Source organism: Paenibacillus sp. EKM212P (genome assembly GCF_011066115.1).
GTDB classification, from domain to species: domain Bacteria; phylum Bacillota; class Bacilli; order Paenibacillales; family Paenibacillaceae; genus Paenibacillus; species Paenibacillus polymyxa_B.
On the sequence record NZ_JAAMNR010000004.1, the window covers coordinates 519,043 to 576,713 of the forward strand.

50 protein-coding genes (2 of these 50 only partly in view) are annotated in these 57,671 nt (G+C 46.4%); 9 read left to right on the forward strand and 41 right to left on the reverse strand.

Annotated features, from left to right (window positions below; genetic code table 11):
* From G9G54_RS14950 to G9G54_RS14960, 3 genes are all read left to right on the forward strand, one after another.
* Positions 1-177: the 3' portion of an RtcB family protein gene (locus G9G54_RS14950; protein ID WP_165178656.1), read on the forward strand. Its footprint begins 1,281 nt before the window's first position; the window shows 177 of its 1,458 coding nt (coding positions 1,282-1,458); the start codon falls outside the window, past its left edge; its stop codon occupies positions 175-177.
* Position 178: 1 nt separating this feature from the next.
* Positions 179-1,459: an AAA family ATPase gene (locus G9G54_RS14955; RefSeq protein ID WP_165178657.1), complete on the forward strand. Its 1,281-nt coding sequence runs from the start codon at positions 179-181 to the stop codon at positions 1,457-1,459.
* A 263-nt stretch (positions 1,460-1,722) separates the two neighbouring features.
* Entirely contained in the window at positions 1,723-2,877 is a 1,155-nt protein-coding gene (locus G9G54_RS14960; RefSeq protein ID WP_165178658.1) for an MFS transporter, read from the forward strand.
* Between the two features lie 120 nt (positions 2,878-2,997).
* Here the strand turns inward: G9G54_RS14960 and G9G54_RS14965 are convergent, their stop codons facing one another.
* The 3 genes from G9G54_RS14965 to G9G54_RS14975 all read right to left on the reverse strand — a co-directional run bounded on the left by G9G54_RS14965 (position 2,998) and on the right by G9G54_RS14975 (position 5,358).
* Positions 2,998-3,750 carry an amino acid ABC transporter ATP-binding protein gene (locus G9G54_RS14965; protein ID WP_165178659.1) on the reverse strand — a complete coding sequence of 251 codons (753 nt, stop codon included), beginning with the start codon at positions 3,748-3,750 and terminating at the stop codon, positions 2,998-3,000.
* 14 nt (positions 3,751-3,764) lie between these two features.
* Positions 3,765-4,433 (reverse strand): amino acid ABC transporter permease, encoded by a 669-nt coding sequence (locus tag G9G54_RS14970; RefSeq protein ID WP_165178660.1) that lies wholly within the window; start codon positions 4,431-4,433, stop codon positions 3,765-3,767.
* Between the two features lie 73 nt (positions 4,434-4,506).
* Positions 4,507-5,358, reverse strand: a complete 852-nt coding sequence (locus G9G54_RS14975) for an amino acid ABC transporter substrate-binding protein (RefSeq protein ID WP_165178661.1) — start codon at positions 5,356-5,358, stop codon at positions 4,507-4,509.
* Positions 5,359-5,636: 278 nt separating this feature from the next.
* Here G9G54_RS14975 and G9G54_RS14980 point away from each other — a divergent pair, with 278 nt between their 5' ends.
* The gene (locus tag G9G54_RS14980) at positions 5,637-6,938 is read left to right on the forward strand and encodes an MFS transporter (RefSeq protein WP_076157581.1); all 1,302 of its coding nucleotides are present in this window, start codon (positions 5,637-5,639) and stop codon (positions 6,936-6,938) included.
* 129 nt (positions 6,939-7,067) lie between these two features.
* On the opposite strand, the gene G9G54_RS14985 is transcribed toward G9G54_RS14980, so the two are convergent.
* A complete protein-coding gene (locus G9G54_RS14985; RefSeq protein ID WP_023989828.1) occupies positions 7,068-7,325 on the reverse strand; it encodes a GlsB/YeaQ/YmgE family stress response membrane protein in 258 nt (85 codons plus the stop codon).
* Between the two features lie 296 nt (positions 7,326-7,621).
* Here G9G54_RS14985 and G9G54_RS14990 point away from each other — a divergent pair, with 296 nt between their 5' ends.
* Both G9G54_RS14990 and G9G54_RS14995 read left to right on the forward strand, forming a co-directional pair.
* On the forward strand, positions 7,622-7,885 hold the full coding sequence (locus tag G9G54_RS14990) for a YkgJ family cysteine cluster protein (RefSeq protein ID WP_013311446.1): 264 nt from the start codon (positions 7,622-7,624) through the stop codon (positions 7,883-7,885).
* A gap of 36 nt (positions 7,886-7,921) precedes the next feature.
* Positions 7,922-8,872, forward strand: coding sequence for an acetylxylan esterase (locus G9G54_RS14995; protein ID WP_165178662.1), 951 nt, complete (start codon positions 7,922-7,924; stop codon positions 8,870-8,872).
* Between the two features lie 128 nt (positions 8,873-9,000).
* Here G9G54_RS14995 and G9G54_RS15000 read toward each other — a convergent pair whose 3' ends face one another.
* A complete protein-coding gene (locus G9G54_RS15000; protein ID WP_165178663.1) occupies positions 9,001-9,324 on the reverse strand; it encodes a DUF3817 domain-containing protein in 324 nt (107 codons plus the stop codon).
* A 152-nt stretch (positions 9,325-9,476) separates the two neighbouring features.
* Here G9G54_RS15000 and G9G54_RS15005 point away from each other — a divergent pair, with 152 nt between their 5' ends.
* A complete protein-coding gene (locus tag G9G54_RS15005; RefSeq protein WP_165178664.1) occupies positions 9,477-10,481 on the forward strand; it encodes an LLM class flavin-dependent oxidoreductase in 1,005 nt (334 codons plus the stop codon).
* A 320-nt stretch (positions 10,482-10,801) separates the two neighbouring features.
* Here G9G54_RS15005 and G9G54_RS15010 read toward each other — a convergent pair whose 3' ends face one another.
* The 4 genes from G9G54_RS15010 to G9G54_RS15025 form a co-directional block, all read right to left on the reverse strand.
* Complete coding sequence (locus G9G54_RS15010; RefSeq protein WP_165178665.1) at positions 10,802-12,415, reverse strand: cellulase family glycosylhydrolase; 1,614 nt, start codon at positions 12,413-12,415, stop codon at positions 10,802-10,804.
* Between the two features lie 406 nt (positions 12,416-12,821).
* The gene (locus G9G54_RS15015; RefSeq protein WP_025723818.1) at positions 12,822-13,073 is read right to left on the reverse strand and encodes a hypothetical protein; all 252 of its coding nucleotides are present in this window, start codon (positions 13,071-13,073) and stop codon (positions 12,822-12,824) included.
* A 226-nt stretch (positions 13,074-13,299) separates the two neighbouring features.
* Positions 13,300-15,060 (reverse strand): dihydroxyacetone kinase subunit DhaK, encoded by a 1,761-nt coding sequence (gene dhaK, locus G9G54_RS15020; protein ID WP_165178666.1) that lies wholly within the window; start codon positions 15,058-15,060, stop codon positions 13,300-13,302.
* Between the two features lies 1 nt (position 15,061).
* Positions 15,062-16,195 carry a glycerol dehydrogenase gene (locus G9G54_RS15025; protein ID WP_165178667.1) on the reverse strand — a complete coding sequence of 378 codons (1,134 nt, stop codon included), beginning with the start codon at positions 16,193-16,195 and terminating at the stop codon, positions 15,062-15,064.
* Positions 16,196-16,383: 188 nt separating this feature from the next.
* On the opposite strand from G9G54_RS15025, the gene G9G54_RS15030 reads away from it, so the two are divergent.
* On the forward strand, positions 16,384-17,415 hold the full coding sequence (locus G9G54_RS15030; RefSeq protein WP_165178668.1) for a PocR ligand-binding domain-containing protein: 1,032 nt from the start codon (positions 16,384-16,386) through the stop codon (positions 17,413-17,415).
* A gap of 246 nt (positions 17,416-17,661) precedes the next feature.
* On the opposite strand, the gene G9G54_RS15035 is transcribed toward G9G54_RS15030, so the two are convergent.
* The 20 genes from G9G54_RS15035 to G9G54_RS15130 all read right to left on the reverse strand — a co-directional run bounded on the left by G9G54_RS15035 (position 17,662) and on the right by G9G54_RS15130 (position 38,587).
* Positions 17,662-18,150, reverse strand: a complete 489-nt coding sequence (locus G9G54_RS15035) for a hypothetical protein (RefSeq protein ID WP_165178669.1) — start codon at positions 18,148-18,150, stop codon at positions 17,662-17,664.
* Positions 18,147-20,975 carry an AHH domain-containing protein gene (locus G9G54_RS25720; RefSeq protein WP_238808095.1) on the reverse strand — a complete coding sequence of 943 codons (2,829 nt, stop codon included), beginning with the start codon at positions 20,973-20,975 and terminating at the stop codon, positions 18,147-18,149. Before G9G54_RS25720 ends, G9G54_RS15035 begins: the two co-directional genes overlap by 4 nt.
* Positions 20,976-20,996: 21 nt before the next feature.
* Complete coding sequence (locus G9G54_RS15045; protein WP_165178670.1) at positions 20,997-21,389, reverse strand: DUF4280 domain-containing protein; 393 nt, start codon at positions 21,387-21,389, stop codon at positions 20,997-20,999.
* A gap of 15 nt (positions 21,390-21,404) precedes the next feature.
* The gene (locus G9G54_RS15050) at positions 21,405-21,929 is read right to left on the reverse strand and encodes a hypothetical protein (RefSeq protein ID WP_165178671.1); all 525 of its coding nucleotides are present in this window, start codon (positions 21,927-21,929) and stop codon (positions 21,405-21,407) included.
* Positions 21,911-22,558 (reverse strand): hypothetical protein, encoded by a 648-nt coding sequence (locus tag G9G54_RS15055; RefSeq protein WP_165178672.1) that lies wholly within the window; start codon positions 22,556-22,558, stop codon positions 21,911-21,913. Before G9G54_RS15055 ends, G9G54_RS15050 begins: the two co-directional genes overlap by 19 nt.
* Entirely contained in the window at positions 22,555-23,967 is a 1,413-nt protein-coding gene (locus G9G54_RS15060; protein ID WP_165178673.1) for a phage tail protein, read from the reverse strand. The genes G9G54_RS15055 and G9G54_RS15060 overlap by 4 nt, the downstream gene beginning before the upstream one ends.
* Positions 23,964-24,563 carry a hypothetical protein gene (locus G9G54_RS15065; protein ID WP_013311463.1) on the reverse strand — a complete coding sequence of 200 codons (600 nt, stop codon included), beginning with the start codon at positions 24,561-24,563 and terminating at the stop codon, positions 23,964-23,966. Before G9G54_RS15065 ends, G9G54_RS15060 begins: the two co-directional genes overlap by 4 nt.
* A gap of 25 nt (positions 24,564-24,588) precedes the next feature.
* Positions 24,589-25,365, reverse strand: a complete 777-nt coding sequence (locus G9G54_RS15070; protein WP_165178674.1) for a DNA and RNA helicase — start codon at positions 25,363-25,365, stop codon at positions 24,589-24,591.
* A 33-nt stretch (positions 25,366-25,398) separates the two neighbouring features.
* Positions 25,399-25,977 carry an RDD family protein gene (locus G9G54_RS15075; RefSeq protein ID WP_165178675.1) on the reverse strand — a complete coding sequence of 193 codons (579 nt, stop codon included), beginning with the start codon at positions 25,975-25,977 and terminating at the stop codon, positions 25,399-25,401.
* A gap of 63 nt (positions 25,978-26,040) precedes the next feature.
* A complete protein-coding gene (locus G9G54_RS15080) occupies positions 26,041-26,553 on the reverse strand; it encodes an RDD family protein (RefSeq protein WP_165178759.1) in 513 nt (170 codons plus the stop codon).
* A gap of 62 nt (positions 26,554-26,615) precedes the next feature.
* Positions 26,616-29,267: a molecular chaperone gene (locus G9G54_RS15085; RefSeq protein WP_165178676.1), complete on the reverse strand. Its 2,652-nt coding sequence runs from the start codon at positions 29,265-29,267 to the stop codon at positions 26,616-26,618.
* A gap of 31 nt (positions 29,268-29,298) precedes the next feature.
* Positions 29,299-29,988, reverse strand: a complete 690-nt coding sequence (locus G9G54_RS15090) for an iron-dependent peroxidase (protein WP_165178677.1) — start codon at positions 29,986-29,988, stop codon at positions 29,299-29,301.
* Entirely contained in the window at positions 29,985-31,304 is a 1,320-nt protein-coding gene (locus G9G54_RS15095; RefSeq protein WP_165178678.1) for a normocyte-binding protein, read from the reverse strand. Before G9G54_RS15095 ends, G9G54_RS15090 begins: the two co-directional genes overlap by 4 nt.
* A gap of 47 nt (positions 31,305-31,351) precedes the next feature.
* A complete protein-coding gene (locus G9G54_RS15100) occupies positions 31,352-33,229 on the reverse strand; it encodes a serine/threonine protein phosphatase (protein ID WP_165178679.1) in 1,878 nt (625 codons plus the stop codon).
* A gap of 22 nt (positions 33,230-33,251) precedes the next feature.
* The gene (locus G9G54_RS15105) at positions 33,252-34,082 is read right to left on the reverse strand and encodes a PP2C family protein-serine/threonine phosphatase (RefSeq protein WP_165178680.1); all 831 of its coding nucleotides are present in this window, start codon (positions 34,080-34,082) and stop codon (positions 33,252-33,254) included.
* 35 nt (positions 34,083-34,117) lie between these two features.
* Positions 34,118-34,645, reverse strand: a complete 528-nt coding sequence (locus G9G54_RS15110; protein ID WP_028542470.1) for an FHA domain-containing protein — start codon at positions 34,643-34,645, stop codon at positions 34,118-34,120.
* A gap of 67 nt (positions 34,646-34,712) precedes the next feature.
* Positions 34,713-35,261, reverse strand: a complete 549-nt coding sequence (locus G9G54_RS15115; protein ID WP_165178681.1) for an FHA domain-containing protein — start codon at positions 35,259-35,261, stop codon at positions 34,713-34,715.
* A gap of 32 nt (positions 35,262-35,293) precedes the next feature.
* Positions 35,294-35,743 carry a J domain-containing protein gene (locus G9G54_RS15120; RefSeq protein WP_165178682.1) on the reverse strand — a complete coding sequence of 150 codons (450 nt, stop codon included), beginning with the start codon at positions 35,741-35,743 and terminating at the stop codon, positions 35,294-35,296.
* A 130-nt stretch (positions 35,744-35,873) separates the two neighbouring features.
* The gene (locus tag G9G54_RS15125) at positions 35,874-36,299 is read right to left on the reverse strand and encodes a hypothetical protein (protein WP_013311475.1); all 426 of its coding nucleotides are present in this window, start codon (positions 36,297-36,299) and stop codon (positions 35,874-35,876) included.
* Positions 36,300-36,418: 119 nt separating this feature from the next.
* Entirely contained in the window at positions 36,419-38,587 is a 2,169-nt protein-coding gene (locus tag G9G54_RS15130) for a transcriptional regulator (protein WP_165178760.1), read from the reverse strand.
* A 638-nt stretch (positions 38,588-39,225) separates the two neighbouring features.
* Here G9G54_RS15130 and G9G54_RS15135 point away from each other — a divergent pair.
* On the forward strand, positions 39,226-41,313 hold the full coding sequence (locus G9G54_RS15135) for a vWA domain-containing protein (RefSeq protein ID WP_238808099.1): 2,088 nt from the start codon (positions 39,226-39,228) through the stop codon (positions 41,311-41,313).
* Between the two features lie 43 nt (positions 41,314-41,356).
* On the opposite strand, the gene G9G54_RS15140 is transcribed toward G9G54_RS15135, so the two are convergent.
* From G9G54_RS15140 to G9G54_RS15195, 12 genes are all read right to left on the reverse strand, one after another.
* The gene (locus tag G9G54_RS15140; RefSeq protein ID WP_165178684.1) at positions 41,357-42,268 is read right to left on the reverse strand and encodes a serine/threonine protein kinase; all 912 of its coding nucleotides are present in this window, start codon (positions 42,266-42,268) and stop codon (positions 41,357-41,359) included.
* A 177-nt stretch (positions 42,269-42,445) separates the two neighbouring features.
* Complete coding sequence (locus tag G9G54_RS15145) at positions 42,446-43,699, reverse strand: L-lactate MFS transporter (RefSeq protein ID WP_165178685.1); 1,254 nt, start codon at positions 43,697-43,699, stop codon at positions 42,446-42,448.
* A 190-nt stretch (positions 43,700-43,889) separates the two neighbouring features.
* Complete coding sequence (locus G9G54_RS15150) at positions 43,890-44,654, reverse strand: LytR/AlgR family response regulator transcription factor (protein ID WP_165178686.1); 765 nt, start codon at positions 44,652-44,654, stop codon at positions 43,890-43,892.
* Positions 44,651-46,312 (reverse strand): sensor histidine kinase, encoded by a 1,662-nt coding sequence (locus tag G9G54_RS15155; RefSeq protein ID WP_172828267.1) that lies wholly within the window; start codon positions 46,310-46,312, stop codon positions 44,651-44,653. Before G9G54_RS15155 ends, G9G54_RS15150 begins: the two co-directional genes overlap by 4 nt.
* A gap of 45 nt (positions 46,313-46,357) precedes the next feature.
* On the reverse strand, positions 46,358-46,606 hold the full coding sequence (locus G9G54_RS15160; protein ID WP_165178687.1) for a hypothetical protein: 249 nt from the start codon (positions 46,604-46,606) through the stop codon (positions 46,358-46,360).
* Positions 46,607-46,792: 186 nt separating this feature from the next.
* Positions 46,793-48,289 (reverse strand): methyl-accepting chemotaxis protein, encoded by a 1,497-nt coding sequence (locus G9G54_RS15165; protein ID WP_165178688.1) that lies wholly within the window; start codon positions 48,287-48,289, stop codon positions 46,793-46,795.
* A gap of 284 nt (positions 48,290-48,573) precedes the next feature.
* The gene (locus G9G54_RS15170; RefSeq protein ID WP_165178689.1) at positions 48,574-49,215 is read right to left on the reverse strand and encodes a 50S ribosomal protein L25; all 642 of its coding nucleotides are present in this window, start codon (positions 49,213-49,215) and stop codon (positions 48,574-48,576) included.
* A gap of 231 nt (positions 49,216-49,446) precedes the next feature.
* Complete coding sequence (pulA, locus tag G9G54_RS15175; protein WP_165178690.1) at positions 49,447-51,981, reverse strand: type I pullulanase; 2,535 nt, start codon at positions 51,979-51,981, stop codon at positions 49,447-49,449.
* A gap of 255 nt (positions 51,982-52,236) precedes the next feature.
* Positions 52,237-53,892, reverse strand: coding sequence for an amino acid ABC transporter ATP-binding/permease protein (locus tag G9G54_RS15180; RefSeq protein WP_165178691.1), 1,656 nt, complete (start codon positions 53,890-53,892; stop codon positions 52,237-52,239).
* Positions 53,885-56,050, reverse strand: coding sequence for a DUF454 family protein (locus tag G9G54_RS15185; protein ID WP_165178692.1), 2,166 nt, complete (start codon positions 56,048-56,050; stop codon positions 53,885-53,887). Before G9G54_RS15185 ends, G9G54_RS15180 begins: the two co-directional genes overlap by 8 nt.
* A gap of 214 nt (positions 56,051-56,264) precedes the next feature.
* Positions 56,265-57,410: a mannitol-1-phosphate 5-dehydrogenase gene (locus tag G9G54_RS15190; RefSeq protein WP_165178693.1), complete on the reverse strand. Its 1,146-nt coding sequence runs from the start codon at positions 57,408-57,410 to the stop codon at positions 56,265-56,267.
* Positions 57,407-57,671: the 3' portion of a PTS sugar transporter subunit IIA gene (locus tag G9G54_RS15195; RefSeq protein ID WP_165178694.1), read on the reverse strand. It continues 170 nt past the right edge of the window; 265 of the gene's 435 nt are visible here — the last part of the coding sequence; its start codon lies off the right edge, out of view — the gene reads right to left on this strand; its stop codon occupies positions 57,407-57,409. Before G9G54_RS15195 ends, G9G54_RS15190 begins: the two co-directional genes overlap by 4 nt.

Genomic DNA, 57,671 nt, shown 5'->3' on the forward strand with positions numbered 1-57,671 from the left:
GGTGTAGGGACAGACGACGAAATTGTGGTCAATCAGGCATCACTGGAAAGTATTATCGACGAATCTCCGCAAGCCTACAAAAATGTAGATGATATTATCGAAAGTGTCACCGGGGCAGGACTCGCAGCAGTTGTAGCCAAATGCAAGCCGCTAGCCGCCCTGAAAGGAGCCAAATAATTTGAGTATAGACATCCCAGCTATTTACGAATTTGATGAACGTACAGATGGACGCATTACCGGTTATGCCGCTTATGCCCGTCTGATCGACGGTATCAGTGAAGCACTCTATAACCGCTACGGCGTAAAATACGTGCTGTATGCCAGCGATGATCCCAATATTGAGTATTGGGATCTGCTGGAGGAGGACATTCGTTCAGGTAGCCCCGATCTGGAGCATGTGGCACGGGTCTTCGATCGTTTGGAGGAACGCACCATCCAGTATGACGATGACGGGCCGACTCCTGAATACGGCGTGCATCTGTCGATGCGTAATAATGTATTCGCCTATCCCAAGTGGGGCATCGCGCTGGCGCGAGTTCCCTTTTTCCGTGAGAATGGCGTGTACAATGAAGATTACGTATTTGCGATAGGCGACCAGGAGCTGCAAGGCTTCCTCGCGGGAGTACGCGGTCGTGAACGTAAGCAGAATATGAAGCGTGTCACCGTTTTTACCGACACAAGCCGTGGACTTTCTCGGCAGGCAGAGCCGATAACCCGCGCAATTACGCGAGATGACGTGATTTTAAAAGCGGAAATCAAACGGGATATTTTCCGATCACTTGATCAGTTTTTTGAAGCGGATCGTACCTTCTATCAGACTTATAACATTCCTTACAAGCGCGGCATTCTGCTATACGGCCATCCGGGCAACGGTAAAACAACACTTGTAAAATCAATTGCCAGCAGTGTACCGGGTCCGGCAGCCTACTGGCAAATTACGGAGTATACAACCAGTGAATCGGTCAAAGAGGTGTTCGAGGCGGCTACTCGCCTGGCTCCGATGGTGCTGGTCATTGAGGACATTGATTCCATGCCTCAGGAGGTGCGTTCTTTTTTCCTGAATACCCTCGACGGTGCTACATCTAAGGAGGGCATCTTCCTGATCGGAACGACTAATTATCCCGAAAAAATCGACCCGGGTCTAATGAACCGGGCAGGGCGTTTCGACCGGGCTTATGAAATCAGTTTGCCTGACGAAGCGCTGCGACTGGCGTATCTCAAGCTGCGCAACTTCCTTGTTTTCGCAGGGGAAACAGGTACGCAGAAGGCAGCAGCCATGACTGACGGGTTTTCGCTGGCACAGCTCGGAGAACTGTATGTCAGCGCTGCTCTGGAGTGGCATGAGCAAGGAAAAGCCGATATTGAGCTGATTATTAAAGGTATGCGAGGCGAGCTCGATAAGAGCCGCAAGCAGGACTGGTTGAAAAATGTGGCCGAAGGACGAGTCGGGTTCTTCTGATTTATCCTTTCATTGCCTTATCAAGAAATTTATGTTACATTGATAAACAATAAAGTATCGAAAGGGTGACCTTAAGCCAATGATCTACTAATCCTATTCCACCAAAGAAAAAAATCGTAATCTTACGAATTTTCTGGATAGGATTAGTGTAGGCTTTTGGGTATTAACGATAAGAGCATTGCTTCTTTGACGGGAGCAGTGTATCTTCTTGTTCGTATGTCTGCCTCCTATCCAGAAACCAATGGATAAGGAGGTTTTTTTGCATGAAAAGAATACTTGTAATTCTAATGATTAATATCTTCATCGTTATGGTGGGCGTGGGTTTAATTACCCCCATCCTGCCGGAACTGATCATTGAGTTTGGTGCCAGTGGGCAGGCGATCGGTTTATTGGTAGCAGCCTATGGCATAACGCAGTTCCTTCTCTCTCCCCTGACTGGACAGTTGTCTGATCGATATGGGAGAAAGGCTTTTATCCTCGTAGGTGTCATTGTTTTTGCTGTAGCTAAATTTATCTTTGCTGTTGGAGATGAGCTGTGGATGCTGTATACCTCAAGACTTCTGGAAGGAATGGCAGCAGCCTTGATTGTTCCTCCTATGATGGCATATGTAGCGGATATTACAACAACCGAAGAACGCGCCAAAGGGAACAGCCTGCTCGCCGCAGCCATGTCATTCGGATTTGTTATTGGACCTGGATTGGGTGGTCTTCTTGCAGGATATGGAACGAGAGTGCCGCTTTACACAGCGACAGGTGCTGCTATTGCTGCTGTTATTTTTTCAGTGTTTTGTTTGCCAGAAAGTTTATCGAAAGAGCAAATGAAAGCAGCGCGGGCAAGAATGATTCAGAAGAAATCTATTTATAAACAATACGCGAGATCGTTGAAGTCAAAATATACGATGCTCTTTGTACTTGTCCTGGTGATGACCTTTGGACTCGCTAACTTTGAATCTGTTCTTGGTTTATATGTAACGAACCGTTTTCAATTTTCAGCGCAAAATATTGCTGTCATTCTGACCGTAGGTGCTGTGATCGGAGTCAGTATGCAAGCATTAGTTGTTGCTAAGATAATCAATAAGTTTGGTGAAAAAAGGGTGATCAAAGGATCGCTTCTTTTCACCTCAGTTGCTTATATCTTATTTCTCTTCGCCAAAGATTTTTGGAGTATCTTCCTTGTCACTTCCCTTATTTTCTTTGCCACCGCTATGCTCCGTCCAGCTCTTAATACACAATTATCGAAGATGGCGGGGAATGAGCAAGGATATGTAGCTGGTATGAATAATGCCTATATGAGTGTTGGGAATATTTTAGGGCCCACTCTGGCGGGATTTTTATTTGATGCAAATCTGTTCGCTCCATTTATAGCAGGCTGTTGTATTCTGTTGATTACTTTTTTGCTTACATTAAAAATGAAATAAAAGAGGACAACTGATGAGCAAAAGGCAGCTACGGGTGCGAGGCTTTATTTTTGAAATGCCCGGCTGTAGCTGCCTTTTATTCAGCCTAAACGCTTATTTTAATAAATACTGTAGTTCCCTTTATTCGACTTCCCCGCTCAGACGATTCAAAAACTGAATAGCCCGTGGACTGGTGGGCTGCTCCAGAACCTCATGCGGCGTACCCTGCTCAACGATTATGCCCTGATCCATCAAAATCACATGGTCCGCGACCTCGGCTGCAAACTTCATTTCATGGGTAACAATGACCATCGTCATCCCTTCGGTAGCTAGCTGCTTTATAACCTTGAGCACTTCGCCTACCAACTCGGGGTCAAGCGCGGAGGTCGGCTCGTCGAACAATAGTACCTCAGGTTCGACCGCCATTGCCCGGGCAATACCGACACGTTGCTGCTGTCCTCCCGACAACTGATGCGGATAGGATTCCGCTTTATCAGCCAACCCCACTTTTTTAAGCAATTCCAATGCACGTTTGCGCGCCTCGTCCTTGCTCTTTTTCTGAACCGTGACTTGTCCCTCCATCACATTTTGTACTGCTGTCATATGCGGGAAGAGGTTGTAGGATTGAAATACCATCCCTGTCCGCTTGCGCAGTGCCAAAATGTTTTCTTGCCGGAGCTTCGTTCCTTTCGCAAAATTCAGTGCAATATCCCCTACTTGGATCTCTCCTTGGTCAGGAACCTCCAGCAAATTCAAACAGCGTAAAAGCGTTGTTTTACCAGAACCGGAAGGACCGATGATAACAAGCACTTTCCCCTTACCCAATGTCACGTCAACACCCTTAAGCACTTCCAGCGAGCCGAACGATTTGTGTATATTCCGAATTTGGATCACCGGTACAATCTCCTTTATCTGACGGAAAAACGGCCTAGTCGCTTCTCCAGGTAATTTTGCAGCACAGTCAAAATGGTGCTAAATAGCAGGTAAATAACCCCCGCCTCGGTATACACCAATAGCGGTTCGTATGTGGTAGCTACAATCTGGTTAGCCGTTCTGAACATTTCCACATAGGTGATGGTCGCAGCCAGTGAGGTATCCTTCACCAAGCTGATGAATGAATTAGCCAACGGAGGTACGGACACACGGGATGCTTGCGGGAGCACGATACGACGCAATACTTGCCAGCGCGTCATCCCCAGGGAGTACCCCGCCTCCCATTGGCCTTCCTGAATGGATATGATAGCCGCACGCATAATTTCAGAGCTATAAGCCCCTACGCTGAGGGTAAAGCCGATCACTGAAGCAATAAACGGGTCCAGTGTAATACCTACGGAAGGTAAACCATAGAAAATAATATACAATTGCACCAGCAAAGGAGTTCCTCGAATCACCCATACATAGAAGCCGAAAATCAGCTTGAGTATTCTCCATTTGGACAGCCGGGCCAACGCTGTAATCAGCGCAAGCACGAGTCCAAGAGCAAAGGAGATAAGCGTGAGCGGAATCGTAAAAGAAACCCCTGCTTTTAGCAGAGGCAATAATGAATCCATAATGATTTGTATTTGGCGATCATCCATTGTACAGACATCCTTTGAAAAGATAGGTTTGAGAAGATTCGGTTCGACTTGGCGAACGTTGGGTCTTCATTTATTATTTGGATACGTCGGCTCCAAAATATTTTTCGGAAATTTTCAGGTACGTACCGTCAGCCTTCATATCAGCCAGCGCTTTGTTTACTTCCTTGATCAAATCTTCGCTGCCTTTATTGAATACAGCTGCGCTGTGTGAAGCATCTGAAGATTCGTCTACCTTTTTGATGGGTGCATCAGGCTTTTGTTTTTTCAGATCGAGATAGGATAATCCATCATTGACGGTCGCATCCACTCGTTTGGAAGTGAGGAGGTCAATGGCTTGGTTGAATCCCTCTGTTGCCACAATTTCCGCACCGTTGCTTTTCGCGATTTGAGTCAGGTTGCTGGTCAGGGATTGCCCGGACTTTTTCCCTTTTAGATCAGCAAATTTCTGGATGTCCGTATTATCTTCGCTCACGATCAGCACGGCCTTGGAGACAATGTACGGATCGGAGAAATCATATTTTTGTTTGCGCTCATCTGTAATGGACACTTCATTGAATACCGTGTCAAACCGCTTGGAGTTCAACCCTGCAAATATGCCGTCCCATTGCGTCTCGATAAACTCCGGTTGTACCCCCAGACGTTTACTCACTTCGGTCGCAATATCGACATCGAAGCCTGTCAGTTTACCAGCAGCATCATGGTAGGTAAACGGAGCATAGGTGCCTTCCGTGCCAATTCTTAGCTTGCCGCTTGCTTTTACAGATTCAAGAGTAGCTGTAGCAGTGGTATCTGCTTTTCCATTATTAGATCCGTTTTCTCCGGTAGATGCATTATTGGTACTGGCGCCTTTATCGTTGTTACCGCAGGCCGAAACCAGCAATGCCATCACGATGAGTACAATCGGCAAAAAACTAAATTTTTTCATGGTATCCACACTCTTTCCCTTTTTCTTGATAACCTAGCACGCGGCTGGTCATTGAATAGTACATCATTCATTTTTACGCGTCAATGCTTTTATCCAATAATCCCTATGCAAAAGGTAAGTTATATATCTTTGCAGCCTAAAGTTATTCTAGGTTGACTCTTTCATTGGCAGGCTATTCATTACAACTCCCCTCACAGCAACTTTTTCTGTACCCTTACGTTAGAGATTTCGTATAATAGGTTTTAATATGCAGTTTAGAAATATACCGGAGTGTGATCATGGATACCCAAAATTCAACCTTATCCTCTACATCACCTGAAGGAAGTCACTCGGCCTGGGCTACCTTCACTTCACCTTTAAAACAATCCAAAGCGTTCACCTTGTTGTGGCTTGGACATTGGATCGCAATGTTGGGGAGCTCAGTCACCACAGTCATTTTGCCACTGGTTATCTATTCCCTAACAGGCTCGACTACTATCATGGGACTGGCGATGACTGTTTATATGCTGCCTAACGTACTTATTCTGCCTTTCGCAGGCATGATCGTGGACAGAATTGACCGAATTCGTCTCCTTCTGTTTACGAATATCGCCCGGTTTGGACTGATGTTCATTGCGGCGGTGCTGATGTTTACAGACGGGATGAAATTGCCGGTTCTATTCGTTGGCCTAGCGTTGTACGGATTGATGGACGGCATCTTTAATCCTGCTTATTCTGCCTTACGCGCACAGGTGTTCACACCGGACATACGTAATGCAGCTAACGCGCTTAGTCAGATCAGTATACAAGCAGTCCGTCTACTTGGCCCTCCGTTAGGAGGCTTCATTGTATCTTTTTCCTCACCGGGTGTCGGCTTTGGACTGGATTCCATCGCTTATCTGATATCTTTTGCCTGTTTTTGGATGCTGAGCGCTCATTTGGCCTCCATCATCGGCAAAGGTCAGGTAGATCCAGAACAGCAAGATCAGGGTGGACAGCATTTTCTCAAGGATTTTATCGCAGGCTTTATCATTCTCAAAAGCCACCCCTGGCTATGGATTACGATTCTTGCCTTTTCCTTCATTAATATTTGTTATTCAGGCATTATCGCTGTACTCATTCCGTGGCTGTTCAAGGTTCATCATGGCTACAATCCAGTCGTATACGGCATTGCGATGGCAAGTAGCGGCATTGGCGCCATGCTGGGGGCCTTTGTGTATGGATCACGCAAACATTGGAAGCATCGCGGTCTGCTCGCATACTTAGGAGCTTTTGTCAGCGGCCTTGCTTTACTACTGTTGTCTGTAGTCACTTGGATGCCAGGACTGATTATGAGCATGATGCTCGAAGGATTTGGCATTATGATATTTGCGATTATCTGGGAGACAAGCCTTCAGGAATTAGTCCCAGCCGAGTCTTTTGGACGTGTAGCTAGTCTGGATCTAATGTTTTCCTTTGCCCTGCTCCCTGTCGGCTATCTGGCCGTAGGTGCTGTAGCGGATAAGCTTGGTGGTATGTTCACAATTGGCATGTTTGCAACCATCGGCATGTGTATCGTGCTCGGCGTTCTAAGTGTTCCTCATATCAGGCGTTTTCAATAGGAAAAATTCGTCACTTTTCCTCAAAAAAAGCTGCTCCCACAGGTTCTTTTTCGAACCTTGCGGAAGCAGCTTCTTTCCATTTTTAGCCTTGTGCCCCAAAGGGGCTAGTCTATTCATTGATTCGTAAAGTTAGCCTCTACTTCGTCCAACGGAACGGAAGATCAAGCTTACAATCACGACCAGCACAATCGCACCAATTAATGCAGGAACGATGTAGAACGATCCGATTTCAGGACCCCAGTTTCCCAGAATCAAGCTACCCAACCATGCGCCGATAAAACCAGCGATGATGTTACCGATCACGCCACCCGGAACATCACGACCTGCAATAATTCCTGCCAACCAACCAATAATACCACCAACAATCAATGCCCATAACCAACTCATTTTGCGTCACCTCGTTTAAGTTTTTATCGTTGTGTTCTATTATTAACCACTCGAACTCCTTTTGAACACACAAAAGACGATTGGTTAATATTACCACAGAACAGAACACTGATTTAGGGACTTGATACCATCTTACGTGCCTCTACGACTATTTATACCCCTTGTGTGAAAAGTGTGTCTAATATGCGTTCATCCTTGTATTCCTGCTTTTTTTGTGCCATCCTCACATTATGGCTTCATTAATGTCACTTCATGCATAAGTTACAAAAATAACAGATTTTAAGGAGTGACCCCAACTGGAGTGTCGAGTAGGATGTGCCGCGTGCTGTATTGCCATTACGATTTCTTCCCCTATTCCCGGCATGCCAGATGGAAAACCAGCTGGTGTTCCTTGCCCTCAGCTCACTTCCGATTACCGTTGCCGATTGTTTGGCAAACCTGAGCGCCCAGTTGTATGCAGTGGATTCCATGCTGATGAGGATACGTGTGGAAGCACTAATGAAAGAGCATTTGAACTGCTGAGAGAGCTGGAGGAGTCAACTTTACCGGGTAAAGCTTAAGGAGAAGTTCATTCTATATGAAGGAGAATTTTAATTATGAATGTTATTGAAAAAAGAATTGCCGAATTAAAGCAATATCGGCCCGATCTTACCGCCCCGAAGGATATCGATTTATTCTGGGCCAAAACATTGGAAGAAGTACACACCAAACCTGTACGTGCGTTCAAAGCTCCCGTAGAAACACCTTATCCTCATATCCTTGCCTACCGGGTTACTTTTGAGGGTGTCGATGATACGCCTCTGCATGCCTGGTATGTACGCCCCCGATTTGCCGGAGATCAAAAGCTGCCGTGTATCGTTCTGTTTCATGGCTATACAGGCGGAAAAGGCTATCCTGAAGATTATTCCTCTTGGCTCATGCTTGGCTTTGCTGTATTGGCAGTAGATGTACGTGGTCAGGGAGGAGAAACGGGAGACCGTCTGGGTGATCCTCACGGTACGGTTAAAGGCTGGGTAACGAAAGGAATATTGGACAAGGATACCTGCTACTACAAAACGATTACAACCGATGCCCTTAGAGCCGTAGATTGGGTAGCGGAGCAGTCGGATGTTGATTCGGCTAAAATCGCAATCAGTGGCGCCAGTCAGGGCGGCGGACTTTCATTAATGGTGGCTGCGCTCAGCGATAAAGCTGCCATTACGGTCGCGGATATCCCCAATATGTGTCATATGGATTTTGGTATGATGAATTCTACCAGTTCACTGACGGAAGCAGCTGAATTCGTCAACCGATTTCCGGAGCATTTGGAGCAGGTACTACATACATTAAGTTATTTTGACGTGATGAATCTGGCTCATCGCATTCGTATCCCGATCATGGTATCGGTAGGGTTCAAGGATACGGTGTGTATGCCAGAGACGATTTTCGCCGCTTATAACCGTATTGAATCACCGAAAACGATTGAAATTTATCCGTTTACCGGACATTGGGTTGAAGGCTTTCAAAGACGCAAAACGGCAGAATTTTTAGTTCAGCATTTTTCATAATTCCTCCGGTGCACAAAAAAAGAACACCACGCATCAAACTGCGTAATGTTCTTTTCTACTGCATCGGGACCAGTCCCGCTTACGTCCGACAGACTCTCGACAACTCACACGAAACAAATCTTCTAAGATTACGATGCAGCTCGCTGTTCTGCTGCCGAATCCCCTGTCCATTTTCGCACCCAAACAAAATCCATAATCATCAGACCAAACGGGATGAAGGACGCAAACATAATAAAAAGAGGCCGCCGTATAGACCATTGCAGTGCTGTTTTTCCATAGATTAAAGCAACGAGGAGCAACAAAAAGCTCACCCGGTATATGTTACCAATCACCATAACCGCCTGGGTCATGCCCGAAGCTTGCAGGGGCTGGTGGGTGAATAGTATCGCCAAATAAGCTATAGCTTGAATCCAGAGCATGAGTCGGACACGCCCCAAAGGTGTTCTTAACACAAATTCAATCCCCTCTCCATAAGCAAGGATGTTCTCTCATCCTTTACACATCCTTTATTATAACGAAAAGATCCCCAAACTCCAACCTATCCATTTTTGAGTTTTGACCTAATGAGTTGTGTCTGATACAGTTGTGTAAGAGGTGATTATAAATGCTTAAACTGGGTATACTGGACCAGTCTCATATTCCTGAAGGCGGTACTGCTCAGGATGCATTATCCAATACAACAGATTTAGCGCGTGAAGCTGATCAACTGGGATATAGCCGTTATTGGGTATCCGAACATCATGCGTCCAAAACACTAGCGCACTCCAGCCCTGAGGTGCTGATTGCGCATTTGGCTGCTCACACATCACGCATTCGTGTGGGTTCAGGCGGTATTATGCTGCCACACTACAGCGCGTATAAAGTCGCCGAAAACTTCCGCTTGCTGGAGGCGCTCCATCCAGGACGCATCGACCTGGGAATAGGACGTGCTCCCGGTGGTTTACCCCTGGCTACTCGCGCCCTGCAGGAAGGCAAGTATCAATCTGTCGAACAATATCCACAGCAGATTCTCGATTTAATCGATTATTTCCATGATTCGGTGCCTGACAATCATCGATTTGCCGGTCTTCATGCCTCCCCGATGATATCGACCGTTCCTGAATTATGGTTGCTCGGCTCCAGCGGAGAGAGCGCCAGATTGGCCGCGATGATGGGTGCCTCCTATGCCTTTGCCCAATTTTTCGGGACTCCAGGTGGTGTAGAAGCTACCGCACGTTACCACGAGCAATTCCAGCCTTCGATCCTGGGTGATAAGCCCCATTCCATGGCGGCAGTTACGGTGGCCTGCGCGGAAACCGAAGAGGAAGCTGAGCAACTGGCGTCCAGTGCTAGTTTGTATTTCCTTTTGCTCATGCAAGGTAAAGAAATGAGTTCTCTTCCGTCGGTGAAAACAGCAATGTCCTATCCGTACACGGAGTTGGATCGTGAGCGGCTGCGTCAGTCCGCAGCCTGGCGTGTTGTTGGTACCCCTGAACAGTGTAAAGAACAGCTACTAAGACTGGCTGAGCAGTATCGTACCGATGAGTTACTGGTCGTTTCATCCATTCATGACTTTGATAAACGTGTTCAGTCCTACCGTCTGCTGGCCAAAGCTTTTGCTTTGGTATAGACGCAATTGAACGGAGGCTGAGCTTCAGAAACATAAAAACCCCCGCCTGCCTATGATGGCAACAGCGGGGGTTTGTCGTAGAGAGGGTCCATTGGAACCAACCCCTCTGCACAACGGAAGTAATTCAAGCACTACAAAAGTCGAATATCATATGGTACTTTGGTAGTACATAAACCGACACTGAAGGGTGGGTCGTCCCCTCCTAAAGTTCCAGTATCCATATACCAAAGACGTATGCTTTATACTCCAAAGCTTGGAAAGATTGTACCCTAAAGTCCCATATCTTTACTCGTTCCGATAAAGTTAGTACCGGTTGGATTCTAAGGTTCTATGCCCCAAACCAGCTTACCCTGTTGATATACGGTGCCATGGTTCCAGTCTACGAATGCTGTTTGGGTAGCGCCATAGGAGTAATCGTTGGTCTCATCAAAATTGCTCCAATTTGCAGCATGAATACGGGGTTGAATTTCTCCACTTTCCCCGCCGGGCTGAATCGTTCCCGCTCCATCTGTAAAAGAAATCTCCACATATTTATCAGCCTTGGCCTTTGGATTTGGCAATGTTACAAATGTTGCTTTTACCTTTTCATTGCCAATCCTGGCCCAGTCTACAAAAAACTGCTGAGCTTGTTTGCTTTCATCTGTGTAATAGTAGCGAATTTTTAGATCACTCAACTTCACAGCTGCTTTTCCTGTGTTTTTGATATTAAATTCAGGACGGATTGCGTTATCCTTGACATTTGTGTCACCGCTGCGATACTGAAGCACAATTCCTTGATCGTTACTGCCTGGTGTACTTCCTCCGTTGCCGTTATCGCCGCCGTTGTTGCCACCACCGTTATTACCGCCAGTGTTGCCATCTCCACCGTTATCCCCACTGTTATTTCCGCCTCCACCATTGTTGCTGGAGCCTTCCAGAATCGCCTGTTTTACGAATTTGCCAGAAGCGGATAATTGTGAATCAGGCCATCCGCCTTTACGATCAGCACCAGGCAACAGCGCAGCAGAGGTCTCATTTTTATCTGCCAGCGACCAGTTAGTCCAGCTGATTCCACGGCTTGCAAGAAAATCAGTCCATACTTTGGATTCATTCAGGAACGGACCACCGTTACCCGAAGCATCGCTTGTACCCCACTCGGTAGCAAATATGCCCACGCCTTTGTTCAGCGCATAATCGACCCGATCGCGCAAGTACTGTCCATGCGTACCCGCATAGAAATGTACGGTATACATTGTATTCTTGTCTGGAAGTGGATGGTCTGCTGCATCATGTACATCCTGACTCCATGTGCCTGTTCCTACAATAATAATATTGTCCGGGTCCTTAGCGCGAATAACCTGAGATACCTCAGACGCATAAGGTCGGATTTGATTGTTCCAGTTCACATTCCCATTTGGCTCATTGGCAAGTTCATAGATTACGTTAGGCAAATGGCCGTACTGAGTCGAAAATTCATTAAAGAAAGCTTTGGCTTCATTTTTATGAATGTTCGGATCGCCATCTGAAAGAATGTGCCAGTCAATAATGACGTACAAGCCCAGTTTCTGTGCTGCCTCAATCGCTTCCTTCACTTTATTTTTCAAAGAAGGGTTGGCAATATAACCATTTTCTTCAGTGTACAGTGCAACCCGGAATACGGAAATGCCCCAATCGTCCCGTAGCCATTTCATAGAGTCCTGATTTACCAGATCCCCAAACCATTGGACACCGTGAGAGCTAATACCTTTGAGTTGTACAGTTTTACCGTTTTTATCCACCAATTTACCATTTTTTACCGAAAGTTGTCCGTAACGTTCCACAGGGGTCGTCCCGGCAGCCTCTGCTGTTTGCGTATTCCAGTTGAATCCGTTCGTTAACGTTAATAGCAATACTGCTGTTAGCATCACCGCTACTCTTTTTGCGATCCTTGGCAGGACCCATTGCCCATTCATCATTTACACATTCCTTCCTTTTTATAAAGTAGATGAGACTTATCAGTACGTTGTTCTCCGCTCTTTCGCCCCCTCCTTCATACAACAAGAGGATCAGGTCCAAACATCGATGTCACTTACCTGTATATGGATGATACTACTATTATAGTTAGTTTCATGTTACATTTCGACTTTATGATAGAAAATGAACAGGAAGTCACGGTTTTGGGATGTGTTCTGCTTAGTTGGCTACTATAGAGTACTAAAGGGACAAAAGACTCATTTACCAATTGCGAAATTTGGAGAATTTTAGTTGTTTAATAAAAAAAGACTGCTTCCCGATGCCTTGGCTCGGTATAGCAGTCTTATAAATGATCTTATATGTGATCGAATAATGTTACAAATTTCGTCTTAACGTAGGATCTCCCTATTACCCCTGAGCAGTTGCTTGAGGTTCTTTGGTCGTCTGATCTTCCTTCATATCGCCGCCATCCGTCGCTTGATCTGTCAGTACAGTCTCAGATGAGTTACCTATTACCTTGTCAATAAGTTGCAGCCAAGGCTCTTCACTACCTCCACAGCTCTCAATATCACCGAGCAGGGACTCTAGCGTGGTTCCTTCTTCTGGCAAATCAATAACTAAACTGTCTTCGTCAACTTGGATGGTGCAGCAGGTTTTCATTGTAAATCCCTCGCTTAATTCATATTTGAGCATGCAGTAAGCTAGCTCAGATGGGATGAACTCCCATGGATTCCGGGATAAGCCCTTTGAATCCGTCTGAAATTATAAACCTAATGCACATCAATTGCAATGAACAAACCTTGAATTTTTAAGAATTAGCGAGTGTTACAGGCAGGAATGGATATCTAAACGAAGTGTTCGCGCCAGTAATTTTGGATTTATAGAATTAGTTCAAACATTCAGCAAGCTCCGTAAAAATCACTCCAAGCGCATAAGCCCCCGCGTCTGGATAACCAAGGCTTCTCTCTCCTACCGTTCCAGCACGGCCCATGCGCGCCACGATGTCTTCCGTCTTTTTGGCCCCTGATACAGCGGCTTGAGCACCTCTTATAAAGGCTGTCTTCACGTCAAAATCTAATTTATCGCTCTCCACCCAGCTATCCGCACATGGCACTAATGCATCTATAAGCGTTTTATCGCCAACGACGGCTCCTCTGCCGAAAGAACGTTCGCCTGTCGATTGTATACCTTGCACCGCAGCCTGCATCATATCTGCAAATTCGGAAACGGTGAGTTCGGTTCGTTCGTCCGCAGATCGTGCCGCTGCCCGAAATGCTGAGCCCCAGATCGGACCCGAAGCGCCACCGCAGTACTCCATGATGACGAGCGAGCATGAATGAAGAAAGGCTCCCATCGTCAAAGAATCTTGATTCAGGATGTCTCTCCATTCCCGTTTCAGCTGACGAAATCCCTTAGCAACGCTCATGCCAAAGTCTCCGTCGCCTGCATGAGAGTCAAGATCGCAGAAAGATACCTCATTCTTGATGATAACCTCACTCATCTTATCGACTAGGTAGATAAAATTGTTCAACGTAACTTTGTTGTTCTTAATAACCGCGAAGGCAGGGTCCGTTTCTACCTCAAAGGATACTTGCCGATTTTCGTCTGCTACAGTTGAAATATCCGTGAATACGACATGATCAACAGGTCCAGCCACCTTGAACGCAGGTGCGTTGCTTTCATAAGAGAGGAGCGTTTTCAGTTCGTTGTCCATCTTCATGATGGAAACCGAGATACCTGCCATATCGATACTCGTCATATAATTGTTGACAAAAGTACGATCGATCGTGATCCCCTTCGCTGCTAGTTCGCGAGTGACCGAATGGTTGAAAAGGTACAGTTCTTGCAGAGGCGTACCGCCGAAACCATTGATCAACAGGGCGATTTCTCCGCTGAAGCCAGTTTCGATCTGCATGTCTCTAAGGAGATCGGTTACCATTCTGCCTGCCAGCGTATCCGCATCCGTCAGCTTCTCGCGGCTGGTCCCAGGCTCGCCGTGAATGCCGACGCCGTACTCGATTTCATCATGCCCGAGCTCTAATGTTGGCGTGCCCTTCGCCGGCACGGTACACGAAGTCAATGCGAATCCGATACTGCGTACATTCGCAGCGGCTTTCTCGGCCACTGCTTTAACTTCCGCCAGACTCCGGCCCTCTTCCGCCGCTGCACCCGCGATCTTATGGACAAGTACCGTTCCCGCCACCCCGCGCCGTCCGACTGTATATAGGCTGTCTTCTACAGCGATGTCGTCCTCAACCTTTACATAGTCCACTTCCAGACCGTCTTCAGTGGCCAAATGGGCGGCGTTTCTAAAGTTCATAATATCGCCGCTGTAATTTTTAATAATCAGCAGCGCACCTTTTTTCCCGGTTGTCGCTCGGATGGCCTGATATACTTGAATCTGTGAGGGAGAGGCGAAGACATCACCGCAGACCGCGGCATCGAGCATCCCTTTGCCAACGAAGCCGGCATGGGCGGGCTCATGCCCGCTGCCACCGCCGCTGATGAGCGTTACTTTCTCCGCGTTCAATTCCTTTTTCTTGAGCACTTTGTATTTTGGCAGAAATTCCAATTCGGGATGCGCAAGCGCAATACCACTGCACATCTCAAGGACCAAATTTTCCGCACGGTTGATGACCTTTTTCATGCTACTTTACCTCCGCTTTGTACTGGCTCCCGATACGGTCGGCCGCAGCGATTGCCGCTGCAACCTGCTCCACTGTGATCGGAAACGGCATGGAATGAATCGATTCCTCCAGAATGCAGGCCTTTGCAGCTACTTCCATGAGTTCTTCCTGGCTGATATGATCGACGCCGATATCAGCCAAGCAGACCGGTAAACCGACGGCTAAACAGAAATCAAGTACCTGATGTAATTCTTCCGTCGGTGCATTTTCGAGCACCAGCTGTGCGATCGTGCCGAATGCAACTTTCTCTCCATGATAATAATGATGTGTGCCTTCCAAAATCGTGAGTCCATCATGAATCGCATGGGCCGCCGCAAGTCCGCCGCTTTCGAAGCCGAGGCCTGAGAGTAAAATATTAGTTTCAATGATATTTTCGAGTGCTTGCGTAACTTGGTTTTCATCACATGCCGCTTTTGCTTTGGCACCGTCTTTCAACAGCATTTCATAGCATAGCGTTGCAAGTGCAATCGCCGCATTCGTACCTACTGCTGGCGCACACTGTCCTTCGCGTACTCCGTTAGGCAGTCCGGCATTGACCCTGGAGTAAGAACGGGAAGTCGCACGGGCTTCAAAGTAAGTTGACAGTGCATCACCCATGCCTGATACAAGGAATCGGGTTGGTGCATTAGCGATAACGGTGGTGTCGACTAATACGACACTCGGACTTTGCTTAAAATAAGCGTAATCGTCAAAAGCGCCTTCCGGGGTGTAAAGAACGGCCGAGTGACTTGTCGGTGCATCCGTCGCAGCAATCGTTGGACAGATGATTAGCGCTTCCCCTTGAGCCACGCATTTCGCCGCGTCGATCGCTTTCCCACCGCCGAGACCTACGATACAATCGCATCCATTCGCAGTAGCAATTTCCTGAAGTCTAGACACTTCCTGTCTGGAACACTCACCCATAAAACCGCTTTCAATAAAGGTTACGTTATATTTACCCAAAGTGGAATCAAGCTTATCTTTTACCCGCGCCACATCATCAGAATGCGCAATCAGTAAAGCGGATTTGCCGAAAGTGCTCACATAGTAACCCAAATTCAACAATTCGTTTTCACCTTGTACATATTTGCTTGGGCTGATAAAAGCTTTTCTCATCTATAATTCCTCCTTATGATCGTGTTGGCTTCGTTCTGATTAAGACTATAACCGAACCATGTAAACTTTACATTGGAGGAATCAAGGAATATATTATAATTTACAATCGTATTTTTTTGCACTGAAGATCACGAATTATACTTTTTTGTTATTGCTTACAGAATAATTACCTATAAGGGATGAGAATCTTGATACGTGAACATTTGAGCATCCAGAAAATCTTTGATTTGAAAAAGTGGGAGCAGTTGCAAGATTCATTAGCATCCGTTACCAAATTAGCCATTCTCACCGTCGATTATAAAGGGAATCCCGTAACTAGCCACAGCCAATGCCAATCGTTCTGCAAGAAGGTTCGCCAAGATGAGAATCTCCTTCCCTACTGCCAAAAATGTGATTCTCGCGGTGGACTTGAAGCGGTGCGTTCCAACAAACCTTATATTTATCTCTGTCATTATGATATCATCGACATCGCGGTACCGATCATTATCGACGATAAGTACATCGGCGCCGTCATGGCAGGTCAGGTCCGCTTAGCCGATCCTTCGAGCGCCTTACATCTCGAGCAAATCCTCACCTCAAAAAATGAAAAACTGTACAGTTCCAAATGGGAAGAACTTAAGAACGACTACGCCGATCTGCCGTCCATGACCTATCAGGAAATTCAGACGATCTCCAGCATGTTATCCTTATTGTGTAATTATATTGTTGAAGAAGCGATGAACAAAAATCTTCTCGCAGAAATGTTCGAGAAGGCGTCGGCCACACAGTCCACTCCACAGTTGTCCGAGATCCTTCCTGGCTACTCGTTGGAGCATATCGAAAACCTTAAGAAAGAAATGAATAATTTCTTAGCAGATGCCTATCTGAATTCCTCAGGAGATGTGGATATTTCGTGCGGAAATCCCGTACTAAAACCCGCCTTCGAATATATTTTTGAGCACAAAGGTGAAACTTTTTCTCTGAAAGCCATGGCTGACTTGTGCCACATTAGCCCAAGCTATTTTAGTCGGCTGTTTGCGAAGGAAACGGGGGAGAACTTTTCCAGCTATCTTTCCCGCCTGAAGATTAAATGGGCGAAGCAGTTGCTCGAAGCTACAGATATTCCGGTATCCCAGATCAGTAGCGAGCTCGGCTTCAATGAGCCGGGGTATTTCATCAAAATATTCAAAAAGTATGAAGGCACAACGCCCGCGGTGTACCGAAAGTATTACAAAGGATAAAATAAACGAAAAACAGATGATTCACGGGCCTAACGTCACCATGATCATCTGTTCATATTGTTCTGCTCAAGTTACGTATCCATGTCGTGCTTCTCAGGCTGCCTGAGATTGTGATTTGCGCTCAATCACCATCCCCTTTTTATCAGCAATTTTATATTGGAGTGTTTTTTTATCTTTACTGTAGTGTTTCTGACTGATCCTGAACGTTCGTTTCATTGTGCAAAGTAAGGAAAAACATTACTGTTTTTAAGCAAAGTAAGCAATAAGTTTTCCTTCTTCTGGGTAATCACCATCCCACCCACATGGAAAACCACCAGCCTTATAGATTCTAAAAATTTGTTCGTAAAAATTTTCAATCTCACCATTTATTGCACGATTTATTGCGCAGTTTCTCAAATCTACTACAACACTTTCAAAAAAATCACTATAAGAGTCCGTTATTTGACTTCTAAGACCATCAGCTATTAATCCAGTTAATTCATCCAAACCACTAGGTTTTTGGGAAGAATCCAATTTATACAACTTCCCCTTAACTTTTCCCATTTCAAGTTGTCTTATATCAGACCAAGTATATTCATCTTCACCGAAAACTTCAGTAATGGCTAGCCTTTTCGCCTCTTCATATTGATTAATTGTAACAATATTTTGAGGCCTCTCTGTTTTTGGAAAATCCATCATAGAATTTGAGAATTGAATAACATCTTCAACTAAATTACTGTGTATTCCGTACTTCATAACTTATCAAACCACCTTTCCCACAAATCTATTGTTGCGCCCCCGCCCCTGTCCCAAACAGGCTTAATTTTATCTTTGTTTTTAGCTCTGTCAAGTAAATAATCATCCATACCTTTGGATTTTATTTTTTTCAATTCTTTTTGTAGATAATCATCTGTCATATATAGTGGTAGCCCTTTTTCTTGAAGCTTCCTCAACTTTTGTTGTAAATCAAAAACTTGCTTTTCAATAGCGGCTATATCTTGGTTTATATCTATTTTATTAAGTTTACTCTCTACAAAATCGCTATAAACTGAATGGTAGCCTTGATGCCTCGAGGTTGAGCTTGTATATTTATCTGGAACGCGAAGGAAAAAACCATTGGAGGCATGGTCCATATCCATTCCTATTTTTTCAATAACAGGATGTTCGTTAAACTCTGCTGGAATAATATGCTGTGCTTGATAAGGAGTACGCTTTGTAGACCTGCGTAACCCCATCTCTTCAAACATATTCTTACCTAACTTCGTGGAACTTCCCCCTGTTACCTTACCAGGAGTTCCCGGAATCAACCTCTTAGATTCGCCAGTTCCATCAACCTTTTTCGCCGAGTTCTCTTCCATTTCTTTCATGACCTTGTTGTAATTCTTCTGCACATCCGTCTGTGGAAGTGGTCCGCTGTCCATCTTATTAAGGTGCGGAACTGGCGCTCCGTTGGCTGTGGCCAACTTACCGGGGTTGAGGCCGTCTGCCATTTTACTTAGTTGCTCATTGAACTTCTGACCCAGTTTACTGCCGGTCTGCTCCAGTTTGGTTACAGCTTTACCAAAGCCTGCCCCGACCGCATCTACACCTTTGCTAATCCATTGCGGTGTAACTTTGCTGCTTACCTTTTCCGCGAATCCGCCGATGGCCTTGCCTACTTTGGAATCCAGTACGCCCACGGTGACAAAGCCCAGTCCTGCGTCTTTTGCTACTGAGCCCCAGTTGATCTTTTCACCACTTAGCACCTGACTCGCCAAATTTTCCGCGGCATTTGTTACACCGCCGATCGCTGCTTTTCTTAGCAACGTTCCTCCTACACCGAGTGGACCAAAGATCGCTCCAGACACTGCCCCGATCCCCGCTTCTTTTAAGCCGGTCAGGGCATAGTCACTAAAGTCGCTCACTTCCCCTCGGGCGATATCCGATGCCGCCAAACTCGCTACGCCCAAGCCGCCTGCAAGCAGTGCTCCTCCGGCTACCGCCGCAATGACCACCGTACCCGCTCCAAGCGTCGCTACCGTAATGGCCGCCACCACGGCTACAGCTGCCACAACCGCCAAACCGCCCAAAATATTCATCCCCAGCTTGCCCCAGTTAAACGGTTCAGGGGGTGGCGGCGGTGGAGGTGGCTCGCCTTCCTTCGGTTCATCATCAAACGGCGGGTATGCAGTTCGGTCGCTACCGTCCGCCCAGACGTTTCCTCCCAACACGTGGTATTCGTTTTCTACCGAAAGCCCCGTGCTTCCTCCTGTCTGATACGCCATGACCTGACTGGTTCCGTCAATAATGATTTTCTTCGGCGTATTCAGAATGATTTCCTGCTCTGCTTCTAACGATAACTTCTTGGGACTAGTTATTTCAATCCCAGTAGCATCGTCCAGACTCATCTGCAATGTCCCACCCGGATCACCCATGATATGGATGCGACCCGGTGCCATTTTCAGCTCACTTCCATGCTCCGTACCAAAATATCGATCATTGGGATTACTCGTTTTCGCGCAACCGTCTCCATTTGTACGAACCGCACCCAAAATCATTGCTCTGGAACCAGACGCATCTGGAAAATACAGGCTTGCCTGTGTTCCCACCTTTGGCATACTGTACATCGCACTTCCCGTTGGGGGAGCGAACGGGTACCAATGCGGCTCGGATACTCCATCATCCTTATCAATCGCCAGCCGTAGCTTCACTTCCTCTCCCCGTACCGCCAGAACCTCTCCTTCCAGAGAAATTCCGATCGTTTTGGGATTGGGGATGAAATCGCTGCGAATACCCTCCGCACGGGCCAACACATAACTGAATAGCAAATGCCCCTTTTCCATGCGGCTTCGCAATTCAGTTACAATCATCTTTTTCTGGCGAAATTGCACCTCGTCTCCAAGAGCATACCGTTCTCCGCTTTCGATCTCGTATTTGAAAAAGTCGGTATCATGTAGCCCGGCTGACGTTCCGCCTGCCCGCTGATAGCCCTTTAAATCTTTACTTGCCGTATAAGGCGTATCCTTCCGAATCGTTCGCTGGGTGCCAGCTGGCATGCCGAAATACAGCTTCGGCGCGGCGGACTCCCATATGTCGCTGACCACCACTGTATGTAAACGGCTCGCCATCCGTTTCATAAGCTCCCAGTCGGTTTCATCATATTGTAAAATGGCTTCGCCTACCGACTGCTCTCCGGTCTGGAACAAGACATCACTTCGCTCATAGCCTTGAGCAAGCTTATTCACTAACTGTTTATATGTTTGTTTTTCCTCAGGAAAAGACCGCTTTCTTTTGACAATATCCAGCTCAAATGAGCCACTGATTCCTTCTAGGGTAAGTGTATATACTCCATTATGGTTCTCAACTTCCACCATATGGACAACACCCTTAAATAAGCTGATTTCCTCTTGTCCATTCTGCGCATACACATGTAGCTGATCCTCTGAGGTCGCATCTAGCGCAGCCGTGGCATGACTCGACTCCTTACAAATGCCTGTGAGTGTAATACGCCCATGCTCACCCAGCTTCCACTCGATCTGAACATCCTTTAAGACCTGAATGGGGTAAGGGGAATTTATTCGAATCTGATCATATCCTATCATGTTTTCAAACCTCCCTTCCAGCTACTCCTCCTGCTGGCCATTCGTATGAAATTCGATAAATCCATGATATAAACAAGTCTGAAATGAAGAGGTCGTCAAGGCTGGCTGGCCTTCCACCTTTGTCGGTTCTTTTGTGTTTTTCCACTTATCCGTCAGCATCGGCAGGCATGGCTTCCCTGAGATTGTGGAGCCATCTTCGGCGATCAGATATATAGTCTCGGCACTCGGCTGTTCCGGACTGTTACAAATTCCAAAATGAGGGACATTCTCAGGAGAATAATCTCCTTCATTCATCATGGGTTTACCATTAACAAAAGCCCCGTGGCTGTTCGGCAAATTGATCTTTCGAGGATGGGTCCCGCAAGTGCAACGCATACAGGCCCCCCGTACGACATAATACTCATTATCTGACATGTTCCATTTCCCTCCCTATTTCACCTGGACTTGCTCCAAAGCGATCCCGGTATAATCACGCCGCAATATACTTTCCGCCACGTCTAAACGGACAATGATCATCGAGGTAGCACTCTCCTGGATTCTAAATATCTTGTGGCCCCGAATAGCATCTGCACGTAATATCATCTTTCGAAACACACTTTGATCCAAATTCCATTCGCTTTCTGGATGTACTGCTGCAAGCCGCTCCATAAAAGGAATATAGTAATTCTTCTGTATCCTCTGTTCGATCTGAGTAAGTATCGTTAATTTCATAGGCATCTCCGGCACATAGGCCTGGACAAGACGCTTTAAAGCATCTGAAATAAGAGGAATGGGACCTTCTAGATAATCAATAAAAATACTTTCTGCATCTGCCTTCACGTGAAACATCAATGGCTTGACAATATCCTCCGGCTGCAAATCATACAGCTTCCACGGATCAATCGTTTCCATCACCTTTTGTAGCGTAGGAACATTGGTATACCGCACATCCTGCTTTAAGAGGAAATAATCCATGAAGATTCCCCCTCTCGTGTCTCGGCTCCCTCACTATGCGTAAAACGGCACAATATTTCGCTATCATCTCGATATTCTCCAGCAAATATCGTGCATGCATTTGCTTTTGACATCCTTTCTAACGAAGGGGAAGCGATAAAAACTGGCATCTGGCTTTTCAAGAACTCAACAGTAAGCAGATGGTATTTGACCGCCTCAATTTGTTGAATTTGTTCAATATCCATTGTCGTGATCTTACGGGCATAATCTGATTTAAGCTGTTCCAGCTTAGTCATGCGATTGAACAGAGGCTCGAAAACAAAGTCTGCCGACCATTCCACAGCGCATTCAGTCTCATCCAGAAACCAATTTTCATCATAGGCATCTATACGATAAACCGCTTTATTTTTCATAACACGAGTTCTGAGTAAGGAGATATAAATATATCGAATATCCCCCTTACGACCTTGCTCGTGCTGATGGGTAGCGAGCTGGCATAGCGACTCTAAAGCTGCTATAAGCTCGTCTTCAATGGCTTGCTGGCGCGTCAGAAAGTTGTTTTCAATAAGAGCCAAATCATGTATCCATTCCGTGAATACGTGCTTTTCCAGCAAATCCTGCAACGCAGCATCCCGATCCATGAGCTTCATTCAATGTTCACCTTACCCCCGGTTAATCTCACATCGTCCATGATGTCGAGTTTGGCTCCGGATTGAATAAAACTCACGCCTTCTTTCCCCTCCATAATAATTTTCGCTCCCCCTGTAATTTGGATATCTTCCTGAGCAGACAGGGTTATTTTTTTGTTACTGTTAATTTCGATCCCGCCTTCATCCGTGAGGCGCATGAGCATTTGCCCACTATTGATAATTTCTACTGCACCAGGCTTGAAAACGACTTGTTTGCCGTACTTGGTACTGATACTTTTGACCGCAGGATCACTTCTTTTAACGGGATCAGAGGAGGCAAGATCGACAGAACTGGCGGCAAAAGCATTCTGCTCCCGTTCATCCGGAAAGTACAGACGAATTTGATCCCCTGCTTCCGGCATAACATACCAGCCGCTGCCATCAGGAGAAGAATAAACCGTAGAATAGGGAAACCACATAGCCCCGGATGCAGTCGAGCCTTGATCAATTTCCAGCTTGATTTTCACTTTTTCTTTGGAAATATCAATCACCTTGCCAAACAGAGAGGCTCCTGACAGATCATAGGCATAGACGGTTGGGCATTTTAACCCATGTGCATCCCGTAAAATGTAACGATTCACGATCAGATTTCCTTCTGTGGTCGTCTCCGCCCTAGCTATGTAAAGCGTTCTTTTATGAAAAATGACGGAACTGCCCAGCTCCAGCACTTTGTTGCTGGTCACTTCATAGCTCAAACTGTTAGACTCGCCATATTCCGGCAGTCCGTTACGGGACATGAGCTTGTGCTCCTTCAAGTCTTTTTTTATGGAATAGTTATGTTCGTTCAGCGGTTGAGGGGCACTAGAATGGGGGACACCAATCACATATTTCAATCCTTGTTGCATCGTAATTGGAATTAAAGCAGCATGTAGCCGAGAAGCAATTCTTTTGACAAAAGCCCAGTCTGTTTCATTGTATTGCACTAATAATTCACCGATAGCTGCGCCATGAGAAGCCTCATCAATCACTTCTGCATCAGTATATGAACTTGTAACATGCGAAAATAGATTGTTATATGAATCTCCTGTTTTTTGGAATGAACGACGTTTTGGGCGAACGTCCATCATTAAGGTTTCACTGCTAGCCTCAATCGTAAGCTCGCGTACTCCGTTTACAGCTTTTACAGCAATATTCGTGACGATTCCCTGAAAAAACCGGATCTCCTTGCCTTCACTTTTTAAGAAGACTTCGATGTGCTCATCTTCATCTGCTTTTTCTACGTATTGATCCAGCTTGTCCTCCGAAACAATTCCACGTATGCAGAAGCTCACATGTTCGTTTAACTGTTTAATAAGATGGATACTTAATACACGCTGAAACTGATAAGGGGCCACCTGAACATCTGCTGTGGTGTAAATGGGGTTACTCATTCATATCCCTCCTTTTCTGCCTCGTCAACCGTTTGAATGGTACGAATCATCTGCAGGGCGACATCCCGCCATTCAGCATACTGCTTATACGGACAACAAAATGTTCCCATGACCGTCTTTCCTTCCAGCTCAAAGTAGAACATATTGTGGTAGATGGGCTGGTCCAGCGCAGGACTTTTAAAGTCAAAATAGCCAATCTGCTTACCATGTACCTCTTCTATTTTTTCTTCATAAAATACATGTGCAGGATTCATATTTTTCATCATTGCCTTCATGCCAGAAGTGAGCTGTTCCACCCATTCATCTTGTAGCGTCTGGTCCACCCGATTCAGGGTAACATCCACACTGCCCAAATCATTCGTCAAAATCATTTCTGGACGTTGCTCATGAGGATATTTGATCTTTTGCAAATGCTTGGGCATTGGAGTAAAGATAGAGGGGACATGCATTTTCAGCCGATCCTTAAAGAAAGATCGCTCTTCAAACACATAGGATTGACCGTCAATGATTATGGGTCCTGCTAAAATATTGTTAGGCCTCTTCAGCTTCTCCATCTCACGGAGCTGATCCAAAATCTTTTCATCCTCATATTTCATAATGCACACTCCTCTACCTGATTTTCTAATCCACAATCATCCGTCCGGCTCCGCCGCCCTGCCAACGGCCTGCTGTTCGTTTTCCACGTCCGGCGCCTTCTAGAATAAGTACTAGCTGTCTATGCAGTTGAGCATGAGAATAATCTCTGTATTCCGCACCATTTCGGTTTGCGATGTAATGCTGAATGGACTCCCTGTCTACGACTTCTGAGTTTAGGCACATGAGCGCAAACATACAATCCATCGGATCTGTGGCACCACTTTTAAGCAGCTCGGATGCGAAGTATCGCATCGTCTCTGGGCGCAATGTACTTTGATACAAGCCCGCGAACGGGACATGGATATCACTCCATGTGTTGAATTCGGTAGCCATGTCAGCAAAATCCTGATAATCGGAGCGAAGTACAGCTCCCTCTTTAAGCTTGAATCTCCCCAGCTCTATCTCATCCAGACCGATCTCTGCCTCATCCTCCAGCACGATATCTGCATGATGAGCGGTGAAATCCGGGCGATCTGTTTGTTCCAAAAAGAGCATTTTCAACACCGACAGTCGCCCGGTGGCTGTATACGGTACTTCCTGCTCCTGCTCCAGCAGATACAGTCTGCCCTTATGCTTCACAATGCCTCTGCCTACGGTCAGCGTGTGTTCTCCGACGGTCACATTCATTCCGGTAATGATGCCATCCGAATAATCCTGATACCGGATATCGAGAAAGCTGCGGGGGTAGTCCCGCAGGTTCTCTAGCATCTCGGTTTTGAGAATACGGCCTTTCTCGAACTTCGGCACGATATGGGTTAACATGTGGTTTCCTCCTCTCTTCGCTCTGCGACGTCATTACTGCTCTTCTTTATTCAAGGGAACGGACAACCGATTCACACCGGGTGCAGGAGCCGGGACAGGCATCTCTGTCAGCGATGGATTTTGCTTAATATACTCAGAGTAGTCCAGCCAATTTTTGTTCACCACATAGGTACGAGCGATTTTGTCATGCAGCGCCTGCTTTTTTTCAGTGAAAGCTGCCATGATATAGCCTACAAATATAGTGACTGAGCTAATGATTTTACCCCAGTAGCGGGCGTTGGCCCGTCCGAAAGATATTTTTTCATTATTTTCATCCACAACGACAATCCCCGCAGCCAGCTTGCCGACCGTTCCTCTGCATTTTGATGATTCCATGATGGTGTGGTAAAGCCAATCCAATAAAAGAGGGCCAAAAATAATAATAGCTCCCAAAATTCTCACCGACACATCGTCTAAGTGTGAAACAAACTCCAAAAAATTCGGCATTTTTACGAACGCAGAGACAAACCCTATCGTCACAAACGGCAACGTATCAATCAAACGAATAGTCACAAATAAAATAGTATAATCTAGCAAATGGGCTAAAAATCTTTTCCAAAAACCAGCGTACATCCTGCTGCTCCCCCTGTTTGAAGACTACGGTTCATAATGATCTTAGAATCTATTTATCTACCTTTACATCCCAACTCCGCGCCCAGCCTGCTCGCGAAGGATATAGTCCAGCTCGCGTTTGTCCACAACATAGGTACGGGCGATCAGATCGTGGAGGGCCTGTTTTCTCGCCGTAAAGGCTGCCATAATAAAGCCGGCGAACAAAATGATGACTGATAGAAGCTTACTCCAGTAGCGTGCACTTGCACGTCCAAAGCTGAGCTTATGGTTAAACTCATCTACCACAACGATACCGAGAGCCAGCTTGCCCACCGTTGCTTTGCATTTGGACGATTCCATAAGCGCATAATATAGCCATATAGCTCCCCAATTCAGCAAGGTCTGTCCTATTGTTTTCATTGTAAAAATATAAGTAGATCCATCTGAGAGCAAAGAGCTTTCTGCCGGAGATGGCGCCCAATCTCCAATGGCCTGAATGATGATCCAGATCAATCCAATTATCATAAATACAAACCATAGAATAAGGCTATCGATGATATAAGCCAAAGTTCGTTTCCAAAAACCTGCATACAGCACGTTATCTCCTCCAAGTGTTGTGTACTTTTCTGATTTCAGCATTTTGCGAAATCCTTAATTTACTATTTCGTGCCGTCAAAGAAATCCAGCTCGGAGAGATCATTTTCGAAAGCAAAAAAGCGTTTGGGTCCCAGATGCAGCAATTCATCTCGGCGGGTAATCGGGACTACATAAAAGCCCCAGCGGCTATCTCCGACAAAAACAAAATATTTCGTTTCCCCATTACGGATGGAGTCCGTATCATCCTGCGGGATATCCCGCCCGTACAGCACGGCAATTTCCTCATACGGCATGGGTTCAAAAGCTTCTGGCCGACTACGGTACACATGACGCTGACGCAGCTTGCCGCCGTCGGCCGTCAGGAAGAACTCTACCTCAGCCGCATGAGACGGCCGGGAAATGGAACCGCGTACCCGGTTGCTTTCCAAACTCGCAATCAGCTCTTTCTCGCGCCCCGTATGCGTCCATGCGCTGACCGTGTACGGAATAGCAGGAATATGATTCGTAATGACAGGCTCAATCGTGCCCATTTTTTTAGCGTTCAGGTAACGGATAGCCCCGCGCAGACAGGCCATTTTCAACTCAGGTACCCGGCTGAGGTCCTCTGCCTTTTGACGAAACTCAATACTGCGCCCCGGTACAAATTCCTTGAGTGCTTCGCGAAATACGTCAATCCGGCAGGACTGCCCGGTTAGCTTGATAATCGAATAATCCTGCAAGCGCCCCTCCAGATAAAACTCATCCAGAAACTTGCGCACAATATTGTAGATGTCCGCCTTAAGAAGTTGCTGTATCTCCCGAATGTTAAACACCACATCAGGCAGACCATATTCATCACGAAACCGTCCGTTCTCGATGACTGAAACCAGCCAACGGTCCATCACTGCAATGTTCAGGTCGCTTTCAGCAGATAATACCTGCTCGGATTCGAAGCGGCTGCGCAAGATCCCCGTGCGTAGAAAAAATTCCTTTTTCATATTTTCTGCCGCGCTCCACAATAGATGAAAATTACTCAGTACCCGCTGATATTCATCCCGTGTAGCATGTTCATACTGTTTGAACGCGGTAGGCAAGATGGCCTCTGCCTCTCGGTAGCGTTCCTCCAGTCCCGCATATACAGCATCTACACCAAACTCATCCACATGACGGTACAAATCTCCCGAAGGAATGCCGATCAGGGCATCAATATCGGTGTCAGGCAAGCGCGTCTCGGCAGCATAATAACCTGCAAATACAATTTTCATAAACTGCATAATCCGATACGTCAGATTGTTTCCACCAAAATTGGTATCCCCATTTTCATACGTTGTGTGAATATCCAGCTTGTAAGCAATACGTCCGTCCTCAATTCGGAATCGGCAGGAAGACAAATCTGTCGTGCCTCCACCACAATCAATAACAAGTGCCTGATACTCCTCACCGTCCGCAAAAGTCCCTCGTTCCATCTGGTCTGCCAGCGTGTTGTACAGCACAGCCAGCCCTTCGTCCAGCGCATCCTCCGCTTCAATCTGGTAATCAGGCAAAATATCACTAAACATCTCTATAAACTGGGGCTGCAGCTTTACGGGAGCAGAAAAGTGCAGGTTGCGAAACCGACACTTAAATTGCTGCTCGGCTGTAGCAATCACATAACGGATAAAAGCAGCTAAAATATCACTGCGGGAAGCGGTTGCTGTATTCCCCTCGGAATCCATTAATTCCTCGATTCGCTTATAATCGTTGACCCACCGCTTGATTCCCCGCAATACTGTTGCACGGCTGCCTGCCACGTCAGATCCACGTAGTGCATCTTCTCCAAAAACATAAAAGATATGTTCTGGATTGGAGCAATCTGCGACGCGAATAGCAGTCGGCAATACTTCGATCCAGTCGCCTTCTGCCCCTTCTGGGCCGGGGAATGACACATAATTGATGGCGTTCAGCCTTACTGTGCTGCTCATACCTGTATCAGGAGCCGTAACGTAGGAGCTATCCAAATAAGCACCTGCTGTGGTGTTCGAGGTGCCAAAATCAATCGCAAGTACCGCATCTGTAGTTTCCGTGCCCCGAATGATCAGCTCTGCCACCGGAATCCGGTGACCTTGAAGCTTCAGCGGCAGCATTGGCTTATCTCCATAGTAGAGGTTATAAAAATATTCTGATTCCTGTCTTCGCAGAAATAGCAGGCTATAACTATGATTGGACGTCTCTCGCAGTTCAGCATCACGATGACGAGAAAGATAATATACGCCTGTTCGTGTCTCATCCTTCACCAAATTCAAAACACCGCACAGTTCTCCTGTTGCATTCACCAGCAGCACATTAGATGAGCTCAGCCAAGGCAAATCGGATTCAATCCGGTAGTTGTCCATGCGACCTGTGCGTACACCCTGATACAGCGTGATTTTGGCGGGAACCCGGATGCCGTTGCTCTCCTGCCGACGGTCGTTCCAGTTTCGCTGTAGTGCCGATTCCATGCGTTCAAAGCCGCCAGGATTCGGCCTTGTGATGAGTAAATGCTCTTCCGCGCTCCGAAATCGCAAAATCACGCGAATCAACTCTTCACGTGCCGTGCGATTGGCAAAGCCCTCGACCAGTCGTTCCTTATCGCATATCCCGCGTAACTGAAAGGTCGTCATTTGCTCCAATTCCGCCCGCGTGTATTTCGCCGTGAAGCGTATGCTTTTTCGATCGGTGAGCGGGTCTAGCAACCTGTATGTATAGGGTCCGTTCATCGTTCACATGTCCTTTCTTAGCCATTTAGCCTTAATAGAGGGCGATAGCGTCTATTTTCATCGTAGGATCTTCCTCCAAAATGCCGAAATGACTTGTCCAATACAATTCCGTCGTAAAACGTGCCGGAAGAAACAAATCCAGAATCAAATCCACTTTAATCCGTGACAATGGTGTCTCCTCTTGGCCGATATAGATGAGCAGTTCGTCTTTTTCCTCACAATTGGTGTAAATGATTGAGCGATGAAAGACGCGCCGCATCGTTTCTTTTAGCAGATGTACGGCTTCTCCTGTTTCATACAGGCGCAGCAATCCTTCAGCAATCGCGTCCTGATCCTCACGGTTTAATTGTCCAAAGCCTTCCTTTACCTTCGGGCCAAAAATGCCCTCTGCAATATCACGCCAAACAAACCGGATATGGTACTCCCGCCGATTCATTCCTTGATACAAGTCCATTTCCGCCAGGAAATGCATCATAATATCAAATAGCGATTCTCTCAGCTCTAGATACTCTTCAGCATCCGGTGGAAACAGATCCCGAAAAATAGAATAAAAGCGGTAGTACGGATTGATTTCCACTACCTGCTCCAAATGGGAAGTATTCAACTCTGCCAGACTAAGCTCCATATACGGAGAGTAGCTGACAGCGGGTACGAAGCGGAATTTATCTACATCCAGCCCCTGTTCCCTCGCGCGCATGAGCAAATCCCAGACGTAATTCACACCCATTCTCCTTCACACTTGTACTCCGGAAAATACATCTGCACTTCCGATACTAGAAAGCTCATTAAATCGGATAAAATATAAGGAGGCGCGGTGGGCAAAACATCGTCAGAACTACGTCTGAACCCCAAACGCATGATCTGCTTGCCTTCCTCTGTCCGCACGTTATCGCTGACAAACGGATTTAACGGATACGTCTGGGTTTTGGTTACAAGGTTGCTTACATCATTTCTCCCTGCACCTCCCCAAATGTCCACACGTTCCAGCTCCAGCCCCTGCGCTGCTTCAAACGAGTTTACGATGCGCATGATTTCCGCCTTGGCACGGACAATCACGGCCTGTTTTCCTGCATAGCGGCCCAAAAAGCTGTCCTGTCGCCGATTGGACAATAACGGATAAGTCTGACGACTAAGTCTCGTTGTAACAGGCTTCGTAACCTTCAACACATTCCACTCGCCAGACTTATCACGTGGTGTGACAATCGTCAGTTCCTCTTCTGTACGCTTGATATACCGGATATCGCCTTCAGTCCCGTCAATCAAGTAACCATGCTCAGGACCTGTTTTTCGTAAAGGCAGCACATGCTCATAGTTCACACGATCCATAGCGGGTATAGGAAAACCGCTGTTCTTTAGAGATAGCCTTTCAATGTTCCAAAGCGGAAAAACGTCACCCTTCTTAAAAACGTCGAATTCCTCTAATGAAATTGTAATTTCATGAATTTCTTCATGGGCGGCCGGCTCGCCGTCTCCACCAATCAATACACAGTCCACAAACTTATAAGCGTACGGGTGATTAATTGTTTTCCACGGCATGCCATTTTGCATAAAGGTGTGATATAACTGCTCAATCTCCAGAATATAAGAACGGTTATGCTCCAGACGAAAACGAATCGGATAATTGCCGGTTTCCGTGACCAACATTCCTGAGAAAATTCGTTTGCTGCGCACCAGCGCTGAGATACATTCGGTCTCCATCTCAAGAAAAAGCGTAAACAGCGGCATCGCACCGCCTTCGCGTACCACCTCTGCCACACGGCTGATGTCCATCTGCTTTTCCTCCGTATCAGACGGTAACACAGGATATAAAAATTCATGAATCGGGTCATAGTCCTCACGCGATGTCAATGACACGTACACATCAATCTTTTCTTCCGTATTCTCAATTTCCTCAAATACCCGCCGTTCTAGCTGGCGGGTCATTTCTTCCTGATATTCGACGAGGTTCATAAATACCCCCGCCATCATATTTTTCAGTAAACGTCTCTGCTCTAAATCGTCCATCTTGCTCAAACGGTCCTGTACCAGCTCTTTCACGACGTCTCACTCCTTTCCGGCTCCAGCATTCATTGAACATGAAAAACTTAACTTCCGTTCACAGCAGCCCGATCTTGGTTCTCTGAATCAGACGCTCCTGCTGCTTTAGAAGCGGAATCAGCAGTTCCTTGCTCTTTGTTGGTATCCATCTTGGCCGAAGCGGCAGTTCCATCGCCTGTACCCATGCTCTTTGCAGCCGAAGAGGCTTCCTTCTTCGCGGGTGTAGTTCCCGCTGAAGCCGTTGGCGCAGCCTTCATTTGCGATTCTGCAGCAGGGGTTGCAGCAGCGGAAGATGAAGCTCCACCCGCTGTATCCCCTGCGTCCGCGTCGTTCAACGCTCCGTCAGACAAGCCCAATCCAGCAGGAAGCTGACCATTTTTCTGCTGTTCCGCGCTCTGCTTTTCCTCCGCCTTGGCAATGCTCCGCTCCAATGCCAGAACACTTTCGAGCTTATCAATCTCCTGATAAATTTCCTGTGCCCCGCTATAGGCATCAATGGCTCCTTCATAATCGAGATCCTTCATCATCCGATCCCCTTTGGCCTGAAGTTTGCCAGCTTGAATCTCCTTAAGCTGCTGCTGGATAGCTGTCAATTTATCGTTGGCCTCGGTAATTTTCTTCTCCAGTTCTTTTTGCGCAGACGTATAACCGGATTCCATCGCAGCCTTGTTTGCTTTCTTGTACAGCTTAAGCGCATTCGTGTAATCGCCGCCCTGAAATTTTAAATCTCCGTCCTTCATCCAGCTCGCTGTCTCGGCATAGCTGTCCAATTGATCGATTTTATGCTCAATATCCTTCACATTAAACGGTGGATATAGCCCGGCGCTTTTCCGTGCTTTCTCGTAGCTGGCTTCAGCTTTGGTAAAGTCCGCCTTTTCCACGTAGCCGTCTCCGTCCACCAGCAATTGAGATAGTTTCTGCTCGGCTGTATACAATCGCTTGTGAATTTTATCGTTAATTTTAACCGCCGCGTTTTTCGCTTCGCTGTAGGACTTGAGTGCCTTCGCATAATCCCCTGTCCTTGCATAATCGTCTGCCGCTTGGGCTGATTCAATCATCGTTTCCAGCGCAGCTGCCTTATTCGCAGCCATACGAGCCAGCGTAATCCATGCTCCCCCGCCCACAACAATAAAGACAAGCAACGCAAGCAAAATCCGTTTGATCAACTTGCGGCGGTTTTTAGGCTTTTCCTGAAAAACTTTATTTACATAAATGGCCGCAGCCGTGTAATTATTCACCGTCCGGTGCTGTTTGCTTAGCAGAACCTCTTCCAATGTGTCCGTCAGCATGACCGGGTCCTTCGCTTCCTCCAGCGCCCCCAGCATTTCCGCCAGCTCGACGTCCTCCCACATCCCTGATGTGGCAAGCAGGATTACATCTCCATCTGCAAGCTGCGTCTTTTTGGCGTAATGGGCATGAACTCCATTCGGATTTCCCAAGTATTCCAGCAAATTACCTCGTTCCTCATGTGTGCTGGTCGCTTCGTCTGGAATGCGTCCATCATCTGCCAATGACTGAGCCAGACTATGATCTTTACTGCGAAAATTAAGCCTTCCATTGCGAAAATGATATAGCCGCACATTACCGCACGAAACATACACCATTTTGTTATAGTTGGTCACTACCATCAGCAGACTGGCTTTGAGCCGAACGCGACGGCTTTCAAATTGCAGCCATTCCTGCGCTTCACGCAGATCTCTCATCAAGCGCCGTTTGGACATGGAAGGCTTCTCCATGAAGTTTTCCAGCACCGTTTTGACAACCATTTCTGCGCTGCGCAGCTCCTGATCCGAATCCAGACCGTCTGCGAGGACATAACAGGCCATGTCGTCCGTCTCCATGAATGCAAAATAGTCCCGGTTGTCTATGTAAGAGCCCGCTTCCGACACAAAGGCGGTACTAAAATCGCTGTTGTCCTTGCGCATCGCTACCCCCGTCTTTCTGGTTTCATCCTATCGCCAAAATAAGTACTGTCGCATTATCCTGACTCTTAAAGCCTTTATCATTAATGACGTCGATCATGGCATCCGCTGTTTCCTGCGGTGTTCCACCCTTGCGCATAATCTCTTCCAATTCAATCTCCGTCAGCGCCTCTTGAATGCCATCGCTACACAGCAGCACATGATCGCCTGAATACAGACGAATCGGTGCACTACCCAGTTCCATGCTCTCAAAGCCCTCATAGCCCAAGTAGTTGACCAGTTGATTGCGCACTGGACTCGTTTTGGCTTCCTCCGAGGTCATTTGTCCAGCAAGCACTCGTTCCTCCAGCAGTGTTTCCGCTGTATGCTTGGAATTGACTGTTTGGAAATGACCATTACGGTAAATCGTAATCAGGCTGTCGCCCACCGCTCCGTAATACAGCTGATAGCCGCACACAATGACCGCAGCCAGCGTCGTTCCTCCGCCCTGTCCATTCAAATTTTGCAAAATGCCGCGATTGCTTTGAGTTGCCGCCTCTGCAAAATATCCGTTCAAATTCGTTGCATTTTCCAGCTTGGCAAACGCCTTCGTAAAAGTCGTCACAGCCAAGGTACTGGACATACGTCCATTGGCCAGTCCACTAATACCGTCTGCGACAACAGCCAGCGTACCGACAGGTGTCGTCATACTGGAGAAATAATCATCCTGCTCGCTCCGGCTCCCGATCGTTTGACCATTTCCGATCTCAATTCCACTCACGGTACGGCTGCCGGAACTTCGCGTCAGTCGTATACGGATCATGAGCAGAACAGCGAATAATACCGCAGCTCCACTTACAACAAAATAAGGCTGCATATCGTTACCTCCCTGCACCATTGCCCAATTCCATCCTAGTTTTCGTTATCCCACTCAAAATGGGCGCCACACAGCGGGATAAAGATAAATTTGCTGTGTCCCAGCTGAATCACGTCATAGGCAGCCAGCTCTGCTGGTGAATATACCGCCTCGTTATTGTGGTACGCCAAACCTGATGAATCGCCTGGCAGCAAGTAAAAGTTGCGTTTCTTCGGATCATACACAATAACCGCATGATTTCTGCGAGAAATCGTGTTGTCCCCGATAATGCGGACATGCATTTCTTCTGCGCGTCCAATAAAGTTCTTCTCCGCCATAATGCGATAGTCCTGACCCACTTGTGCTCCTTCGATGCATACCAGCCATCCAGTTACCGGATGAATCCCCACCGTCTCACCCAAATACGGCATTGTTTTGTCATTATCTCCCGCGACGTTTGTTTTCGCTGCTGGCTCCGCGCTCTTGGGTGCAGCTATATTTACTACCGTGTTGCAATAAGGACACGTATTTCCGTGCTTTCGTGTACTGAACATGTGTCCGTTCGGGCATCTTGTCAAACTCATAGTCGGTTCCTTCCCCCATTGTCATGATTGTCTTTTCAGCGATCTGAGAATTTTGCAGCATCCTCATCTATTTAACGAGCACCCTCGTATTGGCAATATATAATAAGTCACCTGAGTAAATCCGGTATGGCTCACCACTTTCCAACTTCTTGGTTACACTTTCGTTGGCAGACCGTAAGCCTGTACCATTACCGGAATCCACATCCTCTACAAACCAGTCGCTATTCACCCGGTTGAGTACCGCATGTTCCACACTTATCAGGGAGGCATAATCTGTACCTGCCAAATCAATATCCGCCTCCGAACGTGACGTCGTTTTGCCGATTAAGAGCGACGTTTCGCCTTCGATATACCATTCTTTAATGGACTCGCCCTCTTCATCAATCAACACCAGCTTGGCAATCCGCTGACGTTGTGCCCTTGACTTGGCCACAGGTACAACGGACACCAGATTGCGCAGTATGTATACAAGCACGCCGATTCCAATACCTATCGCGACCACGGTTTTCAAACCGCTGTAGCCTGTACGATTAAACACATAAAAGGCGATCGCCAGCATCAGCCCGAACATGGCAACATCTATGATGAAAACCCATCTGTTCTGCGCCGTTTTCACTGCTTGCTTCCCTCATTTCTATCCTGAAATCATCATTTTTTACGAATACCAAAAAATTGGTTAAACATCGCTGAGGTATCCGTCGGATCACCGGTTTTTTTCGTTTTTTTCCCTGGTGAGCCTTCCTTCGTTTTCGGATGAAAACCAAAAAATTGCTCAAAATCAGTTCCTATGTCAGCCGGATTGAATCCTTTGGCTGTCGTACGCGCACCACCGGAAGATGTAGCCCCTCTCCCTCTCTCTTGCTGTTCCCCGCCAGCTCCCTCAGTTTTTCGGATGAGCTCGGCATCGTATGCCTGCCGCAATGCTTCGTCACGCAAGGTATTGTAAGCCTCGTGAATCAGCTTGAACTTGCGCGTTGCTTCCTCGCTTCCCTGGTTGGTATCAGGATGATACTTTTTGGCCAGTTTACGGTAAGCCTGCTTAATCTCTGCCTCCGAAGCATCCCGGCTGACACCGAGCAGCTCATAGTAGTTGGTCATTGTGTGATGTTCCCCTCTCCGAAAAAAATAAATATTAAGAGACCCGTAGGCCTCTTAATATTTATCCACCCTGCACTTGTGTGCCGGGTGAGTGTGTGTTTAAGCTGCACTTAACGTGAAGACGTTAAGCTTAAACCGGATATCCGCCGTCGATTGTAGCCAGCTCTGTTTTGTCTTTCTTTTGTTTGATGTAGAGTGTAAATGCACCTACACCTTCTGTGTCGCCGAAGTGCTCGTTGTAGTCTACAACGAAAGCATTCGGGAAGTGGATTTTACGCACAACTTGATCAGCTGCGATAACTTCCAGTGTTACTTTACGGTAGCTGTCTGCTTTTTCAGCAGGAACCAGAGACCACAAAGCCAGTTTCAGCGTGTCATCCGCGCTGTCACCGTCTACTGCTGTGATGATTTTACCGCTGATGCGCAGCGTGGAGCCTACGTCAGTCGAACGTGCATTGGAATCGTCCGGTGTATCGGTGTCATAAATAACCGTTTGGATGTTATCCAAGCCCAGCTCAATTGTTTCTTGTCCTTCTACTTTCAATCTGAATCCCATGTGTGTTGCCTCCTTGAAATTAGGTAATATGATGGCGGGAGATGCAGAGCTTCTCCGCGATTTATGTATAAAGGCGGTTCTGGATAGAAACGCCTCTAACATCTTTCGTAGTGCTCGGATCATGATTTGACCGAGCTGGTTCCCTTAGTGATCATGACTTCCAGGTTCTTCACATTACCGTTGAAGACCAGATCGATATGGCACATATTGCTTTTCTCATCAATAATGAAGCTCATATCGTCTCCGTCCTGAATGATCGAGTTAACAGATCCTCTGCTGCTCAGCCACTTGCTCTTCTGACTGCTCGGATTGTTACTGAAGAAACGGACGATATTTTCGTGTTTGAAGTCCCCTGTCTGGTAACGCAAAATACGTTCAATGTACGTGCTGACCAGCGTCTTGTAGATGGAGTCAAAACCGTCCTCGGACATCGCCATGCTTCTCGCCTTGTAGACGGTAATCCGGCGGATATCCTTATCCTGGATCTGAGCATTCTCGGACGAGAATACAAAGCCGAAGTTTTTACGGTTGATGGCATCCTTGATCGTGTTGGTGAAACCGGTGATTTCCTTGGCCATCGTCGTCACCGTACGCAGACTGTTGTCTCCCGCTTCGATGTCGAAGCGTACGCCAGGGAAGTTTTTATTGACCGTTTTGAACGTTTCACGCAGGTACTCAGGACACTGATAGGAAGCGACCAAGCCGGCGGCAACGTAGGCTGCACCTACATAAACGCCCTCGATCCACAGCTTGAGAATATCCTCTTTCTCCTTAGAGAGCTGTACACCGTCTTCGGTCTGTAGCATTTTGCTGTCAATAATGACACCCGATTTGTCCTTCGGAATAATCGTAAAGTTCGGTACACAAGGAATGGCAAATTCGCTATATTCTCTGCGAACGAGACTGGCGCATTTATCGACATATTTATCGATGCCTGCTGTTGCCATACTGTTGAAGGTCGTTTCTTCACCGGATTCAAAGTTAAAGAACATTTGAATTTTGTAATCCTTCACGACTTGCAGCAGCATCGAGAGCGATTCCATAGAATTTCCGCCCTGCTTAACGACCCTCTCGTTACCCTTGAAGCGTTCACGTGAAACCTTTACCTTACCGGCTGCTTCCAGCTCGACGGATGGAACGATACCGAACCAGATCGTGTCGCTGAATTCATTCTTAGCATTCACAGTGTTCAGGTACGTTTCCAGGCGCGGGATATTGCTGCTTTTCACCAGCATGTCCAGCTTGTTGTTCGCCACCAGCATTGTCGGCAGCATACCTTTGCTCTTCGTTGCATATTGATCGAAGAACATTTTGACACCGAGGATTTTCTCCACAAGCGGCTTAACCGCCTTTACGAAATCGTCCTTGGCATTTTTATAGAACTCCAGATACGTGTTGTAGTTTTGAACTTCAACCGCTGTATCCACCTTGGTCTGAACAGCTGGCAGTGGCACAAATGTGCGAACCACCAAATCCTTCACATAGTCAGAAGGCGTATCTGTGATGGAGTTATAATCCTCTTCGAATACTTGGGAGAGATCGCCAGTGCTGTTTTCATCCAACAGCATCAGCTCAGTGCTGTCGCTCTTCGGCGCTTCAATAATTTTCAGTTCGCCGCTTTCCCCAATGGAGAGCATACCCACCTGGATCAGCTCACCGGAGTTTTCCTCTTGGGCGCCACCGAGCAGAAGGCGGGTTTTGATGTCCTCAATTGCCAGTGGGAGCATAGCCATAACGTTGTTATAGTTCTGACTCGCTTCCTCGAACATTCCATTCAGCTTGTCACCCATGTCGAGTTTCTTCGGATCGCCATCATCCAGCTTGTCGTATTCACCGTACATATAGTGAATCTCTTTGCGGACTTGACGAATATCATCCATAACCTTTTTCGGTGAAATCATATCCAGCAGATTTTCAAATTTGAAATCTACATTGGTGATTCCTTGACTGCGCTTGGTATCAATGAGCGTAAACAACATTTTCAGAAAATCATTACTTTGATTTACACGAATTTCAGAAATGCTATCCTCATCAATTCCCTCTGGCTTTTTAAGGGTGTAGACGACTTTTTGATTGGCCGCGTTAAAAAACGAATACACGGTCGGCGAAAACTTATCCAAAAATTCGTCAAAGCTGCGCACCAGAAGGTGCTGATTAATTTCCTTGATCTTCTCATCGCTCAAGCTGTCAATACCCTTCACATCACCTACAATGGTGATCAGGTCCAGCTTTTCCGGGTTAATCTCTTCAAAAAGCATTGTCCGGTTGGTTTGATAAATGATTTCCATCGCTGTCGGCAAATGAACAAAGTATGAGTTATAGGTCCATTGCTCCATATACGGACATGGGATGTCCAATTTGAAACGGACGAAACTCATTTTTAGTTCTTTTGCCTCCTCCCCCCTACTTAACATTTAAATTCGTCAAAGGATTGAGCTTATACCACATTTAAGGTACAGGCATGTAACCTCGAAAATCGGTCCGAAGCGTTATTCGGCTTTTAACGGCAAAGCATGCAAGTGAGATGTATTTCCAAAATCAAAAGTCAGATAACACAGAAATTTTAAATTTATGATTTCGTATTCCTAACTTCAATCCCAATTTTTGCCGTTGATACGAGAGCTATCATACAAAGCACCCTTCAGTTTTGTCAATTTCTGTAGTCTCAGATTGAAACAGGGCATTTTGACTCATTTTATGCGTGAATACGTAATTTTTATGATATGTTAGACCTGTTTCTTCAGGGAAATATTCACAAATGGAACTCAATTACCGATAGAAGTCCATTGGATATTTCTGATAAGCGTAAAAGAATCAAATTCATGGCTAATGTGAGGGTTATCAGCTATTTTGATCCTTTATCCCTTATATCCCAAGGATTAGGAGAGCTGATCCCCCCACGTTGGCCTCGGCGATGGAGGAGCTTATGTTCAGAATAAGGAAACTAGGGATTATCGTTTTCATGACTTTTGTACTATTTTTACAAATGAGCCTAAACGGGGTCATTTGCACTGTAAATCAGGCTAATGCAGCATCTTTAGGTGCTGTCCCGATCGAGGGTTACGATGCCGTTTTTGTACTGGATACCAGTTATTCCATGAGGGATACCGATCCTGAAGGCATTGCCGCCGAAGTCATCAATATGTTTATGGATTTGAGTGATGCAGACCGTACGCGCGTCGGATTCGTTGCCTACAATCACCATGTGGTCGCCTCGAAACCACTGACTTCGATTGCCGTGGCAGCGCAAAAATCCCAGATCCAACAGGAAATCAGAACGCTAAACCGTTCCGGTTATACGGATTTGGGACTTGGGCTGCGCAAAGGCTCAGAGCTGCTAGCGGCAGGAGCATCCCAAGGGCGTCAGCCTTTTATGATTCTGTTGTCTGATGGAGAGACTGATTTTGGTGCCTCCTCTGGTTCCCGATCCAAAGGTGACTCCAATAACGATGTGTCCTCTGTCATCAAATCTGCACAGACCAAGGGATATCCGGTGTACACAATTGGTCTGAACCATGATGGCACAGTGAACCGACAAGAACTCGAACGGATCGCTTCTCAAACGGGTGGAGCTTCTTTTATTACGAGTAGTGCCGAGGATCTGCCGGAAATTCTGAACCGTATTTTCGCCAGTCAAATTCGTTCCAAGCTCGTCCCAATTGCTGCAATTACGACTACTGGCGAGATGCAAGAATTAACTGTAACTCTACCGGACTCTAGTATGGAGGAAGCCAATTTGGTGCTTTTGTCGGAGCATCCCCTTCTGGAAACACAGCTATATTCCAATTCAGAAAATGTCCGCAGGTACAAGTCGAGCCGATATGCGATTTTAAAAATCGAGCATCCACAGGCAGGTAAAGTGAAGTTGAAGCTACGGGGCATACGCGGAGATTTGGTGAAAATCAATTTACTTGGCAGCTATCGACTGGAAGCCGAGGCTACCATGGGAGGAAAGCAAGCAACGGCAACTGATGGCGACAAGCCTGTGCAGTTGCTGAAAGGTCAAGCGACACCGTTTCAAGCTCAGCTTCTGTTGCCGAACAATCAAAAGCTTACAGATGAAGCCGTATATACGTCTCTCCAAGCCCATATTGTAGTTACTCCCAAGGGGGGCACAGCCAAAAAGGTGCCTATGACCTATAAGTCAGGAGCCTTTCATACCGAATATGCGTTCCCTCAAACCGGGGATTATACATGGCAGCTATCTCTGGATAGTCCGCAATGGTACCGTAAGGGAACTGTACATAAGGTTCACGCGGCCAATGCAGCACCACAGGTCTTAAAAGACCTGACGATTCACCTGGTAAAGGAAGACGGTGATTCCCGTCGAAGTTTATCAGATTTTATTGTTGACCCGAATCATGACAAGCTGAACTATAAGCTGGATTCAGAAGCCTCTGGGGATACGATCCATGCTGAGATTAACGGTAATGATCTGCTGCTATCCGAGCTCCACACAGGTGACTCACAGCTGAAGATTACCGCTACCGATCCGGAAGGAGCATCCAGCAGCGCTACACTAACCGTTTCTGTACAATCCCGGTATACAGCCATTAAATGGACGGTAGCCATCAGTGTCGTAGTAGCCGCTCTTCTGTATTGGTTCTTGCGGCCGAAGCCGCAGTTTGCCGGAAGAATTGAAGGATATTTTCTCGCTACAGCAAGTGGACAGGAGATTCCGGTAAAATCTTGGCCGCTCACCTCCTTTCCGGGCCGTAAGGTCAGCTTGCAGGAATTGTTCCGTACGCTTGACGTTCACGAACCGTTGCCAGAAGCGGAACGGATCCTATTTTCTGCAGGTAAAAAAGGGAGCCTAATCGTGAAACATGATACACGCTGTGCCTTACAGCATGGAAAGGTCAGATTAGCCCGCAACAAAAAAGCGGTCATGGAGTACAGTGACAAATTGTACATTACATTCGAGGATGGTGTCACTGAAATCGAGCTGCGATACAAAGCGATTAAACCGAATACTTCAGTGTACACCGACCATATCCAAGCTCCGACAGGATAATGTCCGTCACAACGTAAAAAAAGAGAAGCACCGTCTCTTACGATTAACGAACCGTAAGAGTAGGGCGCTTCCCTTTTTTTATCCAATATTCCGCACGTAGTGCGGCTTTAAACCATCGAAGTGAGCGGCAACGCTTGTTAGCCTGTACCTCCAGACCACGCCGAATGACATACGGCAGCAGAGAAAGTCCCGCATTTTCAATCTGAATCCGCTCGGAATGATCTGCAAACAATCGGCCTGGCACATCTGGCGGAGGTGCTCCTTTTCGGCAATAATACAGCGTGGCGGCCAAACTATAGATATCCGACACAGGCCCCTGCTGCGAACGATTAGAGTAAAATTCCAGCGGAGAATAGCCCGCCGTGGTAAAGATCGGATGCTCTTTGCCTTCAAAATGCACAGCCGAACCAAAATCAATCAGCTTGATGTTGCCATTTTCCCCAATCATAATGTTGCCCGGCTTAATATCCCGGTGAATAATTCCTTTGTCGTGAATGTACTCCATGGCATCAATTAAAGGTAGCACCGTGTGGTACAAAAAAGTGGGATCAGATGTTGGCACAGCTTCTTCTTTCATCATTCGATCCAATGTCTTGCCTGCACAGTATTCCATGACCAGATAGGCAGTTCCATTTTCCTCAAAGTGATCTATATAACCGACAATTCCCGGATGACTTAACTCCTTCAACATTTGCCCTTCACGCAAAAAATAATGCATAAACTCCACGTATTTGGATTGCATAGAAGCACCGCAAGTGACCGTTTTTCGATCCATCCCTCGCAAAGCCAGGGCATTCGGAAAAAATTCCTTCACAATGACCTTTTCTCGGTTATCCAACAGCCTTGCCGTATACACGATGGCCAGCTCACTGCGGGACAAGGCGCTTCGAATTTGATATGTATTTCGCAGCTTCGTATTGCGGGCAAGCAGATTCCCGCTTGTATCCACGATCATGACTCGTCCTCCTGTCAGGTTCTTAGCTTATGTCTTTTGTATATATCGGCTTATTACACATCTTTTTATTATACCGTAAAATAGATTATTGGAAAAACAAATAACCTGCCATAATCTCCCTTAGAGAAATGATGACAGGTCTTTTGGCATTCATCTGGTTCTTTTTTCTCAAATCGTTTAACCCAGTTTCGTTCCAGGCTTCATGCTGCGCACACTGTTCGTATTTTTCTTCCGTTCACTGCGCAGTTTGCCTTTGCCTTGTTCTGGAGTGCGAATGGTGAGGGCAATTAGGAATGATACGACACACAGCACAGCAATCGTGGTAAAGGTCGGGATGAATCCGCCGAGCAAGGCTGCGATAAATGACCCCGCCAGCGCACCGAGGCCAAAGCCTTGATACACAACACCATAGTTTTTGCTTTGATTTTTCAGACCGAAGAAATCAGCTACAATGGCAGGAAAGACTGTAATGTTGCCGCCGAAGCAAAAAGCAATTCCTGCTACACAGGCAAAGAATAAACCAAAATTCAGCGGTACCAGACTCAGCACTGTGACTGCGACCGCCGTTGTCAGCAACGCACCCGCTACTACTTTCAGACGACCTACTTTATCCGATAGCGCACCCAGTATGATCCGGCCCGCCGTGTTGAAAATTGCGACCATAGCGACCGCATTAGCAGCTGTTGCTACATCTAGGCCGGCCATCCGTACGCCGATATCTTTGACGACTCCAATCAGGTAGAGACCACTCATACAAGCAGTAAAGAACATTACGAACAACAGATATGCCTGCTTGGTGCGCAGCATTTCTTTGACGGTGTAGTCCCGCTGTACAACCCCATTTTGTACCGAAGGCTTGTTCAGGACTACAGCTTCTCTTACCAGGAAAGAACCACCCACAATCATAATCAGCACGATCATTCCCCAATATAAAAACGCTTGTGATACGCCAACGGACTGAATCAAAGAACCATTAATATACTTGAATATAAGACTGCCTGTTCCATATGCCCCGACCGAAATACCGGAAATAAGTCCTTTTTTCTCAGGAAACCATTTAATCAGATTCGACAGTGATGTAATATATGCCGTTCCATCCGCAAAACCTACGACAATACCCGCCAAAATATATAGCAGGGACAGCGATGTTACCTGCGAACTGAGCATGAGACCGGCTCCTAACACGACACCTGCACACAAAATCAGACGACGTAGTCCCCATTTATCCTGTAGTTTGCCTGCGAATAACGTAGCAAACGCCAGTGCAAAACTGGTAATTGAAAATGTAATGGCAACCGAACTGAGGTTCCAGCCAAAGCGGTCCACCAACGGTTGATTAAATAAACTCCATGTGTAAATGGTTCCTAATCCCATCTGGACAATTATTGTTCCAAGTACGACAAGCCAACGATTTCCGCTGTTTGTTTTCATTTCAATCTCCTCTTTTCATTCCGGCTCTACAGCGTCAATTTGTGATCATCATAACCGGGAATCCAGTACGCTTTGCGCCTGTGGAGGAGCAAGTCTGTAAGGATTCTCTCTACATGGATTATTATAACCCTGCATATTAGCCAGAAATCGTTTGAGGAATGAAATGCACATATAGCGGAATGAAATGCCTTTAAAGTCGCATAATTTGCCGAAATTCCTTGGCCTTGCTACGGCTTACCGGAATTTCAGCTTCTAGTCTACGCAAACGCAAGAGATACGTATGATTAAACCAAGGTACAATTTCACGGATCTGCGACAAATTCACCGTGTACGATCGGTGACAGCGGAAAAAGTCCTGCTGCGGCAGCCGGGCATGAAATTCCGAAATGCTCATCGGCATCGTATATTCTTCGTGCCTTGTAAAGACATGGGTCACCTTTTCCTGCGCACACGCATAGTAAATATCGTTTGCATCCGTTACGATGATTTTGTCATTTTTCAGCAGATTAATACGACCTGGCGCAGCAACGGTGCTGGCTTCGGCAGCTCGGGGTTGCGCCGTCTGAACAGGCTCCTGTATTGGAACGTTCTGCTGCTCATAAGCATTTTCCAGCTTACGCAGCATAGATGCGATCCTTTTTTCATCATATGGTTTGAGGATGTAGTCGAACGCCTCCAGTTCAAAAGCCTGCGCCGCATGTTCTTTATAGGCGGTCGTAAAAATAATGTAGGGCTTTTTGGCAAATTTGCTAATGTTCTGTGCCAGTAGCATCCCGTCCAATGAAGGAATGTTAATGTCCAGAAAGATCGCGTCCGTCTCCTGATCTTGCAGAAACCGAAACACATCTAGCCCATCCTCGAAACTATCAGTCACCTCAATGTTGCTATGAGTCTGAATAAGATACTCCAGCTCTTCACGTGCCGGAAGCTCGTCTTCTACAATTATGGCCTTCATGACTTCTCCTTTGGTATGTCAAAATAAACTTCGGTGCCCGGCTCATGCTTTAGAATAATAACTCCTTCGCCGTACATAAGCTTGAGCCGTCTGTGCACATTGTACAAGCCGATCTGTTTAGCCGGAACCCGATCATGATACAGGTTATCCACAACATCATCGCGTATACCTACCCCGGTATCTGCCACAGAAATACGCACCTTTTCTCCACGATCCTTTACAGAAATAGTTACTGTACCTGACCCCTTTTTCTTGAGGATTCCATGATTAATCGCATTCTCAACCAGGGGCTGGATAATAAGACTTGGAATACGCACAGACACCTCATCCATTACATACTCTACCTGAAGCCGGTTGCCGAAGCGTGCTTTCTCAATTTCCACATAATCAGACACCTGCTGAAGCTCTTTATGAATTTCGATCAAATCATCATTCAGCTCCAAATTATAGCGCAGATAGCCCGATAAATTAATGATCAGCTCTCGTGCCTTATCCGGCTTGGTGCGTGTCGTAGAGGCAATGGCGTTCAGCGCGTTAAACAGAAAATGGGGATTAATTTTCGTTTGGAGCGCCTTTAGCTCGGCTTTATTCGCGGCTTCCTTAATTTGCTCCACACGCGACACTTCCATTAACGTGGAAATGATTTGAGACAAGCCAATCGCCATCGTTTGCAACGGATACGTGATTTTATAAGCTTTGCGATAATAAATCTTCAAGGTTCCAGTTACTTCTCCCCGCTCCTCTAACGGGATAATGAGCAGAGACTGGATTTGCGGTGTCTTATCGTCTGCAATATGGTTGCGAATCGTGATTTTACCGCTGCGGATCGTCGATTTAGTCACATCGCTAATAATCTCATCTCCGATGTGATAACGCTCTTCGCCAAAACCGACATAGGCCAGCACATCTCTGGTATCGGTAATCGCTACCGCGTCTGCCTTGATATCTTCTTTTATGATCGAACAAATGGTATGCAAGGATTCCGCATTAATGGAGCGAAAATAAGGCAACGTCTTATTGGCAATATCCAGTGCCAGCTTGGCCTGTCTGGCCGCGATATTCTCCTTTTCCCCCTCCACACTCTGGATTAACAGAACGATTAAACCGATACTGACTTCTCCGATAATCATGGGTAGACCGATCTTGGAAACGATGTCCACACCAAGGCCATGGGGTTGTGCCATCACCAGAATGAGCAGCATCGTCAACGCTTCACAGACCATACCTGCGGCGATACCGACTAGCCATCTCTTGGAACGATTAACCCGGCGACCGATATATCCTGACACCACACCTGCCAGAATACTTGTAATCAGACACGGAATCGAGGTCACTCCCCCGATATCAATTAGATAACGATGGATCCCTGATACAATACCTGTAACGATCCCAACCCATGGTCCAAACAAAATACCGCCCGCCATAATTGCAATGATTCGAACGTTAACCAGCGAACCTTCGACTTCAATCCCGGTGTACGTACCGAACAGTGCAAACATGCAAAAAATCAACGTTAGTAAGGTTAGCTCTGCCGGGGAATGACTGTTCTTTTGCAAGGTTTCCTTAAATCGTGGGATACGTGTAATAAAAAATAAACAAATTAGTAACAACGCTGCGCGCTCAAATAGCTGCATCAGCATTTCCAACAAGGCGTTCACCTGCGTTCCTCCCAAATAAAAACGGATATGCCTACATAGGTTGTGTTATCGTGTACGTCGTTCATACACACCATACCCAAGTATCATCAAGCCACATACGAATAAAATAATAACAAATATATTGTCAACAAAACTCGGCATATCAGGTTCTGACATAGAGATGCCCGAACTATTTAATTTAACAGGTACGGAATTCGTAGCCCATTGAATGACCGATATAAAGCGCTCCATCGTATAAATCACTCCGCTACCCAATAGGCTCAACACGCCGATCAACAAATATTTAAGCTCCATAAGAATTTATTCCCCCTTAATTACAAAGCATTTAAACTGCCACAAATTATACCATCAACTTCCATCTAATTATAGCTTCTAGAAATCCCCTCTTCATTTCCCTTCTTCAAACGCAGTAAAAAACCGGAGAGTACCGCTTGATAGCGATAATCCCCGGATCTCTAGTCCGATAATGAAGCATTTCAGTTATTTGCTTTTGCTGATTTCGGTAGGATTGTTGTCCTCCTTCTGATCATGTACCAGTTCTTTTAACTGGATAATCAACGTCTCCAGCTCATTAAACCCGGTCACCATATTGGAGGTTATATTTCGTTGCTCCTCTACTCCAGCCAAAATTTGCTCTGACGCTGCACTCGCTTGTTCTGTAACGCTTGAAAACTCCTCCATCTCTTGAACGACCTGAGATGAGAATTGCCGCATACTATTCGTACTGGCTTCCACCTCCACGGCCTGCAGCAGCACTTTATTGGCATTTTGCAGGATATCCTCCAGTACAATTTCGGTCGAATGGGCCGATTCCATACTCTGCTGTAGTCTTTGCTGCCCCATGTCAAATTGGCTTACGACAGAATCCATCTGAGTTCTCAGTTGGGTCAAAATACCTTCCATTGCCACCGAGGTATTCCCTACCATTTCAGCCAAATTACGCACTTCGCCAGCCACGATGGCAAATCCTTTTCCATGCTCTCCCGCTCTGGCAGCCTCAATGGATGCATTCAAGGACAGCAAATTGGTTTGTTTCGAGATTTGAGTAATATCTTTGAGCATGGCAGACATATTATCACTTTGTGTTTTAAACTCGTCCAATTCTTCTTTGGTACGACTCATAACCAGACCCAAATCCTTAATTTGAGACGTTAATGCAAGCAGTTGATTGCTCCCTCTGCTCCCGGCACTTTTCGTATCTTCGGAGAGCTGCTTCAATTCTCGGGAATGATCGGCAACCTCGCGCACGTGCTGGTCAGACTGAGCCAAGTTATCCGTTACCTCAGTGATATTCGAAGCTTGCATTTCTACCCCTTTGGCAACCTCCTGAAACCCGATGGCGACTTCATTCGTCACGCTGCCGGTAGCATCCACTTGATGCCTGAATCGTTCTGTGAAGCTATGCAATCCAGTTACAGCTTGTCCAACTTGTTCAAACAAAAATTCAATACGTTGCCTTGTGGCATCCATATCTTTATTTTGCTCTTCCGTTTTCTTAAACTGCTTTTGATTTAACACCGATACCACTAACAATAGCAAACCAATCAGTAAAACAATAATAAACTCGTGTATATAACGCAAAGGACCGGTAGCCGGGGGAGTTGCTGGCGTACCGATGGTAATTTGTATAAAAATATTACACAGATTTAAGACCATTGTTATCAAAAAGTATCGGTAAGATGGGTAGAGCAACAACAATGAGCAAATAAAGATCGTAGTCACTGCCTCCACGCTAGATAAGTTCACAAATATACATATTAATACGCTATATAACGTAATAATCCAAGGAATAAGGCGGATTCCTTTCTTTTTCATATTCAGAATCGTCAAAACTGCGGCGACTACAAATCCTACACCACTAGACACCCACACCGATGGATTAGATAATGCCGGGATGGTGCTGCTCAAGGTCATAATCCAAAAAATAATGATCACCAATTTGTTTCTTTGCCACAACAATTCATTCGTTCTGTCCATGATTGTGTATGCGCTCCTTAGATATATATTAGGTATTTATAAAATAAAAATGTAAATACCATACTATATATATCGTCATATCAGAACGCGTATTGAATGAAAATCGTACAAACACCACATTCCCTTTTAAACACCAAATCACAACAGGACAACTTTTTAAAGAGAAAGAGTATGTAAGTGTTAATAAATGAATGCAAGAAATCGCCCCCTAGTAGGGAGCGATTTTGAATACCTTTTTGATGATCTTCTGCAATTGAAAAAGATTCATAAACCAACTGAAAACATTAGGATTCCTTGTTTTCGGAAGCCTCTTCAGTGCCTTCAGTTGCCGCTGCATCACCTTCCACAGCAGCATTTTCTACTTCAACTGCACGCGGAACGATAATAGAAGCAAGCAGTTCTTCTTCAGGGACATGCAGTGTTACTCCTTTAGGGAGCTTCAAGTCGCTAGCGCTCAGCTTGTCGCCAACATCCAGTGCGGATACATCCACCTCAATGGTAGATGGTAAATCAGCAGGAAGGCCTTCGACTTCAACTTCCGTTTCCTGAACTTGCAGAATACCGCCTGTTTTTGTACCTACAGGTGTACCCTGATAATCAATAGAAACACGCACGCGAAGCGGTTTGTTTTTGGCAATTTTCAAAAAATCGGCATGCAGCCATTGGTTGTCACGCTGTTGATAATCTTTAATAATAACCGGAATGGTTTCTCCACCCTCTACAGTGAGGTTGAACACCTCTGAACGTCCGGTTCTGACTACTTTATTAAATTCCTTGGCATCGACATGTACAGGGGTTCCTTCAAGCTCAGAGCCGTAAACCACAGCTGGAATCCGTCCTTTTAACCTCAATTCACGAATAGCCGAACCCTTCTTCTCTGTTCTCGGCTGGGCGGTCAGTTGAATACTTCCTCCATTAGAACTCATGATATACAACCTCCTTCAGGTTACCTTACAAATGATTTTCCTCCAAGAATCTTGCCTGTTTACCAGTCGTACTACAGGATATAAGCCAGCAAGCTGGCAAAACTAAACAAGTCCATAATTCTATTTTACCCCTTTTTTCTGAAACTGACACACGTTTACATAAAAAAATAGCATTTCTCGAAATAATCGAAAAATGCTACTTTCGTATATATAGCGACCAAGCATACAAGTCTATCCGGCCCGATTATCATTTACCAGTAGCAAATATTCTTCTCTGCCACTATGAATCAATACCTGCATCACAGACTGGTTCAGGTCTATATCAATATATCGATCTGCCTCAACATCCTTGGCATCCCAGTGATTAAGCCGGACAATGTAGCCAATTCGCTGTATATCAGGAGCCACCTGAATACGCGCTATAGCACGACCGTCATCCAAATCACGAAATTCGACATGTCCGTCGCAGTGCCCAGTTCCCCATACCCATACATTCCAGCCAGTGTATTGCCGATCTGCACGCTCGTAGATCAGTTCAATCGTGCGAAATGGAGCGACTTCCCTATCGTTTCCAAGCTGCACATCTGTCAACGTCATAGCTGTACCTGCAATTTCTTGATCTGTTCCCTCATCCGAGTCTTCCAATTCGTTCTCCGCCTGACGATTAACCTGATCTTGTTCAGTAAAAAAGGAGACTCGTGCAGGTTCTTCCTGATCATATAACACCATCATCGACCAGCGCGATACAGTCACACGATGGCCTACCACTTCATACCGTGTCTCATTACCAGCCCCGTGTGCGTCCACGACCACATGCCAACGATCCGATTCCGCAGGCAATAATATCGTTTGCTCTGTATCCGAGCCGTTATAAATCACCACAATATGATTCCAGGCATCGCCGTTAGCATGGTGCCTCAAAGTAAAAGCCACCACATGCCCACTGCTTTGCAGCACTTCCATATGCTGCTCCACCAGCTCACGATGGTCCATTCGGAATGCCGGGTGGTTGCGCCGCAGTGCAATTAAACCTTGGTAGTAATCAAACACTGGGCGAAACCTCGCCTTGTTATCCCAATGGATGGCATTCACCACATCTGGGCTTCGGTAGCTATTATGGTCTCCATATTTGGAGCGCAGCAGTTCATCCCCTGCATGAATAAAAGGAATGCCTTGGGATGTGAGTACCATACCGTTAGCCAACAGGGACTTGCGTACGGTTTCGTTCTCTAGCAAGTTATCTTCATCCAGTTCCCAATACGGGTCTGCTTCGGCAACAGCTTGTTCAGGTGTCCTCCCATCCTGTGGCTTCCCCTGCTCCCATTGTGGAAAACGACAGTGCTCCCGCAAATGTCTTACTGTCAAAATTTTATCCCACAGATTGAGATTATCGTGGGCAGTTACATAATTGACGGTCTCCGATGGCTGAGCTGTGAAATCATAAATAGCCCCAAAAGCACCTTTGAGCACCTGTTCCTCCTGATGTTCTGCCCCCGTGGCAAACCCGCTCCCAGTACCGTCGCTATCTCCCTTAATAGCAGAACGGTAGTTGTCGTTAAAAACGGCAAAGCCTTTGTCGCGTTGCGTTCCTTTTAGCGTAAGCAAGGGTTGCGGAGATTCTCCTCCCGTCCAAGGCTCACCATAGATCAACAGATCGGGACGCACTTCAGAGCGAAGCTCCTGGGTAAGCTGCTCTACGGTCGGTGTATCAATCAGCCCCATGAGATCAAATCGAAAGCCGTCTATATGATATTCCTCTGCCCAATAGCGTAGTGAATCCTTGATATACTTGCGCACCATCGGACGTTCGGTTGCCACCTCATTCCCTACACCTGATCCATTGGTGAGCTGCCCTTGCTCATCCGTGCGGTAATAATATCCAGGTACAATAGGCTCAAATGGCCCCTGTTCCACCGAATAAGTATGGTTGTACACGACGTCCATAATGACACCGATGCCGACAGTATGCAAAGACTGTACCAGCAGTTTCAGCTCTCGTATGCGTGTCTCCGGATCTGCCGGATTGGAAGAATAAGACCCCTCCGGCACATTATAATGTTGCGGATCATAGCCCCAGTTATATTCAGTTTCTAATTCTGCAAAGTCATTCACCGTATGAAAATCAGCCACTGGAAGCAAATGAACATGTGTAATGCCCAGCTCCAGCAGATGATCCAGCCCGATGCTGTTCCCCTCAGTATCCTTCAATCCCGTATACGTAAAGGCCTCAAACCGTCCCTGAGCAGCAGATAAGTCTTTTTTCCCCGTATTAAAATGGGTATCCATCGAAAAATCACGCACATGAAGCTCATAGAGAATGGCATCTGTCGGCCGCTTAAGGGTAGGCCCCGCATCCACTTCCCATCCGTCCGGGTTGGTTTGAGCCAAATCAATGATCGCTGTACGCTGCCCGTTGGCTGATACCCCTGTGGCATATGGATCGGCAGCATAATGAATGGTGTTGTCCGCCCACTCCAGCCTGTACATGTAATAATATTTGTTCCAGTCCCCTTCCAGCTCTATAGACCATACACCTCGATCACCACGGCTCATGAGAAATTCCTGACCACCGCTGTGCTCCTGAACGTTCCCCTCCTGATCGTACACCCCCGCATCGTTATACAACGCTATATGGACCTGCTGCGCAGTCGGTGCCCATACCTTGAACTTGCTGCCCGCAGGCGTATAAGTAAGACCCAAATCATAGCCTTCATATATGGGATATGTTGTGTGCTCAAGCTCATTGAGCTGATTGAAATCTGACATTCCTGTTCACCACCCATTTCTGTACATCGGCTTACAGCCTCTGTTCATCCATCATTTATGATGTTTATGACTTGTCAATATACCTCAGGATTTTGTAAAATCTTCACCTAATAGGCTATCAAAATAAGACAAGTTTGAAAAGCTGGATGATTTAAATAAGGATGACGCTTCCATTTCAACGCACACTCCATTTTATGACAAAACTATGAACAGGCTACAGCTTTTGCCCTTAAGGTATAACAATAGTTAGAAAAGTCAGGACAATCTACGGTTATCCATTTCAAAAATATCGTCTGCAATCCGCATGGTAGAACTTCGGTGCGAAACAAGGACAATCGTTTTATCTTGCTGCTGTTCCTTTAACGATTTTAAAATAATTGCCTCGTTCAGGCTGTCCAAATTGCTAGTAGGCTCGTCGAGCAGTAAGAGAGGAGCATTATGGACAAAGGCTCTGGCCAGCCCCAAGCGTTGGCGTTCTCCACCGGACAGCCTGTCCCCCAATTCTCCAACTCGGCTGTGATACCCTCGAGGCAAGGTCATAATAAAATCGTGCACGGATGCCTTACGTGCTGCTTCCACCACCTGCTCATGTGTAGCATCAGGCTTTCCGATTTTGATATTAGCTGCAATTGAATCATCAAACAGGAACGTATGCTGATCTACATAGCTCTGTAAGCCTCTCAAATGTCGGGTCCCAATTTCCTTCAAATCGTGTCCGGATAGCAAAATTTCACCTTGCTGCGGGTCCCTAAATCGCATCAGCAACTTTAGCAGTGTAGACTTGCCAGAGCCGCTTTTACCCTGAATGCCTAAAATCCGCTTATGCGGTATCGTGAGACTTACATCATTCAGCACCGTTTGACCATCGTATGCAAAAGTCACCTTGTCTACTCGTGCCCCAGTAAAGGCAACACTCATCCCTTCGATATTTTCCTCAACCTCCGGGGTTTCCTCCAATAGACTCAACACTCGTTCCCCGCTCGCCAGCGTTTGAAGCAAATTGTTGGACAAGTTGCTCAGTGCGACGACCGGACCAAATGAACTAAACAGTGTAATTACAGAAATTAGCATACCTGTAAATTCAACCCGACCATTAGACATACCGTACAATCCAGCCAGCAGCATCAAGAATGAGAATCCAACTACAGCCGCATCTGTGATCGCTCTTGTGATGCCTTCATGATGCTTCAAGTCCTTCTGCTTGGCATCCAATTGATCCGTACGACGGTTAATCTCATTCAAACGTTGTTCTCCTTGTCCATATTGCACAATTTCCTTCATACCCCGTAAGCTGTCTAAAAAGTAACTGCTCAGCTTGCCAAAGCTGCTTCGGTATTCCATCCCCTGACGTTTGCCCATACGTGACGTGAGTAAGGGAATAAATAAACCGACAGTTAGGTAAGCAAGCGCAGCGAGCCAGCCTAATAGAGGCTCATAAGAACCGATAAAAAATACCATGAGCAGTGAAGTGATGATGCCGATCATTACAGGCGCTATCGTATGCGCATAAAATACTTCCAGCAGCTCAATATCACTCGTAATGAGTGATATCAGATTCCCCTTGTCCTTGCCTTCTAATTTGGCTGGAGCGAGTCTGCGGAGGGCTTGAAGCACCTTGTCACGCAGTACAGCCAGTAGCTTGAAAGCGAGATAATGACCACTCATTTGCTCGCCATAACGGAATACGCCGCGCAGTACGGCACAAACCACGATCGACGTCAGCAAAAACAACATGGTGTAGCCTGTCGTGATGCCCGTTGCTGTAAGCAGAGCAAGGGCTCCATACACTATAATGCCAATAGCACAAATAAAACCAAGCACTCCTGTCACAATCGTGATGAGCAGTACAGGTAAAAGAGGTCCCGCCAATACCAATAATTGGCCCATGATCCGTAATCCGTGTCTACGCATATACAGCACCTCCTTTTGCAAACTGCTCTACCCGGTGTTGACTGAGATACATATCCGCATAGTGCCCTTGCTGGCTCAACAGTTCATGATGCGTTCCGGATTCTGCCACCAATCCGTTTTGCAGCACATAGATACAGTCGGATTGAACTACATTTTCCAGTCTATGAGAGATAAGAATCACTGTTTTTTGACCTGCCAGCGCATGTATGACCTCCATAATGCCTTCCTCACTCTCACTGTCAATGTTAGAGGTGGCCTCGTCGAAAATGTACACACGACTATCATGCAGCAATGCTCTGGCCAGTGCTAGCCGTTGGCGCTGTCCTCCTGACAGATTTGCCCCCTGCTCCTCCAGTTCTGCTTCCAGTCCTCCTTCTGAAAGGATAAAATCATACAGCTTCACTTGTCGCAAAGCTTCCAGCATTTGTTGTTCATCCGCGTGCTCATTGCCCATTTTTAAATTTGCTTCCACTGTGCCTTTAAAAATATAGCTGTTAAAACCGATCCAGGTCATGTGACGCATGCGGCTTTCTTCCGAAATATCGGTAAGCTCGGTTCCTCCAATCGTCAGACTTCCTCGATACCCCTCGTGATGCCCAACGATCAATCCGGCTACCGTACTTTTACCAGAGCCTGATTCCCCAACAATTGAAACCAAGCTGCCCTGGGGAATATCCATGGATATATTTCGTAAGGTATCTCTTTCGTCGTAGGCAAAACTCATCTGCTCCAGTCGAATAGCTGTGTTTTCTATGCTTTCTTGTCCTTGTATAAGATCCTCTGTACTCAACATTTGAAATATTTTGTCGCTTGCTGCCATTCCGTTCATGGCGATATGGAAGTAAGAACCCAATAAACGCAGAGGAATGAAAAATTCTGCCGACAGCAAAACAATGATGATTGCTCCTGCCAAGCCAATATGACCTGAAGAATATTCACTTATCGCGACCAGTACACCCGCAGCAGCACCACCAAATGCGATAAGATCCATAATGGCCACGGAGTTAAGCTGCATAGTCAGCACTTTCATCGTCATTTTGCGAAAGTCCTCAGCTGCTGTGTTCATTTCCTGATGTTTATCCTGGTCTGTTCCGTACATTTTGAGCGTAGTCAGACCTTGTACATTCTCCAAAAAGCTGTGGCCCAGATTGACGTAACTGCCCCAATATTTCCCAAAAATCTTTTTAGCCATCCTCATAATGACAATGATCGACACTGGAATTAAGGGAACGCAGATCAATAGTATAATGGCTGCTTTGAAGCTGACAAAAGAGAGGGTGATGAACAACGTTACGGGGGCAAGCAGACTGTAAAATAGCTGAGGCATATATCTACCGAAATAGGTTTCAAGCTGCTCTACCCCTTCTACAGCAACCTGAATAACCCCCGAGGTGGAGGTATGATCTGTATATGCGGGTCCCATCTTCAGCAACTTGCCGTAAATTTGCGAGCGAAGCGTTTTTTTAGCATTTACCGAAGCACGATAAGATAACATACTGGCTGCATAATTGCTCAGGCAGCGAACTGCAATAGCAGCAATAACAATGACCGTCATAGATAGAATCAGCTTGCGAGTCACTTGTCCTTCCCATGCCTGCTGTATTACAAAGGCCATAGACAACACAGCGGCTATACTCCCCAAAAGACCGATCCACTGCACAAGCACACCCAAGACGATATATTTCCGAGAATGTTCCACTAGACCGAGTAGACGGCTGTCGACCATTTTAGACCTTTTTTTTGGAGTAGGTGTAGGTATAGGTTCAGATGAACATGAAGGCGTTATTTCTGCTGCAGCATTTCTTATTGTTCCGATGCGGAATATAAAGTAATAATATTTAAAAAGGATGACCAAGACGATGAGCGCTTTCCCCCACACATTAGGCGTGAAAATAAAGCCTGTAATCAGCATCGCTGACGCTAAGCCCAATGTCGTGATTTTCGTAGACAGCTTCAACGACCTTGTTTGGACAAAACTCTCTAGATGCTTTTGGTATAGAGAGGTATTCGAAAACCACTGGTGAATCCTTTCGGATCCCCGCATAAAGAAAAAGGTCGCTAGCAGTAGAAACGGTGTAGTCGGTAGCAACGGTAATACTACACCAATAACTCCAAGCGCCAAAAATAAAAACCCTAAGGTAATATAGATCGGTTTCACTATAATCCTCCCTAATAGTTATAATAGTAATGATTTCATTTTATAGATAATGATAATCATTATCTATATAAACAATTTAAGCAGGTTGTTATGTGATGTAAATCACGCATATAAAAATCCTCTTGAAGCACATCTCTACAGAACACGTTAGTGTTGATGTGGATGCTTTGTCTTCAAGAGGATTATCGAAAGTAGATGTTGGTAATTCGTTGTTTTATGAATTCATAATATCATATTGCTCCAATACCTGCCGATGTAACGGGTGGTCTGCGGTTATGGAAGTATAACGCGTCAGCGCCGCACCCAGTCCTTCACTGCGGATCACCTGCTGAAGCTCGACTGCCTCGGGGTCTTCCGTAATATCAAATTTACAGGCAGCAGCCATTCCTAACGCCAGATGATCCGTAGGGATGCCATACTCCTGCGCTTGGAGCGCGGGACGTACAAGACGATCATTGGGAGACAGCTTGCGCAACGGTGAACGTCCGACCCGAGTAACATCGTCTGTCAGATTAGGATTGCGGAAGCGATCCAAAATTTTAGAGATGTACTTCTTATGCTCCCCTTGATCCAAACCGAAGCGCTTCACAAGCACTGCTCCTGTCTCCTCCAGTGACCCTTGTATCGAATCCACCACCTTGCTATCCTTCATGGCCTCCTGGATGGTAGCATAACCTGCGGTATAACCAAGATAGGCTGCCACGCAATGCCCCGTATTCACCGTGAACAGCTTTCGTTCAATGTAAGGCTCTAGATCCTGCACGTACAGGATGCCTTCGATTTCTTCATGCTCAGGTGCCATTTGTGAACGATCCACCACCCACTCGTAAAAAGGCTCTACCTGCACATATAACGGGTCCTCGTGGTGTTGGATCGGCACAATCCGGTCTACAGCAGCATTGGGGAAATACACCGAAACCTCAGCCTTGGCGCGGGTCGCCTCATCCAATAGCGCAAAAACATGCTCTTTCAGTTGGGCGCTGCCTCCGATTGCATTTTCACAGGCAATCACATGCAGCGGGCCTGCCCCTCGCTCCACCCGCCGCGCTATTCCCTCGGCAATACCTGCTGCAATATGCCTGAGGATGCTAACCCCTACTGCGGTCGTTACCAGATCAGCGTGGTCTACCACATCGGCTACAGCCGCTGCATCCTTCCCGTCAATCGCCGTTACATTCGTGACCAGCTCCGTATCCTTTGTATCATTGGCTAACTCTACGGTATATTGTTTACGACGGCGTAACTCGGATACAAGGGTGTCGTTGACATCTGAAAAGACAACCTCATAGCCTGCACGTGACAGAATTAATCCGATAAAGCCGCGACCGATATTTCCTGCTCCAAAGTGGACGGCTCTCATAGCTCCAGCTCACTTTCGAACAGATCTATAATTTCCTTTGGGGTCACCGCGTTGCGAAGTTTATCCATATTTTCTTCCTCCGCACACACCACAGCGATACTCGTCAAAATCTCCATATGATCGCCGCCTTGTGCTGCAATGCCGATCACCATATATGCTTTCTCTTCCCCAAAATCTACGCCTTGCGGGAACTGAACGATGGAGATGCCTGTGGATTGAATAAGCGTCTTGGATTCCTTGGTGCCATGTGGAATAGCCAGC

Excerpts from the sequence above, each read along its gene's own strand:
- G9G54_RS14960 (WP_165178658.1), top strand. The coding sequence starts at position 1,723 with ATGAAAAGAATACTTGTAATTCTAATGATTAATATCTTCATCGTTATG.
- G9G54_RS14970 (WP_165178660.1), bottom strand. The coding sequence starts at position 4,433 with ATGGATGATCGCCAAATACAAATCATTATGGATTCATTATTGCCTCTG.
- G9G54_RS14975 (WP_165178661.1), bottom strand. The coding sequence starts at position 5,358 with ATGAAAAAATTTAGTTTTTTGCCGATTGTACTCATCGTGATGGCATTG.
- G9G54_RS14980 (WP_076157581.1), top strand. The coding sequence starts at position 5,637 with ATGGATACCCAAAATTCAACCTTATCCTCTACATCACCTGAAGGAAGT.
- G9G54_RS14985 (WP_023989828.1), bottom strand. The coding sequence starts at position 7,325 with ATGAGTTGGTTATGGGCATTGATTGTTGGTGGTATTATTGGTTGGTTG.
- G9G54_RS14995 (WP_165178662.1), top strand. The coding sequence starts at position 7,922 with ATGAATGTTATTGAAAAAAGAATTGCCGAATTAAAGCAATATCGGCCC.
- G9G54_RS15005 (WP_165178664.1), top strand. The coding sequence starts at position 9,477 with ATGCTTAAACTGGGTATACTGGACCAGTCTCATATTCCTGAAGGCGGT.
- G9G54_RS15010 (WP_165178665.1), bottom strand. The coding sequence starts at position 12,415 with ATGATGAATGGGCAATGGGTCCTGCCAAGGATCGCAAAAAGAGTAGCG.
- G9G54_RS15015 (WP_025723818.1), bottom strand. The coding sequence starts at position 13,073 with ATGAAAACCTGCTGCACCATCCAAGTTGACGAAGACAGTTTAGTTATT.
- dhaK (WP_165178666.1), bottom strand. The coding sequence starts at position 15,060 with ATGAAAAAGGTCATCAACCGTGCGGAAAATTTGGTCCTTGAGATGTGC.
- G9G54_RS15025 (WP_165178667.1), bottom strand. The coding sequence starts at position 16,195 with ATGAGAAAAGCTTTTATCAGCCCAAGCAAATATGTACAAGGTGAAAAC.
- G9G54_RS15035 (WP_165178669.1), bottom strand. The coding sequence starts at position 18,150 with ATGAAGTACGGAATACACAGTAATTTAGTTGAAGATGTTATTCAATTC.
- G9G54_RS25720 (WP_238808095.1), bottom strand. The coding sequence starts at position 20,975 with ATGATAGGATATGATCAGATTCGAATAAATTCCCCTTACCCCATTCAG.
- G9G54_RS15045 (WP_165178670.1), bottom strand. The coding sequence starts at position 21,389 with ATGTCAGATAATGAGTATTATGTCGTACGGGGGGCCTGTATGCGTTGC.
- G9G54_RS15050 (WP_165178671.1), bottom strand. The coding sequence starts at position 21,929 with ATGGATTATTTCCTCTTAAAGCAGGATGTGCGGTATACCAATGTTCCT.
- G9G54_RS15055 (WP_165178672.1), bottom strand. The coding sequence starts at position 22,558 with ATGAAGCTCATGGATCGGGATGCTGCGTTGCAGGATTTGCTGGAAAAG.
- G9G54_RS15060 (WP_165178673.1), bottom strand. The coding sequence starts at position 23,967 with ATGAGTAACCCCATTTACACCACAGCAGATGTTCAGGTGGCCCCTTAT.
- G9G54_RS15065 (WP_013311463.1), bottom strand. The coding sequence starts at position 24,563 with ATGAAATATGAGGATGAAAAGATTTTGGATCAGCTCCGTGAGATGGAG.
- G9G54_RS15070 (WP_165178674.1), bottom strand. The coding sequence starts at position 25,365 with ATGTTAACCCATATCGTGCCGAAGTTCGAGAAAGGCCGTATTCTCAAA.
- G9G54_RS15075 (WP_165178675.1), bottom strand. The coding sequence starts at position 25,977 with ATGTACGCTGGTTTTTGGAAAAGATTTTTAGCCCATTTGCTAGATTAT.
- G9G54_RS15085 (WP_165178676.1), bottom strand. The coding sequence starts at position 29,267 with ATGAACGGACCCTATACATACAGGTTGCTAGACCCGCTCACCGATCGA.
- G9G54_RS15100 (WP_165178679.1), bottom strand. The coding sequence starts at position 33,229 with ATGCGCAAGGACAACAGCGATTTTAGTACCGCCTTTGTGTCGGAAGCG.
- G9G54_RS15105 (WP_165178680.1), bottom strand. The coding sequence starts at position 34,082 with ATGCAGCCTTATTTTGTTGTAAGTGGAGCTGCGGTATTATTCGCTGTT.
- G9G54_RS15110 (WP_028542470.1), bottom strand. The coding sequence starts at position 34,645 with ATGAGTTTGACAAGATGCCCGAACGGACACATGTTCAGTACACGAAAG.
- G9G54_RS15120 (WP_165178682.1), bottom strand. The coding sequence starts at position 35,743 with ATGACCAACTACTATGAGCTGCTCGGTGTCAGCCGGGATGCTTCGGAG.
- G9G54_RS15125 (WP_013311475.1), bottom strand. The coding sequence starts at position 36,299 with ATGGGATTCAGATTGAAAGTAGAAGGACAAGAAACAATTGAGCTGGGC.
- G9G54_RS15130 (WP_165178760.1), bottom strand. The coding sequence starts at position 38,587 with ATGGAAATCATTTATCAAACCAACCGGACAATGCTTTTTGAAGAGATT.
- G9G54_RS15135 (WP_238808099.1), top strand. The coding sequence starts at position 39,226 with ATGTTCAGAATAAGGAAACTAGGGATTATCGTTTTCATGACTTTTGTA.
- G9G54_RS15140 (WP_165178684.1), bottom strand. The coding sequence starts at position 42,268 with ATGATCGTGGATACAAGCGGGAATCTGCTTGCCCGCAATACGAAGCTG.
- G9G54_RS15145 (WP_165178685.1), bottom strand. The coding sequence starts at position 43,699 with ATGAAAACAAACAGCGGAAATCGTTGGCTTGTCGTACTTGGAACAATA.
- G9G54_RS15150 (WP_165178686.1), bottom strand. The coding sequence starts at position 44,654 with ATGAAGGCCATAATTGTAGAAGACGAGCTTCCGGCACGTGAAGAGCTG.
- G9G54_RS15160 (WP_165178687.1), bottom strand. The coding sequence starts at position 46,606 with ATGGAGCTTAAATATTTGTTGATCGGCGTGTTGAGCCTATTGGGTAGC.
- G9G54_RS15165 (WP_165178688.1), bottom strand. The coding sequence starts at position 48,289 with ATGGACAGAACGAATGAATTGTTGTGGCAAAGAAACAAATTGGTGATC.
- G9G54_RS15170 (WP_165178689.1), bottom strand. The coding sequence starts at position 49,215 with ATGAGTTCTAATGGAGGAAGTATTCAACTGACCGCCCAGCCGAGAACA.
- pulA (WP_165178690.1), bottom strand. The coding sequence starts at position 51,981 with ATGTCAGATTTCAATCAGCTCAATGAGCTTGAGCACACAACATATCCC.
- G9G54_RS15180 (WP_165178691.1), bottom strand. The coding sequence starts at position 53,892 with ATGCGTAGACACGGATTACGGATCATGGGCCAATTATTGGTATTGGCG.
- G9G54_RS15190 (WP_165178693.1), bottom strand. The coding sequence starts at position 57,410 with ATGAGAGCCGTCCACTTTGGAGCAGGAAATATCGGTCGCGGCTTTATC.